This window comes from Acetobacter malorum (assembly GCF_002153605.1).
In the GTDB taxonomy this organism is placed as follows: Bacteria; Pseudomonadota; Alphaproteobacteria; order Acetobacterales; family Acetobacteraceae; genus Acetobacter; species Acetobacter malorum_A.
Genome location: NZ_JOPG01000001.1, coordinates 1 through 54,716, shown reverse-complemented (window position 1 = coordinate 54,716; position 54,716 = coordinate 1). Strand labels below are relative to the sequence as shown.

The window sequence follows — 54,716 nt, the reverse complement described above, 5'->3', positions numbered from 1 at the left end:
CCGGCTGCCGCGAGGGTCAGCACCAGAACGCCTCCAGTCTCGCCTTCCAGAGCATTGCCGAGCGGCAACAGGGCATTCCCGTTTGTCCATGCATAGTTGGTCTGGTCATCCTCATGCCAGCCAGCCGGCTTTTGAGCCTGAAGGTGCGCGGTAAGGGTGTGCTGCTGCTTTGCTGATGTGCTGGAAATAGCAGAAACAGCGACACCCAGATAACGACGATCATCCACAAACGGGCCAATCACGTCTGCCGGGCGACTGGCGCGAGAGACAATATGCACGGCCTGTGTGCCCGGGGGCAGCATAAAGCTGTACTGCGGACCATCCTGACGCATGGGGCGGATCACTGCGCCTGATTGTGTGACAAGATGCAGGTCAGGGTCCTGCGTGCGTGTCGTGCTGGGAACTGTAGCAGAGCCATCTTTAAGGCTGGCAGCGCGCATTTTCAGGGTGTCGAACAGCGGTTCAACAAAAGCACGGTCCACTTCAAGCGGGGCGGCGGCATCATCCTGCCAGGTGCGGGCAGCATTCCGCAGGGTTGCAACCTTACCGTCCTGCCGGAAGGAGAGGCGATTGCCCGTATCCAGATAGCTTTCAGTCAGCACACCATCTGCGGTGATGACGGAATGCTCTTCGGTTTCGACGTGGTAGTAATCATAAGACGGAATGGTTTTATCGTAGAAGATAGACACGCCATTCACCAGCATGCGCGCCGGGACAAATTTGCCGTTAAAGAACAGGCAGTGCTCGGCGGTAATCAGCATGTCCTTGTAAGGCACACCATCGGCAAGAGCGTCTTTGAGGATGCGAACAGGCCAGCCGGCTTCATCGTCTGGCAGATTAGCCTGCGCTGTTGCGTGCGCCTTGCCTGCCCAGACAACCCGGCGCGTGACGGGGGTGTTGTGCTTCCAGTCAAACGCAACGAGCTGATCACCAATCTGGATCTTTTCCACAGCGCGGGTGCCATCTGCGGTGCTGATTTCGCTCCCAGACAAAAAGCAGGTCACGAAATGCTTGTTGTTAAAAGCCAGATTGCTTGAGGATGAGTTAGTGGTGTTTGTGATTGTCCAGTGGTTGTTGGAGTTGGAATAAGAATAATTATGGTAAGAAAAATCGCTGATTTTTATATCTGCGTCAGTAAGTAGATAGTATCCACCATGTCCGTCACCCAGAATGATCTGGGTTGATCCGGATTTTCCCCATGTCAGATCGTAAGTATAATTTTTTCCATTGATCGTGAAGCTGCTTTTGGAAAAAGTGACGGAAACGCTATTCTGTATATTGACTGGCGTTGTTGTGCCGCCACTATTGCCGCCACCCAGTGTCGCAAAATTAAGAATATATGTCCCGCTGGTGGGAATCGTGGATGTAGAATCACTTGTGGATGTAGAGCCACTCATTGAATATTAGTCCCGTGAATATTTTGAAGATGAAGGCTTTAGTAAAGCGGGCCGGGTTTAACACTTGGGTCTGGGATCGTCATCTATTTTTTAACGAAAAATACATAAAGTGCCGGCGCTATCATTTTCTCTCATGCGTTCAGAGGGGGCAGGGAAGGGCAGCGTTAAAACGAGTCGCGCAAAGAGCGCAGCAAGAGGCCTGATGACGCCCTCGTATTTTCTTCTGCGTAAAAATTTACAGGGAAACAGCTCCCCGCGGTGCGGAACTGGCTGACAAGTCTCTCCGTATCGCTTAAAGGGAGCAGCATGACCGACACACCCCTTTCGCTCATCCGTAATTTCTCGATTATCGCCCATATTGACCATGGGAAATCGACACTGGCCGACCGCATGATTCAGGCTTGCGGGGCGTTGACCGCCCGCGAGATGACGAATCAGGTGCTCGATAATATGGATCTTGAGCGTGAGCGTGGCATCACCATCAAGGCCCAGACCGTCCGGCTGACCTATCCGGCCAAGGACGGCAAGACGTATGTCCTGAACCTGATGGACACGCCCGGACATGTTGACTTTGCGTATGAAGTCAGCCGCTCTCTGGCCGCGTGTGAAGGCTCGCTGCTGGTGGTGGATGCCTCGCAGGGTGTGGAAGCGCAGACACTGGCCAACGTGTATCAGGCCATTGATGCCAACCATGAAATTGTGCCGGTGCTGAACAAGGTCGATCTGCCCGCAGCCGATGTCGAACGCGTCAAGGCGCAGATTGAAGAAGTCATTGGCATCCCCGCAGATGATGCGGTGGAAATTTCCGCCAAGACCGGCCTGAATATTGAGGGCGTTCTGGAAGCCGTTGTGACCCGCCTGCCGCCGCCGGTGGGGGATGCGGAAAAGCCGCTTCAGGCCATGCTGGTGGATAGCTGGTACGACCCGTATCTGGGCGTGATCGTGCTGGTGCGCGTCAAGGAAGGCCGCCTGCAGCGCGGCATGAAAATGCGCATGATGTCCACGGGTGCCGTGCATCAGATTGATCAGGTCGGTGTATTTGCCCCGCGCATGACGGCGGTGGAAAGCCTTGGTCCGGGTGAGATGGGGTATATCAATGCTGCCATCAAGACCGTGGCCGACTGCAACGTGGGTGACACCATCACCGATGACCGTCGCCCGGCGGACAAGGCTCTGGCAGGGTTCAAACCCTCCATTCCGGTGGTGTGGTGTGGCCTCTTCCCCATTGTGGCGGACGACTTTGAAAAGCTGCGGGACAGCCTCTCCAAACTGCGCCTGAACGATGCCTCGTTCCATTATGAGGCCGAGACGTCCGCAGCGCTGGGCTTTGGTTTCCGTTGCGGCTTCCTTGGCCTGCTGCATCTGGAAATCATTCAGGAACGTCTGTCCCGCGAGTTCGATCTTGATCTGATCGCCACCGCGCCGTCCGTGGTGTACCACATCACGCTGACCAACGGGCAGGAAGAAGAGCTGCACAACCCGGCGGATATGCCGGACCTTTCTCAGATCGAGAAGATTGACGAGCCGTGGATCAAGGCCACCATCATGGTGCCGGATGAATATCTGGGTGCTGTGCTGACCCTGTGCACGGAGCGCCGCGGCGTACAGGTGGATCTGACCTACGTGGGCAACCGCGCTATGGCCGTCTATCGTCTGCCGCTGAACGAGGTGGTGTTTGACTTCTATGACCGCCTGAAGTCCCTCACGCGCGGTTACGCCAGCTTTGACTATCAGATGGACGGGTATGAGGAGAGTGACCTCGTGCGCATTTCCATTCTGGTCAATCAGGAGCCGGTGGATGCGCTGTCCTTCATTGCGCATCGCTCTGCGGCGGAAACCCGTGGCCGCGCCATTTGCGCCCGGCTGAAGGACCTTATTCCCCGCCAGCTGTTCAAAATCGCCATTCAGGCAGCCATTGGCAGCAAGGTGATTGCGCGTGAGACCATCGGCGCACTTTCCAAGGATGTGACGGCCAAATGTTATGGCGGTGACATCTCCCGTAAGCGCAAACTGCTGGAAAAGCAGAAAGAGGGTAAAAAGCGTATGCGGCAGTTCGGGAAAGTGGAAATTCCGCAGAGCGCCTTCCTCGCTGCTCTGAAAATGGATGGCTAACCCCGGCATGGCAGGCCTGCGGCAGCGTTAAGGCGGACTTGATCCGTCCTGTTTTCGCTCCTATGTCGGAGGTCTTCCAGCCGGAGTTGGTATCACCTTCATGAACAGCACAGCGCCTCTTGATGTCGGCGACCATCAGCACGCCACGTTCCCCGATGGGCTGGATCTGGAATGCGGTGTGCATCTGCCGTCCCTTGATGTGGCCTATCGCACCTACGGCCAGCTCTCCCCCAAGCGGGACAACGCCATTGTCATCTGCCACGCCTTTACGGGGGATCAGTACGTGGCGGAAACGCATCCGCAAACCGGCAAGCCCGGATGGTGGGCGCGCATGGTGGGGCCAGGGCGGCCCATTGATACGGACCGTTTTTTCATTATCTGCATGAACGTGCTGGGCGGCTGCATGGGCAGCACTGGCCCGCGTTCCCTTAAACCGGCCTGCGCCGAAGGCAAGGTGGAGCGCTGGGGCACGGATTTCCCGCCTATTACCATCCGTGACATGGTGCGTGCCCAGTATAAGCTGGTGCGCTCTTTAGGGATTGAGCGGCTGTTTGCGGTCGTTGGCGGTTCCATGGGCGGTATGCAGGTGCTGGAATGGGCCGTGACGTATCCGCACATGATGCTGGCCGCCATGCCGATTGCGACGGCCCCGTTCCACTCCGCTCAGAATATCGCGTTCAACGAGGTCGGGCGTCAGGCGATTTTTGCTGACCCGGACTGGTATAGCGGTCGTTACTGGGAACATAATGTGGTCCCGGCGCGTGGGCTGGCCGTGGCGCGTATGATGGCGCACATCACCTACCTTTCAGAAGAAGCGCTGACGCGCAAATTCGGCCGCCGTGTGCGGCAGGAACCTAAGGACGCGCAGGCTCCCGAGGCTTCTCTGGCCATGTTTGGCGATGTGTTCGAGGTGGAATCCTATCTGCGCTATCAGGGCTCGGCCTTTGTGCGGCGGTTTGACGCCAATTCCTATCTGACCATTACCCGCGCCATGGACTGGTTTGACCTTGCTGCTGAGCATGATGGTGAACTCCCTGCGGCCTTTGCCGGCACGCCGGTGCGGTTTTGCGTGGTGTCATTCTCGTCCGACTGGCTGTTCCCCACATCCAGCTCCCGCTATCTGGTGCGTGCGCTTAATCAGGCCGCAGCGAACGTCTCCTTTGTGGAGATTGAAACGGACAAGGGGCATGACGCCTTTTTGCTGGATGAACCGGATTTTGACAGAACCGTACGGGGCTTCCTGTGCGGTGTGGCAGATCATGCAGGGCTCGCCTGATGCGCCTTGATCAACGCCTGATTGCAGAGATGATCGAACCCGGCACACGGGTTCTGGACGTTGGCAGCGGTGATGGCGCGCTGATTGACCATCTGTTCCGCCTGCGCGGCTGTGATGCCCGTGGCATTGAAATCGATATGCGGGAAGTTACCCGCTCCGTCGCCCACGGCCTGCCCGTTGTGCATGGGGATGCGGACCACGATCTGGCGCATTACCCTGATGATGCGTTTGATTATGTGGTCTTGCAGCGCACGCTTCAGGCAGTGGAGCGCCCGCGGGAAGTGCTGCGGCAGATGCTGCGTATCGGGCGGCATGCCATTGTGTCTTTCCCCAATTTTGGCCACTGGCAGCTCCGGCTGAAACTACTGCTGAGCGGACGGATGCCCATGACGGCTGTGTGGCACACCCCGTGGTATGAGACGCCCAATATTCACCCGTGCACCATTCGGGACTTCATCGCGCTGTGCGCGGAAGAGGGCTATTGTGTGCAGCAATGGATGGCGGTGGATGAAGACGGGGAACGCGCCCCCTGGCGGCGCTCCATCCGGATGGCCAATTTGTTTGGTGAGCAGGCTTTGTTCCTGCTGCGGCGGGAAGGCGAGTGCCCGCCTGTATCTGAGAAACACTGATCTCAAAAGAAGAAGCTGAGAGACATGGATGTTCTGAAAGCCGTCGCCACGCGGCGGGCTGTGAAGCAGTATGACCCGGATTTTCAGATCCCCGAAGCCGACCTTGCGCAGATCCTGGATGCCGCCCGCATGGGACCAACGGCCTTCAACCTGCAAAACTGGCGCTTTGTGGTGGTAACGGATCCGGCGCTGCGTCAACAGATCCGCGCGGCGGCGTGGGATCAGGCTCAGGTGACAGACGCCTCTGTTCTGATTGTGGTCTGTGCCGACCTTGCTGCGTGGAAGAAGAGCCCGGCCCGTTACTGGCAGGATGCCCCGCAGGACGTGCAAACGCTGATGGCCGGGATGATTGACCAGTATTATCGCGGGCGGGAACAGGTGCAGCGGGATGAAGCCATGCGCTCCTGCGGGCTGGCAGCGCAGACGCTGATGCTGACGGCGGTGTCTCTGGGCTATCAGACCTGCCCGATGGACGGCTTTGATTTTGATGCCGTGGGCAAGCTGATCAACCTGCCGGAAGACCATGTGATTGGCCTGTTTGTGGCCATCGGCAAAGGCACTGCGCCGCCTCAGCCACGCGGCGGCAGCCTGCCCCGGCAGGAGGTTATTCTGGCTGATCGATTTGCAGACTGATTATTTCTTCTAAAACTTTTGTTAGGCAAGCAGATGTGAAGAGGTCTCGTTCATAGAATGAGGCATCTTTACCCTTTTTTAAAACTTCCTTTAAAATTGAGCATCCATGGCTTTTGTTTCATTGCTTTGGCCGGTTGTGGTCGGAGCCGTGAACAGAGTGTGACGATTATATGGCGGCTTTCTTTTCGGACCAATATGGTACGGAAGGCTTGCGGGGTATGAGAACTCCACTTATATACCGATTCAAGGCAGGGTTTTCAGACTGACTTTTCTGAAAAGACGTGACGCTGCCAGCATTGTTAAAAAATGTTCATGAATGCGGGTGAGGGGTCGTGCACAGAGTGCGCCGTTTTCACTCCGTCCTGACACGATATGGTGCGTAACTGAAAAAGGGTGTTCTCGTCTCGCTTTTCAGGCTGCACGAAAAGGTTTGCCCTGATGACTACGTTTTCTGAACTGAATCTTGCCCCCCCTCTGTTAAAGGCTCTGGCTGAGCAGGGGTATGAAACCCCGACCCCCATTCAGGCTCAGTCCATCCCGTATCTGCTGCAAGGCCGTGATCTGCTGGGTCTGGCCCAGACAGGCACCGGTAAAACCGCAGCATTTGCCCTGCCTATCCTCAACCATCTGCATGCTCATCCCAAGGTTGCCGGCCCCAAAAAGCCGCGCGTTCTGGTGCTTGCTCCCACGCGTGAGCTGGTTTCCCAGATCAGCGACAGCTTCAAGGCCTACGCCCGCCATATGAAATTCACGCAGGCCGTTGTGTTCGGCGGCGTGGGGCAGGGGCGTCAGGTTGAAGCCATGCGTCGGGGTGTGGATGTGCTTGTTGCAGCCCCCGGCCGCCTGCTGGACCTGATTGGTCAGGGCTTTATTGACCTCTCCGGCCTTGAAGTGCTGGTGCTGGATGAAGCTGACCGCATGCTGGACATGGGGTTTGTGCGCGATATCCGCCGCATCATGACCTTCCTGCCGCCCAAACGGCAGACGCTGCTGTTCTCCGCTACCATGCCGCGCAGCATTGCAGATCTGGCTAACTCTCTGCTGCATGATCCGGCTAAGGTGGAAGTCACTCCGCCGTCCAGCACGGTGGACCGTATCCAGCAGGCTGTGATGTTTGTGGATGGCACGGACAAGCGCGATGCCCTGCTGACCCTGGTGGAATCCCCCAAGGTGGCCCGCGCCGTGGTGTTCACCCTCATGAAGCACGAGGCCAACAAAGTTGCGGAATTCCTGAACAAGAACAACGTGGTGGCGGAAGCTATTCACGGTAACAAGTCTCAGGGTGCGCGTGAGCGGGCCATGAGCGGCTTCCGCACCGGGAGCGTTAAAGTTCTGGTGGCAACCGATATTGCGGCCCGTGGCATCGACGTGGACGATGTGAGCCACGTCTTCAACTACGATCTGCCGAACGTGCCGGAAAGCTACGTCCACCGTATTGGCCGGACGGCGCGTGCCGGGCGTGATGGCTGGGCCGTGTCCTTCTGTGACCCGGAACAGCGCGCCTGGCTGCGTGATATTGAAAAGACCATTGGTAAGCCCATTCCGGTGGTGCGTGACCATCCCTGGCACTCCGAAAGTGCTGAGGCCTCCACCATGCGTCCGCCCGTGCTGGGTGGCGGTGGCCGTGGTCGCGGTGGTCCGCCGCGTGGCGGGAATGGCGGCGGCGGTGGTCGTGGCCGTGGTGGCCCGCCGCGTGGTGGGAATGGTGGCGGCGGTCGTCCGGGTGGCGGTGGTCGCTCCGGTGGCGGAGCCTCTGCTGGCCGTGGCCGCGCCTTCTAAGACGTGCCCTCACCCTTACGGGTTTGTGGTAAATGCAAAAAGCCGCTGTGGAGCCATCCGCAGCGGTTTTTTTATGGCTGAGTGCCGGGCTGGAACGCTGTTGTCGCAGAGGATGCAGAAGGCGCCAATGCTTTTGGGGTGAGCTGCACAGAGACCGCGCAATGGTCAGAGAGGGTGACAGGCTGACTTTCTTGCCGGTAAGTCATCACGCGCAGAGAATGCGGTTGCAGCCAGTTTTGAGCCGCACCGCCCAGCAGAATATGGTCAATAAAATAGGAGCCATTTTCGCAGGGGCTGGCCCATCCCGCAGTTGTCAGACTTAGTGGGGCAGCTTGTCTGAGAATGAGGAAAAACGGGTCATAAACCGTCATGCGCCGGTTGAAGTCGCCCATGATCACAAAGGCTTCATGCGCAGCCGCCCGCGCGCTGATCCAGTTTTGCAGCACGCCAAACTGCTGCAACAGGGTGGGGCAGTTATGGTGTTTTTCTGAAACAGGATTGTCCCAGCAGCCGGTTTTGAGATGTAGCACCAGAATGCGCAGCGGGATTGTATCGGTCTCGACCGTTACATCCAGCCCGCGCCGGAGTTGATGCGTGGCCGTGGTGGGCGCAACGTCAAGCTCCACCAGATCCGGGTTGCGGTGGGCGGGAAGCGGTTTGCGTACCGCCAGCGCCGGATGCTGGAGGAGGGCGTCATTCGTCATAAAGATCTGATAGGTGCGGGCTGGAAAAAGCCGCTCTGCCGTGGCGGTGGTGTCCGCTTCCTGTAACCCGACGATGTCAGCGTCCAGATGCCGTGCGTACGCCGCCAGTTTTTCAAAATCGGCAGCGGTCCGATGGGGGCGGTCAGGCGGGGCATTGGCTGCCAGCGGCCCATCCTCCGCCATCAGCCATTCCATATTCCACGTTGCCAGCTTGAGGGAGTGGGCTGGAGCCGGAGCGGCTGCCGGTGAAGGCGAAGCTTCCTGCTGTGTTGTGGGACTGAGGAACTCGTGTTCACCAGTGGGAACTGCAAGGGCAGGCTGTATCGGCATGCCGACCAAGGCTGCGCCCAGCAGGAAAAATGCGCCGGGGAGCGTTAGGGAGTTGGTAAAACGGGTCATGCAAAGAAAAACCGGCGAAGCCTGTGCTCCGCCGGTCCGTGTCTTATTTGAAAGCAAACCTTCCTGCCTTTAGGCAGGCTGGGCTTCCAGATGTGAAATGGCTTCCGCAATGGTGGTGGTTTTACGGGTCTGTTCATCAAGAATGGTGATTTCACCCGTCCCGATGTCATAGAACCAGCCCTGCAGGAACAGCGTGCCGCGTGCCATGCCAGCCACCACAGCCGGGTGGGTTTTGAGGTGAGAGAGTTGCAGCAGCACATTCTGCTCAGACAGGCTGCGGACATTGGCCGGGCCAGCGTCTTCTGCCTTCAGGTCTCCCAGTGCTGCGCGGGCAGCCTCTGCATTGCGCAGCCATTTACGGACGGTCGGCATTTTGTCCAGACCGCTTTTTTCCGGAGCCAGCAGGGCTTTCATCGCGCCGCAATCGGAATGGCCGCAGACGATAATGGCGGACACGCCAAGGCCGGCGACGGCATATTCCACAGCGGAAGACACACCGCCCAGCATTTCGCCATAGGCCGGAACAATGTTGCCAATGTTGCGCAGAATGAACAGGTCGCCCGGTTCCGTCTGGGTGATCAGGCTGGGGTTAATACGGCTGTCTGCGCAGGCAATAAACAGAGCGTTGGGAGACTGGCCATCTGCCAGAGACGCAAAAAGGTTCTGCTTGGCCGGGAAAACCTCAGTGTTGAAGTGTTCAACGCCACGCAGCAGCGAAAGGAGGCCGGCTCGGGCTTCAGAACAAGTAGGCATAGGCTTCTCCAAAAAATACTCAGAAGGGTGCAGGATTCGGTCCTGGCCAAAGACCTCTCTTCTGCATGATAGAGTTGAATGAAACGCATGACACCGGCTTTTTTTCCGCCAGTCTGAAATTTTTTTTATAGGAAATCAGTCTGGTGGCACAGTCCAGCTAAAAAAATACCCCTGCCAGCGTGGGCCCGAAAGAGGTTGGGCGGCTGGAGAGGGGTATTTTCTTAAAACACGTCAGACGTGTTGATCAGAGGATATCGGTCTCGTCGTCATCCAGATCCGGCTCGCTCATCTGGTCGGCCGGATGGCGGATGGGGGCAGGGTTCCCAACGCGCGGGCGCTGAGTTTCTGCCTGCTGGCGACGGGTGAAGTTGTTGGCAATGGTTGCCAGCTCCATGAAGTTATCGGCCTGACGACGCAGATCATCGCCAATCAGCGGCGGAGAAGAGCGCATGGAGGACACGACGGACACGCGGGTGCCCTGACGCTGCACGGCTTCCACCACGCGGCGGAAATCTGAGTCACCGGTAAAGAGAATGGCGTGGTCGATATGCGGCGCCATTTCCATCATATCCACAGCAATTTCGATTTCCATATTGCCCTTCACGCGGCGTTTGCCGGTGGAATCGGTAAATTCGCGGGCAGGTTTGGTCACCAGGAAATAGCCGTTATAGGACAGCCAGTCCGTCAGCGGTTTAAGGGGTGAGTAGTCTTCCGTATCCAGAATGGCGGCGTAATAATAAGCGCGTATGATGTGTGTTTTGGATGTGAAGAAATCCAGCAGCTTTTTATAATCGACATCAAAGCCCAGACCACGGGACGTTGAATAAAGGCTGGAGCCATCAATGAAGAGGCATGTCCTCTCTTCTTTTTTGAGATTCATTTGGGTTTTTTCCTCTAAATGACACGATAAGGCATTTTGAATGTAGGTTAAAAATCTATCGCATTCAGGGATTTAAGGGTAAGGTCGGCGGATTATACCCGTGTTCAGAAAAAAAGATACATCAGCCATGGCATTTATATCAGGCCTGACAAAAACCTCTGACAAGGCAGAAACTGTTCTGATCGCGATAGGAGCAAATCTGCCATATGCGGGGCAGGCGGCGCGTGAGACATGCCAGCAGGTTGTCGCCGCGCTGCAAGACGTGCCGGGGTTGCAGATCGAGGCTGTCTCAGTCTGGTATGAAAGTGCTCCTGTCCCACCTTCCGGTCAGCCTCCTTATATCAATGGTATGGTTCGGGGGATCGCCAGGATTGGGCCTGATGCCCTGCTACAAGCGCTTCAGACAATAGAAACGCGCTTTGGGCGCGAGCGTTCCATACCAAACGCAGCCCGCACGCTGGATCTCGACCTTATCACCTATGGCTCTCTTTGTCAGAATGATTCGCATCTTATCCTGCCACATCCCCGTGCGCATGAGCGGGCTTTTGTGCTGCTGCCCCTGCAGGACGTCGCGCCGGAGTGGGTTCACCCTTCCAGCGGGAAAAGGCTGGCGGACCTGCTGCCTGATGTCGCGGATCAGGAAATCCGCCGGATTCAGGAATAAGGACTTCCTAGGGGTGGGGGGATGCGTTACAATGCTCTCTCTGAATTTTTTAGCTGAATTGTCTGGAGGCTCTTCGTAATGGCCCGCGTCACCGTCGAAGACTGCGTTGAGAAAGTCCCGAACCGCTTTGAGCTGGTGCTGTATGCGGCGCAGCGCGCCCGCAATATCTCACGCGGGGAAGAGCTTACCATTGACCGCGATAATGACAAGAATCCGGTTGTCGCCCTGCGCGAAATCGCGGACGAAACGGTCAAGCTGCCTGACCTGCGTAATGATCTGATCCGCTCTCAGGCCCGCGAACCCGAGCCCGAGCCTGTGGATGAAGAAGTGCAGGATCTGGTGCCGACTGAACAGAACATCTTTGGTCTGCAGGAAGTCTCTCCGGAAGAAGAAGCTTCTGATGATGCCGGTGCGATTGAAGCCGCTCTCAGCGGGCGCGCACGGCGGTAAGAGCGTGTGACGCAGGCGGGGGGCGACAACAGGACCGGGACTTTGGTGTCTGAGGCAGACTCCTCAGCCGGTTCTGCGCTTCTGCCTGTTGCAACGGGGGACTCCACCCCCGTTCCGGTTTCTCCTGAGCCTTCCGGGCGTGGAGATATTACCTGTGACCGGCTGATCAATGTTGTGCGCGGATACGCGCCAACTGCTGATCTGGAGAGTATTCGCCGCGCTTTTGCCGTGGCGAAAAAGGCTCATGAGAGCCAGCTTCGTGATAATGGTGACCCGTACATAACGCACCCGCTGGCGGTTGCGATGATTCTGGCTGGTTTCCGGCTGGATGTGCCGTCCATCATCACGGCCCTGCTGCACGACACTATTGAAGATACCGGCATTACGCAGGAAGACCTGCGGGCGCAGTTTGGCCCGACGGTGGCGGATCTGGTGGATGGTGTCACCAAGCTGACCCGGCTGGAGCTCCAGTCTGACCGCACCAAACAAGCCGAAAATTTCCGCAAGCTCGTGCTGGCGATGTCGAAAGACATCCGCGTTCTGCTGGTCAAGCTGGCGGACCGTCTGCACAACATGCGCACACTGCATTTTGTGGAGCGGGTGGACCGTCGCCAGCGCATTGCGCGGGAAACGCTCGATATCTATGCCCCCCTTGCCGAACGTATCGGTATGGATCGGGTCAAGACCGAGCTGCAGAACCTCTCCTTCGCGCAGCTTGAGCCGGAAGCAGATGCCACCATTCGCGCCCGCCTGAATTACCTGCGCGGGCAGGGTGCTGATGTGATTGAAGAGGTGCGGCGGGAACTGCTGCGCCTGTGTGAAGAAGCTGGGCTGAAGAACGTCCACGTCTCAGGCCGGGAAAAATCGCCGTATTCCATCTGGGAGAAGATGCAGCGCCGGAATGTGGCGTTTGAGCAGCTCTCCGACATTATGGCGTTCCGCGTTGTGGTGGATACGCGTGAGGATTGCTACATGGCGCTCGGGGCGGTGCATGCCGCCTATCCGGTTATTGCCGGGCGCTTCAAGGACTATATTTCCACCCCCAAGGCCAACGGATATCAGAGCCTGCATACCGGGGTGACGCTGCGCTCCCCGCGCAACCAGAAGATTGAAGTGCAGATCCGCACCGAGGCCATGCACGACATTGCCGAAAACGGCGTGGCGGCACACTGGGCGTATAAGGAAGGTGATGTTGAGGCCGGTGGCGGGATTGCTGGCTTCCGTCGGCCACGCTGGGTGCAGGATCTGCTGGAAATTCTGGAAGCGTCCTCCGCGCCGGATGAGTTTCTGGAAAACACCAAGCTTGAACTCTATCAGGATCAGGTTTTCTGCTTCTCCCCCAAAGGCCAGCTGATCTCGCTGCCGCGTGGGGCGACCTCGGTTGATTTTGCCTATGCTGTGCATAGCCAGATTGGCGATTCCTGCGTGGGGGCCAAGATCAATGGCCGCCTGATGCCGCTGCGCCATGAGTTGCAGAACGGGGATCAGGTCGAGATCATGACGGCCCGCGGTGGCGCACCGTCCCCCTCGTGGGAGCGGTTTGTGGTTACCGGCAAGGCGCGGGCGCGTATTCGTCGCTATGTAGCTGCACAGCAGCGCCAGACCTATCTGGATAGCGGCCGCGCAGCATTGGCCAAGGCCTTCCGTCAGGAAGGGGTCGATGGCTCCGAAAAGATTATTGAAACCACACTGAAGGCGCTGAAGCAGAATTCGCTTCAGGATCTTTATGTGTCGGTGGGCAATAACAACCTCGGTGCGCGGGATGTTGTGCATGCGGCCTACCCGGAACTGCGTCGCGCGACACGTGCGCCGCGCATGGTTGCGGGGTTGCCGGGTGTTCTGGGTACCGCCGGACCGCGCCCACGCGCCACAAGCGGTGCTGGAAGTGGGCGCTCCGGTGGGGCAATTCCGCTGGTGGGGCTTGGCCCCGGTGTGGCGGTGCATTTTGCCGCCTGCTGCCACGCCCTGCCGGGTGACCGGATTGTCGGGGTGGTCGCGACCGGAAAAGGCGTGACTATTCACACGCGGACCTGCCCGACGCTGGAAAGCTTTGCCGCCACACCGGAGCGTTTTCTGGATGTGGACTGGGATTATGATGCCATGTCTCGCTCTGGCAGCGGAGAGCTGCGGGTGGGGCGCATCACCATTGTGGCCGAGAACGAATCTGCCGTGCTGGCTGCCATTACCAACACCGTATCCAAGGCGGATGCCTCGGTGGTGAACCTGAAGATTGTGCACCGGCAGCTCGACTTCATGGAAATCCTTGTAGACGTTGAAGTGCGGGACCTGCGCCATCTGTCCTCCGTGATTGCCGCGCTGCGGGCCGCGCAGGGTATTTCTCAGGCTGACAGGGCACGGGCGTGAGTGTGATCGCCGCCGGAGTGGATTTGTGCGACATGCGTCGGATTGAACGCGTGATCGAACAGTTTGGTGACCGCTTCCTCAATCGGGTGTTTACCCAAACGGAACGAGCCCGGGCCGACCGCCGGAAGGGTCAGGCCCGGATTGGGGCCTATGCTAAACGCTGGGCCGCCAAAGAGGCCTGCGCCAAGGCGCTGGGCACCGGGTTTGCGCAGGGTGTGGCGCAGAGCCAGATCGGGGTGGATAATCTGCCCTCTGGTCAGCCTACACTGGTGCTGACCGGGGCAGCCTTGCTGCGGTTGCAGCAGATCGTGCCCGCGGGGCAGGTGCCGCATCTGGTGCTGAGCATGACGGACGAGCATCCGTATGCCTTTGCTGAGGTGATTATCTCGGGGCGTCCCGCTTGACATCCCCTGGGGTGCGCGGCTTGATCCCGCCGATTTTTCTTTTCTTTCCTAACGACGCAGACAGGCGGTGCAGGACATGACCAACCCGAACCAGACTCCCACGGCATCAGGCGCAGGGGGGCCGGCAACCATCGGGCAGCTCGTGCTGGACTATGCGAGAACCATCATCGGCGTGGTGCTGGTGGTCACGCTGTTCCGCACTTTCCTGTTTGAAAGCTTCGTGATTCCGTCCGGCTCCATGATTCCGACCCTGCAGGTGGGGGACTACATCATGGTGTCCAAATACAGCTACGGCTATTCGCGCTATTCCTTCCCGTTCTCGCCCAACCTGTTTCAGGGGCGGATCTGGGGAGCGGAACCGCATCGGGGTGATGTGGCTGTATTTCGTTTTACCAAAGATACGTCGGTTGATTACGTCAAACGGATTATCGGCCTGCCGGGTGACCATATCCGCGTGACGGAAGGCCATCTGTATCTGAACGACCAGCAGGTGCCCTGCCTCGCCCCGCATCCCTATACCGCGCTGGATGAATCCCATGTGCCGATGGAAGGCGAGGCTTGTGATGAGCAGTTGCCAGCCAGTGGGGGCAAGGGCGTCGTGGCGCATCAGGTGCTCAAGCTGATGGATGATGGCGCGCAGAACAATACGCCGGATTACGTTGTGCCGCCGGGCTATTTCTTCGCCATGGGCGATAACCGGGATGACAGCGCGGACAGCCGCTTTATGGGCGATGGTCCGAAAGACCTTGGTTTTGTGCCGATGGAAAATCTGGTTGGCCATGCGTCGCGCGTGTTCTTCTCCGTAGAGTCCGCGCACCCGTTCTGGCAGATCTGGTACTGGCCGGCGGAAATTCGCTGGGCCCGTATTTTCCGGAGCATTACATGAAGCGCCCCGCAGTTTTTGCCGGAGAAGCCTCCGCTGTAACCGCCCTGCAGGACCGGCTGGATTATCAGTTCAGTAATCCCGCTCTGCTGCATGAGGCGCTGACGCATCGCTCTGCCGCGCACCAGAACGCAGGCGGGCGGCGTCGGCCGCAGAAGGCGCGGGGCATGGGCTCTAACGAGCGGCTGGAATTTATCGGGGACCGTGTGCTGGGGCTGCTGATGGCGGAATGGCTGCTGGAACGCTACCCGGCAGAGCAGGAAGGAGCACTTGGCTCCCGTCTGGCGCATCTGGTCTCCCGCACGTCGTTGGCTGAAATTGCCGAACGGATTGATCTGCCTGCCAGTCTGGCCGTTGCCACGCATGAGGCCCGCGCCGGGGTGCAAAGCACCGCCAATGTGGTGGCCGATGCGTTGGAAGCCGTGCTGGGTGCAGTCTTTCTGGATGGCGGGCTGGACCCGGCGCGGAACATTGTCCGCACGGTCTGGAAGCCGCTGCTGGATGCGCAGGCCCGCCCGCCCAAGGACCCGAAAACGGCCTTGCAGGAATGGGTTCTGGGCCGCGGGCAGAGCCTGCCGGTTTATAAGACAATCGGGGCCGATGGCCCCTCTCACGCGCCGTTGTTTGTGGTGCAGGTTACCGCTGGTGGCCGGAGTGGAGAAGGGCGGGCCGGAAACAAGCGGGCCGCCGAAAGTGCCGCAGCAGCGGATCTGCTTGAACAACTTGGAGGCCCGCAACATGGGTGAGACGACACGCTGCGGGTTTGCCGCTCTGGTGGGGGCGCCAAACGCCGGTAAATCCACGCTGCTGAACAAGATGGCGGGGGCGAAACTCTCCATTGTCAGCCCTAAGGCGCAGACGACCCGCGCCCGTGTGCTGGGGATTCTGATGCGCGGCACCACGCAGATTCTGCTGGTGGATACGCCCGGAATTTTCCAGCCGCGCCGGATGCTGGACCGGGCGATGGTGGCCGCCGCATGGAGCGGGGCGGAAGATGCGGACATCACGCTCCTGCTGGTGGATGCGCGCTCGGGTCTGACGGATGCGGTTAGCAGCATTATTGAGCGTCTGGCGACCACGGGCCGCAAAGTCTGGCTGGTGCTGAACAAGACCGATCTGGTCTCCCCGGAACGGCTGTTGCCGCTGACGCAGGACATCACCAAAAAGCTGACGGTGGAGCATGTCTTCATGGTCAGCGCCCGCTCCGGCAGCGGGGTGGAAGATCTGCTGGACCGTCTGGCTGCCAGCCTGCCGGAAGGCCCGTATCTCTACCCGGAAGATGATCTGACCGATCTGCCCGACCGGTTGCTGGCCGCTGAACTGGTGCGTGAGCAGATCTTCCTGCAAACGCATGAGGAAGTGCCGTATGGCACGACGGTGGAGACGGAAAGCTATAAGGAACGCCCCGACGGTTCCGTGCGGATTGACGCCACCATTTATGTGGGGCGCACCGGCCACAAGGCGATTCTGATTGGCGAGCGCGGGCAGAAAATCCGCCAGATTGGGGAGCGCGCGCGTAAGCAGCTTTCCGGTCTGCTGGAACGGCCATGCCACCTGTTTCTGAATGTAAAAGAGCGCTCTGGGTGGGATGAAGAGCGCGCCCGCCTGCGCGCCATTGGTCTGGATGATGTGCCCTAAGGCGGGTCTGACCGCTTGTGGCCGCGCGTCATGAAGGATAAGAGAGGGGCGACTTGTCCTGCCCCTGCACGGGGGCAGGGCCTTTTTCAGACGATCTGCGTGATTGAGGGCCAATGACTGCTTCCACTGGCGAGATGCCACCCCGTAAACGCGTATTGCTCAAAGTTTCCGGCGAGGCCCTGATGGGGTCAGGCGCTTATGGCGTCGATCAGCAGACGGTTGAGCGTATTGCCGCTGATGTTGCCGAGGTTGTGCGCAGCGGGTGGGAAGTCTGCCTTGTTGTGGGCGGTGGCAACATCTTCCGTGGTCTGGCCGCGGCGGCCAAAGGCATGGATCGTGCTCAGGGCGACTACGCCGGCATGCTGGCAACCGTGATTAACGCTCTGCTGCTGCAGAACGCGCTGGAAGGCCAGGAACTCCCCACGCGGGTGATGTCCGCTATTGCGATGTCTGCCATTGCCGAGCCCTATATCCGCCGCCGCGCCGTGCGGCATATGGAAAAAGGCCGCGTGGTAATTTTTGCTGCGGGGACCGGCAACCCCTTCTTCACCACCGATACCGCCGCCGCGCTGCGCGCTGCGGAAATGGAATGCGATGTGTTGCTGAAAGGCACGCAGGTGGACGGCGTGTATTCGGCTGACCCCAAGCATGACCCCTCTGCCGTGCGGTATGAGCAGCTGACTTATATGGATGTGCTGTCCAAACAGCTGAACGTGATGGACGCCGCAGCCATCAGTCTGGCGCGTGAAAATCGTCTGCCGATTGTTGTGTTCAACATTGGTGAGCCGGGGTCTTTCCCGCGTGTGATGCGTGAAGAAGGCCCTTACACGCGGATTATCGAAACCGCGTAAAACCAACGGACTATTGTGTTCGCGGTGTGCTGCCGCCGGACCCTGTTGTTGAGAGTGATGAGACGGACCTGTGAAAGGTCCGTCCGGGAAACGGGAGAGAGACCGTGTCTGATCTGAATGCCCTTCTGGAAGACCTGACGCGCCGCATGGATGGCGCTCTGGAAAGCCTGCGTCGTGACTTTGCTGGCCTGCGTTCCGGCCGCGCCAGTCCGGCCCTGCTGGAGCCGGTGCGCGTGGAAGCTTATGGCGGTGAAGTGCCGCTGACGCAGGTTGGCTCCATTGCCGTGCCGGAAGCGCGGATGATTACCGTGCAGGTGTGGGACCGCGTGCTGGTGGGTGCTGTCGAGCGTGCCATCCGTGATTCCGGGCTGGGCCTGAACCCGGCTTCTGACGGCCAGCTGATCCGCGTGCCGATTCCGCAGCTGACGGAAGAACGCCGCCATGAACTGGCCAAGGCTGCGGCCCGCTATGCCGAAGGCGCCAAGATTGCCGCCCGTGGCGTGCGTCGTGATGGCATGGACAAAGCCAAGGCGTTTGAGAAAAAGAGTGAGATCAGTCAGGATGACGTCAAGACGTGGTCTGACGCCATTCAGAAGCTCACGGACCAGTATGTGAAAAAAATTGATGACATGCTGGCTGAAAAAGACCGCGAGATTAAGCAGGTCTGACGCCAGTGGCGTCGGGATTCCTCTCTCTGGCCCGTGGTGGTGAAGCCGTGCCAACAAAATCATCCGGGACTGTAGACAGGAAATCTGTCGTCCCCGCGCATGTTGCCGTCATTATGGATGGCAACGGGCGCTGGGCGCTGGAGAGAGGTCTGCCGCGTCTGGCCGGGCATAAAGCGGGGGCGGAAGCCGTTTCCCGCTGCCTGCGTGCGGCCATGCATCGTGGCGTGAAGTATCTGACACTCTATGCGTTCTCTTCGGAAAACTGGTCCCGCGAACCTGCCGAGGTGGCCGATCTGACCAGCCTGCTGCGGTATTATCTGCGGCATAAGGTGGCGGAACTGCACCGTGAAGGCGTGCGCATTCGCTTTATTGGCGATCTGGCGCGGTTTGATGTCAGCCTGCGGGAAGAGCTGGCACGAGCCGAAGCGCTCACGCGGGACAATGGGCGGCTGACCCTCCTTCTGGCCCTGTCTTACGGCGGGCGCGGCGATATTGTGCAGGCGGCGCGTCGTCTGGCGCAGTCGGTGCAGCAGGGCGACCTGAAGCCTGAAGAGATTAACGAAAGCCTGTTTGCGGACAAGTTGTGGACCGCTGGCGTGCCAGACCCGGATGTGGTGGTGCGGACCAGTGGGGAGTTCCGGCTGTCCAACTTCCTGCTGTGGCAGAGCGCCTACGCGGAACTCGTTTTTCTGGATATTTTCTGGCCCGACTTCAATGAAGGGCATTTTGCGACCGTGCTGGAAGCCTATGCCCGCCGGGAGCGCCGGTTTGGCACAAGGCCTTCTGTATCATGACGCAGCCGGACGCTTCGGCCTGGAGAGATTTGCGGACCCGCCTAATGTCCGCCTGTGTGCTGGTGCTGGTGGCCGGGCTGTGCATCGGTATGGGCGGCCTGCTGTATGATATCCTCATTCTGGGTGTGATGGGCGGCATGGCGGCAGAAGCAGCCATCCTGTTTGGCCTGTCTCCCAAATCATGGCGCGGCAGTGTTTACGTGCTGTGGGCCATTGGGGCCGGGCTGGCTGCGGTAACGGGCCGGTGGGAAGCCTTCCCGATTTTCTGCCTGAGTTCTTTTGTGTTCGGTGCGCAGTTATGTGCCGTCATGTGCGTGATTGTGCTGGCAGGCACGGCCCTTGTCTGGCTGCGGCTGGAGAGCGTGTGGCCGGTGCTGTTTGTGGTCGCGGTTGTGGTGGCGAGTGACAGCACCGCTTATCTGACGGGCCGGCTGTTTGGTGGCCCCAAGCTGGCCCCGCGTATTTCTCCCGGTAAAACATGGTCCGGTTCTCTTGGTGGGCTTGTGGGCGCTGTGCTGTGCGGCTGCCTGATTGCGGGCCTATCCGGGCAGGGCGGGGTGGCGACGGCAGCGTTCTGGGGCGCTGTTCTCGGTGTTGTGGCGCAGGCGGGCGATCTGGCGGAAAGCGCCATGAAGCGCGCGCTGGGCGTGAAGGATTCTGGCACCCTGCTGCCGGGGCATGGTGGCCTGCTGGACCGGTTTGATGGTCTGGTGGTCGCAGCCCCTGCGGCGGCTCTGGTGTCTTTGTGTGTGGCGGCTCCGGCACCGTTCTGGACGGCAGGCGCGCACGCTGTTTTCGCGTTTCTGGCAGGAAAACTGCCGGGGTGAGTCTCAACAGGCGGCACGGCCCTGTGGGGGCAGACCGCCTTCGTCTGGTTTGAAAGAAAGCGCAATGAGAACCGTTACCGTTCTGGGAAGCACAGGCAGCATTGGCTGTTCAACCGTGGATCTGCTGGAGCAGGCGCGTGACCAGTTCCGGGTGCGGGCGCTGGTAGGCGGATGCAATGCGGCAAAGCTGGCGGAGCAGGCCAAAAGCCTGAAAGCCGAGCTGGCTGTTGTGGCGGACGAAAAAGCATTTGATGAGCTGCGTACCCTGCTGGCCGGAAGTGGCACTGAGGTCGCCTGTGGGCGCGAGGCTGTGATTGCAGCGGCTGGCCTCCCGGCGGACTGGACCATGGCGGCCATTACCGGCGCTGCCGGGCTGGAGCCGACGTTGGCAGCCGTCAAGAACGGTAAATCCATCGCGCTGGCGAACAAGGAAGCGCTGGTGTGTGCGGGTGATGTCATGCTGCGCGCTGTGGCAGACGCGGGAGCCACGCTGCTGCCGGTGGATTCCGAACATAATGCCGTGGCGCAGGCTATGGCGGACAAGCAGGCCGATCAGGTTGCCAAAATCATTCTGACAGCTTCTGGCGGCCCGTTCCGTAAATCCAGCATGGAAGAGATGGAAGCCGCCACGCCCGCACAGGCGTTGAAGCACCCGACATGGAGCATGGGTGCGAAAATCAGCATCGATTCCGCGACCATGTTCAATAAAGGGCTGGAAGTGATTGAGGCGGCCCGAATTTTTGGCCTGACCGAAGACCGTATTGATGTGCTGGTGCACCCGCAGTCCGTAGTGCATGGGCTGGTGCAGTATACGGATGGCAGCCTGATTGCGCAGATGGGCTCCGCTGACATGCGCATCCCCATTGCGCACACGCTGGCCTGGCCGAAGCGCATGAGCACGACCTCCAGCCATCTGGATCTTGCTGCATTTGCTACGCTGGAATTCAGTGCGCCAGATATGGTGCGGTTCCCGGCGCTGCGTCTGGCGCGCGAGGCTCTGCGGAGCGGGGGCGCTGCTCCGGCCATTCTTTCCGCGGCTAATGAAATTGCGGTTGAAGCCTTCCTGAAGGAACAGATTGGCTTTCTGGACATTGCCCGCGTGGTCGAGCAGACCATGACGGCTCTGGGCGCCCCCCCGGCAGACACGCTTGAGGCGGTGCTGCACTGGGATGCCGAAGCCCGCAAGGCGGCCCGTAGCCATACTCTTGCCCTGGCCGCTTGAGAAAACAGCTCTCTGAGCCGATATTCGGATTATCATGATACACGAATACCTCCGTACACTCATCTCCTTCGCCTTTGTGCTTGGCGTGCTCGTGAGCATTCACGAGCTGGGGCACTATCTGGCGGCCCGCTGGCGGGGGGTGCATGTGGAAGTGTTCTCTCTGGGCTTTGGTCCGGCCCTGTTCCGCTGGCATGACCGCAGCGGGACGGAATGGCGTATCTGTCCCATTCCGCTGGGCGGCTACGTCCGCCCGCATGGGTTTGAAGACCCGGAAGACGCCACGCCGGAGCAGAAGGCCGCGTGGCTTCCGGGTCGCACCTTTCATGATAAATCCGTCTGGTCCCGGGCGATCGTGATTGTCGCCGGGCCGGTGTTCAACTTCCTTCTGGCTATTCTGCTGTTCACCATCATTTTCGCCTCGGTGGGCCAGCCCATTGTGCGGAACGAGATTGCCGCCGTGCAGCCGGGTGGCGCTGCGGCTGCTGCCGGGGTGCAGGCGGGTGATGTAATCCGCAGAATCGGCACCCATGATGTGACGACTGTGCAGGATGCTCAGGCCACCATTCTGGGTGAGGCAGGGGCAAAAACTACGCTGACCGTCCGGCGCGGCGGGCAGGATGTGGATCTGCCTGTCACCATCGGGACGGCTCCGGAGTCGTCCTCTTCCACGCCGCATGGCCAGCTTGGCGTGATGTTTGCGACGGAAGCAGGCAAGCCGCTCTCCGTGCCCGGCGCTGTTGTGGCGGGGGTGAAGGCCACATGGACAACGTCCGTGCAGACGCTGGATGGTGTGTGGCAAATCCTGACCGGCCGCCATACAGCCAAGGATCTGGGCGGCCCGCTCAAGATTGCGCAGCTCTCCGGACAGGTGGCACAGTATGGTTTTGCCAGCCTGCTTTCGTTCATGGCTTTGCTTTCAGTCAATCTGGGGCTAATAAATTTGTTCCCGGTGCCGCTTCTTGATGGCGGACGCCTCGTTTTTTATGCCATAGAGGCTGTACGGGGCCGTCCGGTTTCAAAGCGGATTCAGGAAATCAGCTTTCAGGCCGGCTTCGCGCTTCTTGCAGGTCTGTTCTTGTTTTCGACATTTAATGACCTGTCTGGTTTCGGACTGTTTAAGTGGATTGCATCGCTCGTAAGCTGAATTACAGCAGGGTTGGAACGGAAGAACTTGCGTGACAAGGGTTATATCGGATACGTCCCCCTGCGGGCGAAAGAACAACAGGGGAAGGTCTCCTGAGATGGGAACGACCCGGATGGAGGATGGCAAATCTTGACGGGTAAGCGTTCAGCCCTCTTTGTTTCTGCTTGTGTGCTGCCTTTCTTCCTTGTGGAAGGGAAGGGCGCGCGCGCTGCAGCTGCGGATCATGGTGCACAGTCACCTGCTTCCGTTTCTCCTGCCCGGCAGGCCAGACTCTCGGCATCCACATCCACTCTGGCCGGGCATTCCGGCGGGGTGATTGAAGATATTACGGTCACGGGGAACACCCGTATCGAGACCAATACCGTGCTGTCCTACATGGTGGTCCGTCCGGGGGATTCCTTCAGTCAGGATGATCTGGACCGCTCTTTGAAGACGCTCTACGCCACAGGGCTGTTCAAGGATGTGACCATGCGGCGCGAGGGGGGTGTCCTCCACGTGCGTCTGGTGGAAAACCCGATCGTCAACCGCATTGTGTTTGAAGGCAATCACGCCGCGAAGGATGAAGACCTGCGGAAGGTCATCGCCCTGCGTCCGCGCGCCGTGTTCTCAGCCGAGACAACAGCGGATGACCGCCAGAAGATTCTGGATGTCTACGCCCAGAAAGCCCGTTACGCTGCCGTTGTGACGCCGCAGATTGTCCGGCTGGCGCATAACCGCGTGGACGTTGTCTTCCAGATCAATGAAGGCCCGCAGACGCTGATCCGCAAGATCAGCTTTGTCGGCAATAAAGCCTATTCCGAAGCGCGTCTGGCTGGCGTGGTCTCCTCCAAGGAAACCGCCTGGTATCGGTTCTTCTCATCCTCTGATGAGTACAACCCCGACCGTCTGAAATATGATGCCGAGTTGCTGCGCCGCTTCTATCTGGCCAACGGCTACGTCGATTTCGAGATCAAGAACGCTACGGGCGAACTCTCTCCGGATCGCAAATCCTTCTACGTGACCTTCACGATGAACGAGGGGATTCGCTACCGTCTGGGTAAGGTGGATATTCGCTCCAGCCTGCGCCACGTCCCTGCGAAGTCCCTGCGTAAGTATGTCGAGCTGTTTGCCCACCAGTGGTACGATGGTAAGGCCGTGCAGGACAACGCAACGGACATGGAGGAAATCCTTCAGGCTCAGGGTCATCCGTTCGCCATGGTGCGTCCGGAAATTGCGCGTAACCCGGAAAAGCACACCGTCAATCTGCTGTTTGATGTGAGCGAAGGCCCGCGCCGGTATATTGAGCGGATTGACGTGAACGGGAACACCGTCACGCAGGATAACGTTATCCGTCGCCAGTTGCCGTTTGCTGAAGGGGATCCGTACACCCCGAGCTACAAGAAATACGCCAAGCAGAGCCTGGAAGACCTCGGGTTCTTCAAAAGCGTTTCTCTGGATGAAAATCAGGGGTCTGCACAGGACCGCACGAACGTCTCCGTCAACGTGACGGAAAAGCCGACGGGTGAATTCTCGCTCGGTGGTGGTTATTCGACCGACGTTGGTGTGCTGGGTAACATTGGCCTCAAACAGCATAACCTGCTGGGCACGGGTATTGACGCCGGTCTCTCTGGCACCATGTCCATGTGGCAGAAACAGGCAGACTTCTCGGTAACCGATCCGGCCTTCCTGAGCCGCAACATGGTGGCCGGGATTGATCTGTACGGGATTGAGAACAAATACCAGACCTATCAGAACTATTCGGAAAGCCGGTATGGCCTGACCCTGCGTATGGGGTATGCCTATAACCGCTATCTGTCTCAGTCCTGGAGCTACACCCTGATGCGTCGTAACGTCGGGAATACGTGGGATGAGTCCTCACTGTACGTTCTCGACAACAAAGGCGCGACGACGCTGTCTCAGCTGAGCACCAATCTGGTTTATGACACGCGTGACAACCACATGGTCCCGCATAGCGGATACATGGTGTCTGTCGGTGGTGACTTTGCCGGTCTGGGCGGGGATACCCGGTATCTGCGTGGTAAGGTGAATGGCGCGTACTATATTCCGCTGGATGACCTGACCAACAGCCATGAGTGGACGGTCGCCCTTCGGGCTGGCATGGGTTACATGACAGACTGGGGTAACGGTAAAAGCAGTATTATTGATAACTTCTATCTGGGCGGTAACAATCTGCGAGGCTTCCTGGACGGTGGTGCCGGGCCGCGTAGTATTGGTTATTATGGCCACGCCTCGGAAGATCTGCTTGGTGGCCGCTTCATGTATACGGCGTCTGCGCAGTTGAACTTCCCGATCCCGTTCCTGTCTGACATGGGTGTGAAAGGACGCGCCTTTGTTGACTCCGGGAGTGTTGCCGGGATGCGCGTGCGACGGAATATTATCAATCCTTATACCAACAAGCCTGATGTAAGCGGTAATACACTCCGGCCGCGTGTGAGTGCGGGTGCGGGCTTCTCCTGGAAGAGCCCGTTTGGCTTGCTGAATATCGATCTGGGTGTGCCTGTCATGCGCAGTCACAATGACCGGACACAGCTCCTTCGCTTTGGCTTCGGCCAGCAATTCTGAGGTAATGATGCCCAAGTTTAACAGAACAGCCGCTCTTTCTGCGGCTCTCCTGTCAATTTCCGTTGCGCTGGCACCGTCCGCCATGGCTCAGAACGCTGGGGGCGGTGGCTGGTTTGTGCCTAAGGCTGCTCAGCAGCCTGCGCCTCCGGCTGCGCATACCCAGCGCCGGGCACCGTCTCCGGTTCCGCTGCCTGCTCCCCCGGCTGACAGCAGCGAAGCAGACCAGCAGCAGACCCCGCCGGTTCTGCCGCTGCCGCCTATTCCGTCCATGCAGGATCTGCCCAAGAGCGTTGCTCCGCCGGCAACTGTTATTGGTGTGATCAGCGTTTCCGGCGTTATGCGTCAGTCCAGTGCGGCCATGCAGGTGGAACGCACGCTGGGTGGCCGTCGTGATGCGCTGGCGCAGGACCTGCAGAAAGAGCAGGCTGGCTGGCGGGATGAGCAGCAGAACCTGCAGGCTCAGGCCAAATCCATGACGTCTGACCAGATTCAGAATCGTGAGCGCAGCCTGCAGAACCGCGTGATGAAGGCACAGCGCGATTTCCGTAATCGCAACCGCATCATTCAGGAAGCCGCTCAGGTTTCTCTGGGGCAGATCGAGCGTGAGCTGGTTCAGGTCATTCAGAAGGTTGCGGCCTCCCACGGTATGAACCTCGTGCTGCATAGCGAGCAGGTTGCTCTGCATGTGGACGGGCAGGACATTACCAACGAAGTGGCCAAGCAGCTGAACGGTGTGCTGCCGTCCGTGTTTATTCCGGATGCCAATGTGGACCCGGAAGTGCTGGCAAAATCCGGCAAGATGCCGACCACGGCAGATGCCGATCAGGAAACGCCTGCAACGGGCCCGGCTCCGGCAGCAACTCCTGCGGCTCCCGCCGCCGCTCCGGCAGCGCATAAGTAAGGATGACCAGTACCAAAGCGTCTTCCGGGCCTGCTGACCCCCGGTTTTTTACGCGGTCTGGTCCGTTTGACGGGCAGGCTCTGGCTGAAGCAGCCGGAGCCACGCTGGTCCCGCCGCGGGAAGGCACTCTTCCCGCTGAAGGTTATGCCGGGATTGCCCCGTTGCAGGTTGCTGGCGCTCAGGATGTCAGCTTTCTGGATAACCGTCGCTATGCCCATCTTCTGGAAGGCACAAAAGCCGGTCTGGTGATTGTGGCTCCGGCTTTTGCGGACAAGGTTCCGGCGCACTCAGCTGCACTGGTTTCTGCTACCCCGTATCTGGCATGGTCCCGGGTTGCGCGGCTGTTCCACCCCAAGGCACCGGCACAGCCGGGTATTCATCCTCTGGCGGTGGTTGATGCCAGCGCGGTGGTGGACCCCTCTGCTGAAATTGGCCCGTTTGTGGTGGTTGGTGCGCGGGCGGAAATTGGTCCGCGCTGCATCATCAATTCTCACGCGGTGGTCGGTGAGGGCGTGGTCCTGGCGGCAGATTGCCGCATTGGCTGCCATGTCACTCTGTCGCACGCTGTGCTGGGTGAACGTGTGATTATTCTGCCGGGTGCGCGTATCGGGCAGGATGGTTTCGGATTTGCCGTGGGGCCAAACGGGTTTGAGACAGTGCCGCAGCTTGGTCAGGTGGTGCTGGAGCACGATGTTGAGATCGGCGCAAACACCACAATTGACCGCGGTTCTGTGAATGATACCGTGATTGGTGCAGGCTCCCGGCTCGACAATCTGGTCCAGATCGGCCACAACGCCCGGCTTGGGCGGTGTTGTATCGTAGTGTCTCAGGCCGGTATTTCCGGCTCCACTGTGCTGGAAGACTATGTGACCATCGCAGCGCAGGCAGGCCTTATTGGGCATATCCGTATTGGGGCCAAGGCGCGTATTGGGGCGCAATGCGGCGTGATGTCTGATGTTGAAGGCGGCGCTGATGTGATTGGCAGTCCAGCCATGCCGTTCCGGGAGTTTTTCCGGAATGTGGCGGTGTTGCGCAAGCTGTCCAAAAAAGCGTCTGGACCGGCAGAAGGCGGTTCGGGCAAGGGTTGAACAGATACCGGGCGCTGTCCGGCTGAAAAAGGTGGTCTAGGGGACGTGGAGACGAAACAAGAATCGCAGCAGGACGTTCAGACAATCGATGCGATTGACGTCACGCGCATTATGCAAGCGATTCCGCACAGATATCCTTTCCTGCTCATCGACCGGATGGTGGATATCAGGCTCGGGGAAGAAGCAACCGGTATCAAGAATGTCTCGGTTAACGAGCCGTTCTTTCCGGGGCACTTCCCTGTGCGGCCTGTCATGCCCGGTGTGCTGATTGTTGAAGCCATGGCGCAGACAGCCGCTACGCTGGTAGTGCTGACGCTGGGTAAGGCTTTTGAGGGCAAGGTTGTCTATTTCATGACAATCGAGAACGCCAAGTTCCGTAAGCCTGTGGAGCCGGGTGACCAGCTGCGTATCCATGTGGTCAAGGAACGCCACCGCGCTAATGTGTGGAAGTTCCGTGGTGTGGCCAAAGTCGATGGTGTTTCCGTGGCGGAAGCAACATTCAGCGCCATGATCATGGGTTGAGCCCCCCATTATTTTTGAGATAATTGTAGCTAATATCCTGACCTGCCCGGAAAACGCCCGTTTTTTGGGGCAGGTGTTTCCGCACAGTGTATGACGACGTACGGGAAGCAGGCAGGTGAAAGAGGAGTGGAACTGGTGCATGCAGTAGGAGAAAACGGGGGGGCGCGTGTTCACCCAACCGCCATTGTTGCACCAGAGGCTCAGCTTGGGCGTGGCGTGGTTATCGGTCCGTGGTGTTCCGTCGGCCCGAATGTGGTGATTGAGGACAACGTGGAGCTGATTTCCCACGTTGTGGTGGATGGTCATACGCGCCTTGGCGCGGGATCCCGCTATTTCCCGTTCAGCACGATCGGCATGGCCCCGCAGGATCTCAAATATAAAGGTGAGCCGACCCGGTGTGAGGTTGGTGCCCGTACGGTGGTGCGTGAGCACGTGACCATTCATCGTGGCACTGCTGTGGGCAGTGGCCTGACGCACATTGGTGATGATGTGCTGATTATGGCCAACGCTCATGTGGCACATGACTGCACGCTGGGTAACCGCGTGATTATCGTCAACAACGTGGTCATGGGTGGCCATGTGACGATTGAGGATGATGCGCGCGTCATGGGCTCCGCCGCCATTCATCAGTTCGTGCGTATTGGCCATGCAGCACTGGTTGGTGGCGTGGCTGGCGTGGAAGCCGATGTGATTCCTTACGGCAGTGTGCTGGGGAACCGTGCGCGGCTTGTGGGCCTGCACTGGATCTGGCTGCGCCGGAATGGTGTGCAGTCGGCAGAAATCCACCGGATGCGTAAGGCGTTCTTCACGCTGTATCCCAAAGGGGCATCTGAGGATGGCCCGTTTGCCGCCCGCCTTGAAGTCATGCGGCGCGAGTTTGGGGATGAACCGCGCGTGCGTGAAATTCTTGAGTTTATTGATGCGCCCAGCCGGCGCGGTCTTGTCCGCGTCGCGCGGGGAGACTTCAGCACGGCGGAAACTGAGGGCGCGTGAGCGCGCAGCCCGGCGCAGTTGGCATTCTGGCCGGGGGCGGTCCGCTTCCGGCACGGGTGGCTGAAGCCGCTGCGGCAGCCGGGCGACCCGTTTTTATTCTTGGATTTGATGGATTTGCTGAGCCAGAGGTGATCAACCCCTGGCCGCATCAGCTTGTACGCCTTGGGGCCGCCGGGCAGATGCTGTCTCTCCTGCGGGCGCATGGCTGCACGGATCTTGTGCTGATTGGCCCTATCCGTCGTCCCTCCCTGCGCAGCCTGTATCCCGATGCGGAAGGTGCGCGCATTCTGGCCCGGCTGGGGCGGGCGTTGTTTGCGGGCGATGACGGGCTTCTGGCTGCTCTGGTCCGCATTCTGGGCGAGGAAGGCTTTTGCGTGCGGGGCGCGCATGAATTTCTGTCCCATGCCGTCGTGCCGCCCGGTGTTCTGGGCACTGTTGCACCGGATGAGCAGGCTATGGCTGACATTCAAAGGGGCATTGAGGTCGTGCATGCGCTGGGCCGGATGGACATCGGGCAAGGCTGCGTGGTGCAGAACGGTCTGGTGCTGGCTGTGGAGGCCATGGAAGGCACGGACCGTATGCTGGCGCGGGCCGGGGAGTGTCGGCAGCCGGGTGAGGGCGGAGTGCTGGTCAAGCTCCTCAAGCCGGGGCAGGACAAGCGGGCGGATATGCCCACCATTGGCCCCGCTACCGTGCGTAATGCGCATCTGGCGGGACTGCGGGGCATTGCGTTTGAGGCCGGACACACCTTGCTGACTGATCGGGATGCCTGCGTGGTGGAGGCTGATCAGGCAGGATTATTCCTGATTGCGGTAACCCCGGAGCCTCTCACGCGCTAAAAACAGAGCGAAACAGAGGAGAGACAACGCGATGGCAAGTTATTTGCACACCATGGTCCGGGTGAAAAATCTGGATGACAGCATCGCTTTTTATAAGCTTCTCGGCATGCATGAATTGCGTCGGCGGGAAGTGCCAGACGGCAAATATACTCTTGTCTTTATTGGCTATGCAGATAATGCCGCCGGACAGGCCGAAATCGAACTGACCTATAACTGGGGTCAGGATGATGGCTATGACGTTGGCACCGGCTTTGGCCATTTTGCCGTTGGCGTGCCCGATGTGGCGGCTGCGGTAGAAAAGGTGCGCGCCGGGGGCGGGAAGGTCACGCGGGAGGCTGGTCCGGTCAAATTCGGCACCTCCATTATCGCGTTTGTCGAAGATCCGGACGGCTACAAGATCGAACTGATCCAGCGCCAGGACTAAGGCCTGTCAGGACTGCGGCTTCTGCTTCAGCCGGAGCAGAGCGCGGTCCAGAGACTCGTCAATAGTTTTGACGGCCTTGAGCACCAGCGGGTCTGTGCTGGTGCCAAGCTGCTCGGCGGCCAGCATCGCCGGTGAGAGAATATTCCGAATATCGTGGCGCAGTTTGGGGTCTGGTGTAGGGAGCGCGGCTTGCGGATGCGCGGGCAGACCCGATGGGGTCAGAGGTGCCGTGACAGGGGTCGACCCTACTTGTGCCTGTGTGCCTGAGTGCGTTTGGGCCGCAGAAGCCGTGTGGGGTGTCAGAGAAGCCCGAGCGGGTGCCGGCTGATCCTTGGCGAGCGATTCTGCGGGTTTTGGGGCTGACGCGAGGCCCGAATGAGCCGAGGTTGGGTGCCGGAAACGGGTGCCCAGCCAGGCGCCGATTGCGGCGGTGAGGGCGACAGGCAGCAGGCCGGCAGGGAAGGACAGGCCCAGCAGGCCAGCCGTTACAGCCCCCAAAAGGGGCAGGCAGAACAGGAGCAGCACGGTGCTGAGGGGGGATTGAGAGGTGCTCATGGAGGACCAGCCCTTCTTTTGTCGGAACAGAGTGTGCCGGGACTCTGCCGATATGATTGACGTTCTCCTTTCTGAACATTATAAGCCGGCCCTTCAAGACAGGTGGCTCTGGGCTGCCTGCATATCTGTATCAATGAAGGGAGTGCTGCAATGAAGCGCACTTATCAACCGTCCCGGCTGGTCCGCAAGCGTCGCCATGGTTTCCGCTCACGTATGGCAACTGTTGGTGGCCGCAAGATCATCGCCAACCGTCGTTCCAAAGGCCGTAAGCGTCTCTCCGCTTAAGCTTTTTATGGCTTACGGGCATCATGCAGCAGCGTGAGCGTCTGGAGGGAGCGGGGGCTGAGCCTGTTCGTTCCCAACGCCTTAAAAAGCGGAAAGAGTTTCTCTTTCTGGCCGCGCGTGGGCGTAAAGCGCCCGTGCGGGGGCTGGTGCTCCAGCTTTTTCAGCGCGCCGACTCCAATGCCCCGCGCATTGGCTTTACCGTGACAAAAAAAGTTGGAAATTCCGTGGTCCGCAACCGCGCCCGCCGCAGGCTGCGCGAGGTTGTCCGCATTGTGGAAACTGAAACACCTCTTAACGGCCTTGATCTGGTTCTGATTGGCCGCGCTGCAACCCTGAACCGCTCTTTTGCGGATCTGGTGGCAGATTTTCGCAAAGCCTTGCAGCAGTGTCTTTCTCAGGCTGACCGGAGCGCAAAGCCCGGCCACAAGTAAGACGTCTGCCTGTCTGACAGGACAGGAAGATGCTTTCCCGGCTTGCATTCCTGCTCATCCTGCGCTGGAAACCAGAGTGCCGTGAAGACTCCGTGTTTCGCGGTTGAATTATCTGTTCCGTTTCGTGCAGGGGGGCCAGCAGGCCAGCAATGGATACAAGACGTCTGATACTGGCAACACTGCTGTCAGCTGCGGTTCTCATCGGGTTTGATTATTTCTTCCCGCAGGCGCCCAAGGCTCCTGTCACGCAGCAGACCACGCAAAGTGTTTCTGCGCCGCCGTCTGGTGCTGCGCAGCCTTCTTCCACACCATCCGTACAATCCGCAGGTGATGCAGCGAGCGAGCCCAGCGGGCCGGACGCGCATCTGGTGATTGATGCGCCTGCTGTGCAGGGCTCCATCAATCTGCGCGGTGCGCGACTGGATGATCTGGTCCTCAAAAAATACCGGGAAACCGTCAAGCCGGACAGCCCGGACGTACGCGTTCTGGCAGATGGCACGGGCTCTAAGCCGGACTTTATTGATTTCGGCTGGCGTGCGCCGTCCGATGTCTCGGTGCGTCTGCCCGATTCCCGCACGGTGTGGAAAGCGGACAACAGCAAGCTGGATTCGACCCACCCCGTTACCCTTTCATGGGATAACGGGCAGGGCCTGACGTTTGAAATCGCTCTGGCGGTGGATCAGGACTTCATGTTCACCGTCACCCAGCGCGTGCACAACGCCACGGGGCAGGCGGTTGCACTGTATCCGTATTATCGCGTCAATCGTGGCTACACGCCGGAAACAACCGGCGGCATGCTGGTGCATGAAGGGCCGATTTCCGTCATTGATGGGCGCCTGAACGAAGGCTCCTACAAGGCGCTGCGCAACGATGGCGTGCCGCCGGACAATGTGTCCTGGAGCCATCAGGGCACAGGCGGCTGGGCTGGTATTACCGACAAATACTGGCTGATGGCTGTTCTGCCGGACCAGAACACACAGGTTGTTGGCGCTTATACCTATCTGCCCGCACAGCACACCTATCAGGTCGGCTTTACCTCTACCGCTCCGGTGCAGGTGGCAGCAGGCCAGACGGCTTCTTCCGAAGCACATGTGTTTGCTGGCGCGAAGGAAGTGCGTCTGCTGGACCGGTATGAGCACGATCTGCATGTACCCATGTTCTGGAAAGCAGTGGACTTCGGGTGGCTGGCGTTCCTGACGCGTCCGGTGTTCTTCGTGCTGGACTGGCTCTACACCATGATCGGCAATTTCGGTCTGGCCCTGCTGACCTTTACCGTGATTGTGAAGCTGCTCTTCCTGCCGCTGACCATCAAACAGATGCGTATGACGTGGAAGACGGCGCGCCTGAAGCCGAAGGTGGACCAGATCCGCGCCCGCTACAAAGACGACCCGATGGCCATGCAGCAGCATATCATGGGCCTCTATCGGGAAGAGGGCGTAAACCTGTTCGGTGGTTTCCTGCCGCTGTTTATTCAGGCTCCGGTGTTCTGGTGTCTGTATAAGGATCTCTACGTCACCATTGAAATGCGCCATGCGCCGTTCTTTGGCTGGATCAAGGATCTGTCTGCACCGGACCCGACGAACGTGTTCAACCTGTTCGGGCTGATTCCGTTTGACCCGGCGCAGGTGCTGTCCATCCTCTCTCTGGGCGCATGGCCGATCCTGTATGGGGCCACCATGTTCCTGATGCAGAAGATCAGCTCCAGCTCCACCAACATGGACCCTGCACCGCAGAAGGTGATGGCGTTCATCCCGCTGGTGTTCACCTTCTTCATGGCGCATCAGCCGGTTGGTCTGGTGATCTACTATGCGTGGAGCAACCTTCTGACCGCGTTGCAGCAGTTCATCATCCTCGGGCGCTTCAAGGCGGCTGACAAAAATGCTGATGCCAAGACGACCGTAGTGAGCAAGCGCTGATGCCTGAAGCCGGAACAGACTTTCGTGAACTGACGAATGACGAGCAGATTGCCGCCGCCCTGGAAGAGGGGCGGCGGCTTTTTGCCGGTTCGTGCGACTTTATTTTCGGGGCGCAGAAGCTCGGGCAGTTGCCGCCGCAAACGCTGCCGGAAATTGCGTTCGCCGGTCGCTCCAACGTGGGCAAGTCCACACTGGTCAACGCTCTGACAGGCCGGAAGACGCTGGCCCGTGCGTCCTCCCAGCCGGGACGCACCAAGCAGCTGAACTTTTTTGACCTCGCCAATCGGCTGATGCTGGTGGATATGCCGGGCTACGGGTTTGCCAAGGCGGCGAAGTCGGTCAAGGAAGACTGGCAGGAAATGATGTTTGACTACCTGCGTGGCCGCCCCGGCCTGCGGCGGGTGATGCTGCTGCTGGATGCGCGCATCGAAGTCAAACCGCATGATCTGGAAGTGATGAAGCTGCTGGACCGTGCCGCCGTCAGCTTTCAGGTGGTGCTGACCAAGTGTGACGCCGTCAAACCCACGGCGCTGGCCCGCAAGGAAGAAGAGGTTCTGGCTCTGACCAAACGCCATCCTGCGGCGTGCCCCTTCCTTTCCGTGACCAGTAGTGAGACCGGGCTGGGCATTGAGCAACTGCGCGCAGAACTTGCGGCGTTTGCTCTGCCGCCGCAATAACCCCCCGGCAGGATTATCGAGCAGGATTTGCAGCCCATGACCGACCCTTCTTCCTCATTGCCTGATCTGCACCATGAAGCCGCAGTGCTGGCCAGTGCGCTGCCGTATCTGCGGCGGTATGCGGGTGACACCATTGTGGTCAAATATGGTGGACACGCCATGGGGGACCCGGAGCTGGCCCTGACGTTTGGGCGGGATATTGCCCTGCTCAAGCTGGTTGGCATCAATCCGGTTGTGGTGCATGGCGGTGGCCCGCAGATCAACCAGATGCTGAAGCGGCTGGATATAAGCTCCACCTTCGTGGATGGCCTGCGCGTTACTGACGCCAACATGGTCGATGTGATCGAAATGGTGCTGGCAGGCTCCGTGAATAAGGAAGTCGCGGAACTCATCAGTCAGGCCGGTGCGCTGGCCGTGGGCATTTCTGGCAAGGACGGTAAGCTGATTACCGCCCGCAAGCTGGCTCGCACCGTGCGTGACCCGGACAGCCAGATTGAGCGCGTGCTGGATCTGGGGTTTGTGGGCGAGCCGGTGAAGGTGGACCCGCGCGTGATTTATGCCCTGTCCGGCTCCGGCCTGATCCCGGTAATTGCACCGGTGGGTCTGGGTGAAGACGGTGCGACCTATAACATCAATGCCGACACCGCTGCCGGTGCTGTCGCCGGGGCCGTGCATGCCACGCGCCTGCTGATGCTGACGGACGTGCCGGGCGTGCTGGATAAAGACGGCAACCTGATCCCCGAACTGACGGCGGAACAGGCGCGTCAGGCCATTGCGGATGGCGTGATTACCGGCGGCATGATCCCCAAAGTTGAAACCTGTATTCAGGCTGTGCAGGCGGGGGCCCGCGCTGCTGTGATCATCAATGGCCGCACACCACATGCCTGCCTGCTGGAACTGTTTACGGCTTCTGGCTCCGGCACGCTGATCCGCGCAGACTAATCCTGCCGTTTTGAAGCCTGCTGTCGGCACGGTGCCTCAGAGTCCGACTTTGAGCCGTGTTGATGGCAGGTGTCCGGCATCGGCGCGTTGACAGGAGCGTGCCCTGTCCGCATGGTTCCTTCCTCTTTTTGCCGGTCGGTGGCTCTGCCCTGACCCTCTGTTCATCCTGTCTGACGGTGTCTCATGACTGAAGAAACTCTCCGCGCTCAAATCGAAACTCTGTGGGAAGCTCGTGACCGGATTTCCTCCGCCACGACGGGTGACGATCGCAAGGCGATTGAAACCGCTCTCGAGGCGCTGGATTCCGGGCGTCTGCGCGTAGCTGCCCCCAGCGAAAATGGCTGGGTGGTGCATGAATGGCTGAAAAAGGCTGTTCTGCTTTCTTTCCGTCTGAATGACAGCGTTGTCATGCCGGGTGCTGCTGCTGGCGGGCCAGCGTTTGACAAGGTGCCCGTCAAATTTCAGGGCTGGGATCAGGCCCGTTTTGAAAAAGCCGGTTTTCGCGTGGTGCCGGGTGCCATGGTGCGGTACTCCGCCTACATCGCCCCGGGTGCTGTGCTGATGCCCAGCTTTGTAAACGTGGGCGCTCATGTGGGCAGCGGCACCATGGTGGATACCTGGGCGACCGTTGGCAGCTGTGCGCAGATTGGCAGCAACTGCCACATCAGCGGTGGCGCTGGCATTGGTGGCGTTCTGGAACCGTTGCAGGCGGCTCCGGTCATTATTGAAGATAACTGCTTTATTGGTGCGCGGTCCGAAGTGGCGGAAGGCGTGATTGTGGAACGCGGTTCCGTGCTGTCCATGGGCGTGTTCCTCGGCGCGTCCACCAAGATTGTGGACCGTGCAACGGGTGAAATCTTCATGGGTCGCGTTCCGGCCTATTCCGTTGTGGTGCCGGGCACGCTGCCGTCCTCCAAGCCGGTTGGCCCCGATGGTCGCCCGAACCCCAATCTGGCCTGCGCCGTGATTGTGAAGCGGGTGGACGAGCGCACACGCTCCAAGACTTCCATTAACGACCTGCTGCGCGACTAAGCAGAGGGAACCTCGGGCAGACACGCAATGACATATTCAGCGCCGGACCAGACCACCCTAACCGGACCCCAGACCGGGCATTTGCCTGTTCTGACAGACCCGGTGGCGGTGACGCAGGCGCTGATCCGTCATGCCTCTGTCTCGCCCGATCCCGGTCCGGCCCAGCACACTCTGGCGGCCATGCTGGAAGCGCTGGGCTTTACCGTGGTGTCTCTTCCGTTTGGGGAAGGGGCAGAACGCACGCCCAACCTGTTTGCGCGGCTGGGCACAGCCGGGCCGCACATCTGTTTTGCGGGCCATACCGATGTGGTGCCGCCGGGGGCGGAAAGTGCGTGGACGCATCCGCCTTATGCTGCGGAAGTTTCTGATGGCATTCTGTTCGGGCGTGGCGCGTGTGACATGAAGGGCGGCATTGCCGCGTTTGTGTCTGCCGTGGCGCGGTGCGTAGAGCAGGGCGGCGTGCCCGGTTCCATCAGCCTGCTGATTACTGGCGATGAAGAAGGTCCCGCCACCTATGGCACTTGTAAGGTGCTGGAATGGATGGCGGAAAAAGACCAGATTCCGGATTACTGCGTGGTGGGTGAGCCGACCAACCCCGCCGCTATGGGCGATATGATCAAGATCGGTCGCCGCGGCAGTCTGAACGCGCATATTGTGGTGGAGGGCGTGCAGGGTCACGTGGCCTATCCGCATCGCGCTGATAACCCGGTGCATAAGCTGCTGAGCGTGCTCACCGCCCTGCGAGAGACGCCGCTGGATAACGGCTCCGAATGGTTTGAGCCGTCCAGCCTGCAAATTACCAGCATGGATGTGGGCAACACGGCCACCAACCTTATTCCCGCTACGGCGGAAGCCCGGCTGAACATCCGGTTTAATGACCTACATACAGGCGCTGGCCTGAAAGGCTGGCTGGAAACTATCTGCCGCCAGCATGCGCCCACGGCGCGGGTGAATGTGCGGATTAGCGGAGAATCGTTCCTCACTGCACCGGGGCCAGCGACGGACCATCTGGTGCAGGCCGTGCAGACTGTCACGGGCCGGACGCCCAAGCTGGACACCGGGGGCGGCACATCCGACGCCCGCTTTATTGCAAACTACTGTCCGGTGGCCGAATTTGGGCTTGTCGGGGCCAGCATCCATAAGGTGGATGAACACACCACACTGGCCGATCTGGAAACATTGACGGTGATTTACAAGACCTTTCTGGAAGGGGTCATGGCGTGATTTCAAGTTCGGGTTCAGGCAAGCAGGGTAACAACGGCCGCAGAATTTTGCAGGGGATGCTGCTGCTGGCCAGCGGGCGTCGTGAAGGCATTGGGTGCTTTCAGGGCACGCCGGATTCCTTTGGTGCGGCACTGGCTCCGCAACTGGCGTTGTTGCTGGTAGGCCTTTTTCAGGCTGCCATGCAGCCGGATAAGGCGCTGGGCTTTACCAAGCTTTTGCTGTCTCTGTGTGTTGTCTTGCTGCCAGCGGTTGTCTCCCACTTTTACGCCCACAAATGGGGGCGGGATGCGCTCTGGCTGCGCTACATCACGGCGGCCACATGGTGCGGCTGGGTGGTGGTCCTCATCTCTCTGGTGGCCACGGTTCTGGCGGGCGTGCTGTTCCCGCCGCTGCTGCACCAGCCGGGGTTTATGGCCTCACTGATGGTCACGGTTTCTGTCTATGAGATGTGGCTGCAATGGTATGTGGCGCGCGTCGGGCTCGGCCTGACCCGCAGCCGTGCGCTGCTGCTGTATGTCTCCGTGCTGGCTGTGACACTGGTTCTCTACGGTCTCGCCGCACTTCTGCCGCCGCATTACATCGTGATGCAGGATCTGCTCCAGCCGATGATTGCGGTTAAACCGTCCCACTAAACAGAACGGTTTGTGCAGCAGGGTAGTGACGCTCTGTGTTGAAAAAGCCTGTGCTGGTTTGAGATCGTTTCTCTCAAGCTGCACAGGCTTTTTTATTGTGCCGGGTTACAGGAGGCGTCTCTGTCGCCCGGTCGTTCAGGACGAAGGGCGAATTTCTCCCCGGTCTTACCGCAGATGCACCACATCCAGCAGTAGCAGAGTGAGCACGCCTAGTCCGGCAAGGGACAGGATAACGGCCGTCGTCACGCGGCCCCCGGCTTTGGTGACTGTCCGTGCATCCACGCCAAGCCCGAGGGCTGCCATGGAGATGACGGTCAGCACCGTGGCGACCTGATTGAGTGGGGCAATCCACTGCACAGGCACAAGCCCGAAGGTGCGGCAGAGCATGAGGGCCAGAAAGCCCAGAATGAACCAGGGCACGAACTGCGCAAAGCTGGCCCGTTTGGTCGGGGCAGGACCGGCGGTGACATTACTGCCATCAGGCTTTTCCGGGGCCAGTCTGGGGGCGAGCAGGGAGAGGACAAAACAGACCGGCCCCAGCATGAGCACCCGCACCAGCTTGACCACGGTGCCCATCTGCACCGCCAGCGTGCCCAGCGGGGAGGTCGCGGCCAGAACCTGCGGCACGGCATAGACCGTCATCCCGGCAAAAATGCCGAAGGACAACCCCGTCATCCCCGCAGCAAGACCCAGCACCGGCAGGCCAAGCACCACCACCACGCCCAGCACAGCCGTAAAGGCGATGGAAGCGGCCACGTCCTTTGCATCTGCCCGGATAACGGGGGCGACGGCGGCAATGGCAGAGTTGCCGCAAATGGCGTTTCCACAGGCGACCAGCAGCGCCATGCGGGGCGGCAGGCCCAGCAGCGTGCCTATACCAAAGCTGACCACAATGGCGGCGGCGACGACGGCAGCAATGCCCACCAGCAGGACTGGCCCGAGGGAGACAACACTGGCCGCACTGATGGATACGCCCAGCAGCACCACAGAAAATTCAAGCAGGGTCCGTGCACTAAAGCAGATGCCCGCATGCCAGTTCTCCCCCGGAGACCACAGGCTGCGTACGCAGGTGCCCAGCAGAATGGCCAGCACCAGTGCTTCCAGCCAGGCCTTGCCAAACACCAGCACCTCGAGTGATTGAAGCGCATACGCCGCAGCGGTAACGGCCACACATAAACCAAGGCCCGGCAGCAGGGTGCGGGTGGTGTGCATCAGGGAAGATTTGGCAGATTTCGTCATTTCGATTTCCTTCTGCCGTTTGATCTAGGCGCAGAAGATCAATCAATCCAACGCATTGTTTTTCTCATTCCAATCAGTAAAAATGATGAATGAGGGGGCGGATTGGTATGACACTGGAGCAGCTTCGTATTTTTTTATGTGTGGCCGAGCGTGAACACATGACGGAGGCCGCCCGCGCCCTGCATGTCACACAGTCTGCGGTCTCGGCCGCGATTGCCGCTTTGGAAGCCCGGCATGGGGTCCGCCTGTTTCATCGTGTCGGGCGGGGTATTGTGCTGACGGAAGCCGGAACGCTGTTTCTGGCCGAAGCCCGCATCATTCTGGACCGTGTGACTGCGGCGGAAACCATGCTGGATGATCTGAGCGGCTTAAAGCGCGGCACCTTACGCGTGGTGGCCAGCCAGACCATTGCGGCTTACTGGTTGCCGTCACTGCTGGCGGCCTTCCGTGAGCGGTTCCCGCATATCGAAATCGTGCTGGAAATTGGCAATACCACGCAGGTGGCAGCGCATGTGCAGGCTGGTCGTTCTGATCTGGGGATTGTGGAAGGCAAGGTGGACAATCCCGTTCTGGCGCAGTGGCCTATTGCGCAGGATCAGCTGGTGCTGGTGCAGTCCACGCCGTTTGAGGCACACAGCTGCACGCCAGAGGCTTTGCAAAAAGCTCGCTGGATTATGCGGGAGCAGGGATCCGGCACCCGGTCTACTCTGGATGACTGCCTGCGGCAGATTGGCGTGGAACCGGAAACCCTGCATGAGGCGCTGGTTCTGCCCTCTAACGAGAGTGTGCGCACGGCAGTGGAGGCCGGGGCGGGGATTGCGGGTTTGTCCTCACTCGTGGTGGCCCCCGCGCTGGCGGCAGGCACGTTGCACGCAGCGCCTGTGTCCTTTGGGCCGCGGGTGTTCTTCGGCCTGCGACACAAGGAACGGTACCGCAGTCAGGCCGTTGAGGCTCTGACGGATTTTATTGCCCAACGTTCTGCGGACTGAAGAACTTATGCCCCTTCTTGAACAACTCGGCCTGAGAGTTCCGGTCTTTCAGGCTCCGATGGCTGGTGTGTCCACGCCACAGCTTGCAGCGGAAGTGTCTAATGCGGGTGGGTTGGGCGCGTTGGGGCTTGGCGCGACAAAGCCTGAGCAGGCACGGGCCCTGATTGCGGAGGTGCGCGCCAGAACGGACCGGCCCTTTAACGTCAATCTGTTCGTGCATCCTACGCCCAGAGCAGATGCAGAGCGTGAGGCACGCTGGCTGCACTGGCTGACGCCTGTTTTTGTAGAGTACGACGAGACACCGCCAGAAAAACTGTCTTCACCCTACACAAGTTTTCTGGATGACCCGGAGATGCTGGCGCTTCTTCTGGAAGTCAAACCGCCTGTCATCAGCTTCCATTTCGGACTGCCCCCAGATGCCTCTGTCATGGCCCTCAAACAAACGGGGGCTTTCCTTCTGGCGACTGTCACCAGCCCTGCCGAGGCACTGGCGGCGGAAGCTGCCGGAATGGATGCGGTCATTGCACAGGGCGTTGAGGCCGGAGGGCATCGGGGCATGTTTGACCCGCATGCCCCGGACGATGCACTGGGCACTTTGCCGCTGGTCCGTCTGCTCAGCCGCCAGTGTCATGGGCCGGTGATTGCCGCTGGCGGAATTATGGATGGGGCCGGGCTGGCGGCAGTGCTTGATCTGGGCGCGGTTGCGGCGCAGATGGGCACGGCGTTTCTGCTCTGCCCGGAAACGGGTTTGGATGAGGGATATAGAAAAGCCCTGATGGGGCCGTCGGCTTTTCACACTCGTATGGTCAGCCTGATTTCCGGTCGGCCAGCGCGGGGGCTGTCCAACCGCTTTACGGAACTTGCTGAGCGGCCCGACGTGCCACCGTGCCCGGATTATCCCATTGCGTATGATGCCGGGAAGGCGCTGGCCAGAGCAGCCCGAACCCACGGCGAGGCAGGTTTTGGCGCATACTGGGCCGGGCAGGGCGCACCGCTGGCCCGTGCTCTGCCAGCGGCCCGGTTGGTCCGGGAAATTCAGGCGGAATACACGGAAATTCTGAAGCGGCGAGCGCGCCAGATGGAGCGGAAAAGTTTGGTGTGATGACGTGGCGGGCTGCGTGTTTCCGCACAGGGCTAGTATGAGGTTGGCGGGTCCGCAAACGGGTCAGGGTTATAGCCTACGCCGGTCAGATACAGGCCTTCCGCCGGGGCTGTTGGGCCGCCAGCTGTGCGGGAGCGGGCTTCCAGCGCTGCGGTAATGCGTTCCGGGTCCCAGCGTTCTCTGCCCACAAGGACCAGCGTGCCTACCATGTTCCGCACCTGATGGTGCAGGAAGGACCGCGCGCGGGTGCGGATGTGCACTTCCTCTCCCACACGTTCCACTGTCAGGCTGTCCAGCGTGCGGACCGGGTTTCTGGCCTGACAGGCCGCGGCCCGGAAGGACGTAAAATCATGCGTGCCCACCAGCCTGTCCGCACCCTGCCGCATCCGGTCCAGATTCAGGCGGGCGCGCACATGCCACATATGGGTGGCCCCAAGAGCAGGCGGTGAGGGCCGGTTGATAATGCGGTAGAGGTAGGAGCGCCATGTAGCGGAAAACCGTGCGCTCCATTTTTCCGTGACAAGCGCGGCCTGAAGCACGGCCACGGGGTGGGGCTTCAGATGGTAGCTCAGTCCGTCACGGACGATATGGGGGGCGAGGTTCATATCTGCGGGGAAGTCCAGATGCGCGACCTGCCCTGTGGCATGCACGCCGGCATCTGTCCGCCCGGCCGTAATGCTGGAAACGCGCCGTCCATTAGCCATCCGGGTGGCCGCAGCTTCCAGCAGGCCCTGCACGGAGGTGCCCACACTCTGCTTCTGCCAGCCGACGAGACCCGTGCCGTCATATTCGATTTTAACGGCCCAGCGCTGGAACGCCTGATCAGTCTGGGCATCCTTGTGGGGATCAGACGGAAAAACGGGCGAGGGTTCGGAGAGAAACGACGGCAGCTCTGTCATTCGGAGGCGGGAGCGGCTGGCGGCGTGTGATACAGGCGCGTGCCTGCGGGCATAGGCTGGCCGCGCAGGAAAGCATCAGCATCCATCATGCCGCGACCGGGCTTTTGCAGGCGGGTCAGGCGGAGCGCGCCGTCCCCACAGGCAATGGTCAGGGCGTCATCCAGCGCAATGCCAGGGGTGGCGGTGTGCTTGCGGTCGGGCAACGGGGTAGCCGCGCCAATTTTCAGCACGGTGCCGTCAGCCTGCACGGTAAAGGTGCCGGGCCAGGGCGTGAGGGCACGAATACGCAGGTCCAGCGCTGCGGCAGACTGGGACCAGTCCAGACGGCCATCTTCCCGCGTCAGCATAGGGGCGTATGTCACGCCCTCTTCCGGTTGAGGCGTGGGGGTAGGGCGTTCGGCCAGCACGCGCACGGCCAGTTGCCCGCCGATGGCGCTGAGCGCGTCATGCAGACTGGTGGCGGTGGTCTCGGGCGTAATGGGCACGGCCTCACGCAGCAGCATGGGGCCGGTATCAAGGCCCGCTTCCATCTGCATGATGGTCACGCCGCTTTCTTTATCGCCCGCCAGAATAGAACTCTGAATGGGTGAGGCTCCACGCCAGCGCGGCAACAGGCTGGCATGGATATTCAGGCAGCCAAGGCGCGGCGCGTCCAGCATGACCTGCGGCAGAATGAGGCCATAAGCAGCTACCACGGCAGCATCGGCCTCAAGGGCAGCAAAAGCGGCCCATTCTTCCTCATTTTTGCGCAGTTTTTCAGGGTGGCGCACCAGCAGGCCGAGGGCTTCCGCCGCCTGCTGCACAGGCGAGGCCCGCAGCGCCTTGCCCCGGCCAGCGGGGCGCGGGGGCTGGGAATACACAGCGACAATCTCGTGCCCTGCGGCATGGAGGGCGTGCAGGGCAGGGACCGCAAAATCCGGTGTGCCCATGAAGATAAGACGCATGTGCCAGCCCTCCGGCTTATTTCCGCTTCTGTTCCTTGGCCAGTCGCCGCAGGATCATGTTGCGGCGCAGCACGGAGAGGTGATCCACAAACAGGATGCCTTCCAGATGGTCAATTTCATGCTGCATGCAGGTGGCCAGCAGGCCGTCCACTTCACGCTCCATCACATCGCCACCCACAGTGCGCCACTGCACGCGCACCTTTTCCGGGCGTGTCACTTCCGCATACTGGTTGGGCAGGGAAAGGCAGCCTTCCTCCCGCGCGGCCAGTGTTTCCGTCTCGGCAATTACTTCCGGGTTGATCATCACGATCGGCTCGCGCGCATCTTCCTCGCCCAGATCAACCAGCGCAAAACGCAGGCCGAGGCCCACCTGCGGGGCGGCCAGCCCGATGCCGGGGGCGGCATACATGGCGGAAAACATGCTGGGCAGAACCCGGCGGATGTCCGCCATATCTTCCGGTTTTACCTCACGCGTCTTGCGCCGCAGCACGGCATGCGGGGCAATGAGAATGGGCATAGGAGCGGCATCTGCCGCCGCAGCGGAAAAAGCTGCATCTGTCATGGCTGCGTCTGTCATACGCCCGATTTAACCTCCCGCGCCCGCCTGCGCCAGAGGGAGATGGCGCTGACGACACAAAAAGCGTGGGAAATATGCCGCACTCTGCTCCTGTATGGTGTGCAAAGCCGCCTGAGGGGCCTTTTCAGGCATGCGTGAGCTTCCGTGCAGTCTTGCGTTTGGCCGCGTGTGTCCCATATCGTGAGGAAAGCCGGATGCCATGAAGGGTCCGGTTTCTGTCTCGCTCAGAAAGGGGAGGCTTTATGTCTGGCAGAGTATTTGGCTCACCCATGTTCCTTGGTTTTGACCACCTCGAGCAGATGCTCGAACGGGCCAGCAAGGGCAACGGTGATGGGTATCCACCCTATAATATTGAACAGATTGCCCCCAACGGGCTGCGGATTACGCTGGCCGTTGCGGGCTTCCGGATGGATGACCTCCAGATAACGCAGGAAGACAACCAGCTGGTGATCCGTGGCCGGCAGGTGGAAGATGGTGAAGAGCATGTCTATCTGCACCGCGGCATTGCCTCCCGCCAGTTCCAGAAGGCGTTTGTGCTGGCCGAGGGTATAGAAATTGGCGGGGCCTGGCTGGATAACGGCCTGCTGCATATTGATCTGTTCCGCCCGCAGCCGGAAGTGCGCGTCAAGCGGATTGAGATCATGCAGCCCGGCACCCCAAAAAGTGCAGCGGCCTCGGCCAGCGGGCTGAAGCCGCGCACCTCCCGTATGTTGCATACGGTGGTGGAGGACTGAAAAGCCCGGCGCAGGACGGGCGGGGATCTTTTTCCGCCAGCCTGCGTTGGCTTTCTAGATACGGAAAGGAGACACCATGAGAGTCACGACCCGCAACGGACGTGTTGTTCTTATGCCCGATGAGTCGGATAAACCGTTGGATGTCCATCAGCTTTCCGAAAATCAGTTTCGGTCTCTGGGGGTTGCCAATGTCGCCTATGTGCGCCCGGCTCTGACAGAAGATGGCGAGGAAGGCTGCGCCATCCATGCAGCCGATGGCTCACCGCTGGCGGTGGTGGATGATCTGGAAACCGCGTGGGGGGTTATTCTCCAGCACGATATGGTGCCAGCCAGCCTCCAGTAAGCCTTCGGGCAAGACCAGCTTATGAAAAACCCTGCCACATCCGGAAGAAAATTCCGTCATGTGGCAGGGTATTTTTGTGGAAAAAAGGGTGAGGACGTCCTTCAGGACGGCCCCGTATCCACCCAGCCGATATTCCCGTCATCCCGCCGGTAAACCAGATTGATCTGCTGATTTTTGCGGTTACGGAACAGCAGAATGCTGCATGCGGCGAGATCCAGCCGCATGACGGCCTCACTCACGCTCAGGGTGGGGATATCCGTGGTGTGTTCCGCAATAATGGCGGCGTAGGTTTCGGCTTCTGCCGTGGCTTCATGGTCGACGCCATTGTCCTGCTGGGCTTTGGTGTCCGCAGCGGATGGGGTGGATTTCAGCACATAGGACCGCCCGGTTTCAGGCGGAGCCTCCGCTGTCTTGGTGGCGCGGGCGTGGGAGGTGACGCGGCGATGGTAGCGGCGCAGGCGTTTGGCGATATGCTCGGCGGCATCATCAAACGCGGCGTTCGCGTCTGCGGCCTCGCCTTCTCCGCGCAGGGTCAGGCCGCGGCCTGCATGCACGTTGATATCGCAGGTGAAGAAGGAACGGGCTTTACTGAAAGTCACATTGGCTTCCAGCGCCTTGTCAAAATATCGTTCTGCAAGGCCGCCCAGGTGAGCATTGACCCGATGTTTGAGCGCATCGGACAGAGCAATCTGTTTACCGGAAACATGAATATGCATCGGATGTCGTTCCTCGCTGGTTAAGAGCAGGACCGTCTTTGCCTGAGCGCGGAGCCGTAACAGATGCAGCCCTCTCTCAGGCGGAGGCGGCTTAACTCGTCAGGACACGGGGATGACTCCCTCATGCCTGCCAGTATTTGGGCATGGTTGGCGGGGGTCTGTCTATGGGTTTGTGACAGTTTTAATATAGGAACCAGCGGGGGTATTCTGGCGTTATAGCGGCCGCGTTAAGGGCAGACTCTGAAAAAAACCACCTCTTTCGGGGTTGCTGTGCCGGAAAGCTGGCGCATACAACACAAGACAGAGTTGCAAGCCAGACAGGATGCCATGCTTTTAAGATCCAGCCCGCCCGTCAACATGCCCAAAATGCGCCACAAGTGGCGGGCCAAAGTCGCGATCCTGCTGGTGCTGCTGGCCGCTTACGGCAGCATCATGTGGTACATGACGCACTATAAGCCGCCGATGGAAAAGGTGGTTATTCCGGTAGAGGTGGTCAAGCAGAAGCCGAAGGCTGATGCCGCCCGCCTGCCAGTGCCGCCCATCACGCTGGAACCTGCACCGGTCGTGCCGGAGATGGCCCCGCCACAGCTGGTGACCAAAGGGAGGCGTTAGAGCGAGAAGCTCTCGCCCAGATACACACGGCGCACGTCCTCATGCGCCACAATCTCTTCCGGCACGCCCTGCATCAGCACCTGCCCGCTGTGCATGATGTAGGCGCGGTCGATCACTTCCAGTGTCTCACGCACGTTATGGTCGGTAATCAGCACGCCAATGCCGCGGTCTTTCAGGTGCGAGACGAGGTCTCGGATTTCGCCCACCGCAATGGGGTCAATCCCCGCCAGCGGCTCATCCAGCAGGATGTAATGCGGCTGGCTGGCCAGTGCGCGGGCAATTTCCAGACGCCGCCGTTCACCGCCTGAAAGGGCGAGGGAGGGGGAGCGACGCAGGTGGGAAATGCCGAATTCACTCAGCAGGCCATCCAGCATCACTTCCCGTTGGTCCGGGTCACGCTCCACGACTTCCAGTGCGGCCATGATGTTCTGTTCAACATTCAGGCCACGGAAAATGCTGGCTTCCTGCGGCAGGTAGCCAATGCCCAGCCGCGCGCGCCGATACATGGGCAGCTGCGTAATATCCGCCCCATCCAGCGTGATGGAGCCGGTATCAGGCTGTACAAGACCCACAATCATATAAAAGCTGGTGGTTTTGCCGGCGCCGTTCGGCCCGAGCAGACCAACGGCCTCGCCACGATGCACCTCGATGGAGACGTTCTTCACCACCTCGCGCTTTTTGTAGGATTTGCCAATACCGTTGGCAAACAGGCCATGGCCGGGCGCGTGCGGGGCGTTCAGGGTCGTCGGTTCAGGACCCGGTCCGATGACCTGATCTTCCACCGTTTCTTCCGAGGTCCAGCTGATCTCCTGCGTCATCCGTTATTTCCTGTCCGATGAGTCGCCGCTGTTGGGTACAACCAGACCGCTCACGCGGCTGCCGGGGCGCTCTGTCATGGTCGCCAGACCTGTATGCATGTTGATGATGGCCGCTGCGCCCTGAATCTGGTTAGGCCCGCGGGTGATGTGCACATTACCCACAATGCGCGCAATGCCGGTGTCTGGCACATACACACCCCGGTCCCCGGTGACGGTTTCCGTCTGGGTGCGGACCCACACATGGCCAAACGCGTTGACCTTTTCCAGCTTGCCGGAGCCATTGGCCAGCGGGTCAGACGAGGTCTGGTTTGCGTCTTTCTTCTGGTCTGCCGGCTGCGCGGACTGGTCCGGCGGGGCGCTGTAGCCCACCAGCACATCCGCACGGATCTGCCGGTTGTCATTGGTGGTTACGGTCGCATTGCCACGCCCGATGGAAATGCGCTGCTGCGAGTAATATTCCATGGAATCCCGCGCCGTCAGAATATCCTGCGGGGTGGTCAGCTTCAGCGCCTTGCCGGTCATCACCAGCACGGCCTGATCCATGTCATAAACGGCCTTATCACCCCAGCCCTGATCAGTCTGGGTGTAGATATGCACGTGGCCGACCGCTTCCAGTCGATAAATTTCATTAGCACCGGAGGAATCCGGGTCACCGCCCTCGGCTTTACCGTCCGCGGGCTTGGCATCTGCCGGGGCAGGCGTGCTGGCAGGGGCGGGAGGCTGGCCGGTTGGAGCGGCGGGAGCATCAGACCCCGGTTTGGCACTGGCCGTTGTGCCGGTAACGGCCCCAGCCGGAGCCTCACCCTGCGCTGGCGCCGGTGCGCCGTCAGGTGCGGCCTTCTTGCGGTAATAGGCAATCAGCTTGTCGGCTGTTACCGTCACGTCCCCACGGACGGCTTTGGCCTGATCATACGCCGTGACTTTTTTCTGGTTCTGGTCCCAGTCAAACCCACCGGCTGCCGTGACGGTAATCTGCCCGCCATGCGAGAGGTCGATGGACTGCGCGTGGGCCGTGCCACAGAACAGGGCAGCCAGCAGTGGCAGGGCCGCAAGCCCGAAGGCGGGAGCCAGCACCGGGCGGCGCAGGCCGCGCAGGCGGGAGGAGGAGGTCAGGAGCATATCAGGAGGCCTTCCCATCAGCCGGATGGCTGCCGCGGTCGTCGTTCAGAATCAGTCGGCCCGGCCCGCGAAACTGGGCAATGCCTTCATGCTGGGACACCAGATATCCTTTTGCATCAAGCACGCCAAACGGCCCTTCTGCCCGCACCCAGCTATTGGACGCAATAATGCCCGTACGGATATCCACATCCGCCACAGGGCTGCGCATCATAAGGCCATCATCACGATACAGGGTGACTTCTCCTGTCAGGTCAAGAATCTGTGCATGCTGCATGTAGACCCCTTTTTCCGATCGGACCAGAAGCCAGCTCCCTCCCTGACTGAGGATATCAGCCACGGGGTTGTCCAGATCCATCCGTTCCGGGTTGGCCTGATGCGCACTGTCCGCTGTGATCATGAAGGGGCGGTTATGCTCATCCACGCCCCGATAGGTCGCGCCAATCAGATTGCCGCTTTCCACCTTGACCTTGGAGATTTCCTTGAGCGCCGCCTTGTTGGCGTTAATCAGCCGGTCCACTTCCGGCCAGACGGCAATGGAGCTGAGCAGCAGCAGAGCCGTGGCGGGCAGAACCCATTTGGCCCAGCGCAGCAGCATCCGCCGGCGGGCCAGTTCCCCCGCATCTGGCGGCAGGCGGCGCGCGACGGAAGGAGCCATGCGCTCACGCTGCTGGCGGACGGTTTCTTCCGAGCGGGCAAAGTCATCGCGTTGGGGCGGGCGGCCGGAAGGTTCCGTCATCCCACACCTGCCCGCAGCAGATCATGCACATGCACCACGCCCATCGGGCGGCGGTCTGCATCCAGAATGAACAGGGAGGTAATGGGGCGGTCGCGTTCGTTCATCATGCGCAGCGCATCAGCAGCAAAAATGTCAGGCCCTATGGTGAGAGGGTGACGGTTCATGACATCCTTTGCCAGCGTGGTTGTCAGATCATGGTCCAGCGCGCGGCGCAGGTCACCATCTGTGATCAGCCCCGCCAGACAGCCATTATGGTCCAGAATGCCAATGCAGCCTAGAGCCTGCCGCGTCATTTCCATAATGACATCCCGCATCGGGGTGTCTTCCCGCCCCAGAGGAAGGTCTGCGCCAGTACGCATCAGCTCTTTTACAGTGCGCAGGCGGCTGCCCAGACGGCCACCGGGGTGGTAGTTGCCAAAGTCACTGGCCGTAAAGCCGCGCTGGCGCAGCAGGACCACGGCCAGCGCATCCCCAAACGCAAGTTGCATCAGGGTGCTGGTGGTGGGGGCCAGCCCCATTGGGCAGGCTTCCGGCATGGCGGGCAGGGTGAGCGCCACATCCGCCGCAGAGGCCAGAGTGGAATTTGCCCGGCTGGTGACGGCCAGAAGAGGCAGGCCCGTTTTGCGAGTGTGGGCGGCAATATCGCCCAGTTCCGTCGTCTCACCGGAATTGGAGAAAGCCAGCACCGCATCCCCCGGCTGCACCATGCCCAGATCCCCATGAGAGGCCTCGGCAGGGTGGACAAACAGGGCCGGGGTGCCGGTGGAGCACAGGGTAGCCTGAATTTTCCGGGCCACATGGCCGGATTTGCCAATGCCGGTCACCACCACGCGGCCCGACACATGGAGCAGAATGTCCACGGCCCGTGCAAACGCGCCGCCCAGTCCCGCTGGGTCCTGCAACGCGCGGTCCAGCGCATCCAGTCCGGCGCGTTCGGTCTGGATGACGGCTGCGGCCTCGGTCGCGAGGCGGTCGGGCAGGTCTAAGGTGGCGTGTTCTGTCATGCAGGGCGGGCTCCGGTCCGGCTGGATCAGGCGCGGTGAGAAAAGATATCCGGGTCTTCATAACCCAGAAGGTCAAGCCGGGCACGGGCGGGCAGGAAGTCATAGCAGGCCTGAGCCAGCTCACGACGGCCTTCCCGGTGCAGCAGCGCATCCATCTTCTGCCACAGCGCATGCAGATACAGCACGTCAGACGCAGCATAAGCCAGTTGTTCGGGCTTGAGGTCGGCAGCCCCCCAGTCAGACGTCTGCTGCTGCTTGCTCAACTCAACGCCCAGCATGTCCCGGCACAGAGCGGCCAGACCGTGGCGGTCCGTAAAGGTGCGCACCAGACGGGCAGCAATTTTGGTGCAGACCACAGGGCTGACGGTAATGCCCAGCGCGTGCTGGAGGATAGCGACATCAAACCGTGCGAAATGCATGATTTTGGTCACGGCGGGATCAGCCATCAGGCGCTTGAGGTTCGGGCAGTCATAGCCCTTGCCGCCAAGGGATTCCGGGATGATCTGCACCAGATGCGCGGTGCCATCCCCTGCGGAAAGCTGCACAAGGCACAGCCGGTCCCGATGGGGGTTGAGGCCCATGGTTTCCGTATCCACGGCAACGGACCCGGTAAAGGTCAGCCCGTCGGGCAGGTCGTTGCGATGTAGAGTGATGCTGCCCTCGGAAGAGCTCCGGGATGCGTTCATGACCCGCTCCATGCCTTGTTGTTGATCAGGCTCAGACGGATACAGCCGGGATGGCGGAATGTCCATTGCGGACACCCTGCCGAGGCTTTCAGGCGATTTGATGGTAACGGTGCGGCGCTCAGGATGCTGAGAGTGTGCCGTTTCGGGATTCCTGCAAGGCAAGCTGCGTCAGCCGCGCCTCATTTTTCTTCAGGAAACGCCCCATGGCGATCATGCCGCCAAGGGCTGCAAGACCGATAACAAGACCAACCGGGCCAGAGACTTCTGAAATTTTGCGCCCCAGTGCGTAGGTGCCCAGCGCATAACCACCTGCCCAGCAGGTGCCCCCCAGTGCGTTAAACAGCATGAAGCGCGGCCAGTGCATGCGGCACGCCCCGGCCAGCACGGCCACAAACACGCGCACCACGGAAATAAACCGGCCACAGAACACAATGGCGCTGCCGTGATGGTGGAACAGATATTGCCCCAAGATCAGCCGCTCAGAGGTCAGACCGAAACGGGGGCCGTATTTTTCCAGCAGCGGCAGTCCGACCTTGCGACCAATAATGTAGCCAATATTATCGCCAATAATTGCGCCCGCCACGGCGGCAACGGCCACCCAGCCAATGGCAAGATGATGGGTTTTCAGACAATACAGCGAGGCCGTGATGATGCAGGCCTCGGCCGGCACAGGCACACCCATGCTCTCCATCATGACAATCAGGGTAACAATGCCATAGCCGTAATGCTGAAGCAGCGTGTCCAGATGGTGCAGCAGGGGTCAGGTGTCCTTGTGCAGGAGAGTGCGACAGAACCGCACGGGGTGATGCGGACCATGCCGCAAACCTTTTACTGGGAGAAGGCAGGTTGCGGCATGGCAGTTCTTCGGTCGTCTCGCAGAAGGGTTTAGAAGTCCTGATCGTCCTCGGGGAACTCATCATCCTGATTATCGCCAAGATAATGGTCGGCGTAGTCTGTCATTTCTTCAAGAATGTCTTCGTTTTCTTCCGCACGCTGGCGTTGTTCTTCATCCTCTTCGTCCTGAAGCAGGGAGAACGCATAGGCTTCGTTTTCAGGCGTCTCGTCAGAGAAGTCGTCATTATCAGAGCGGGTAGGGCGGCGCGCTGGCATGTTTAAAAACTCCCTTGCGAATCATCTGGCCTTTAGCAGTCTTACCAGCAGGATCTTCCGGTCGCACCTTCAATTTTACAATCTGAGACTGTCTGAATTTTCAGACACTCCGCCCACCCGGCGGGGCGGCCAGACGGGCCGCCAGAACGCTGCCTGCGGCCTGTTTTTTGCCGCGCACCACCGCTGTATCCAGTGCAGAGAGAAATGTTGAGCGGTCTTTTTTGGTAAAGCTTTTCCCGCCGCCCAGCATGGTTCCGGTGGAGCGGAGGTCTTCCATCAGGTTGCGCATGGCCAGCGCCATGCCGATGGCGTTTTCATCCAGAATGCGGCCATTGGGGTTCAGCACACACGCCCCTTTTGCCACGCAACGGGCGGCCAGCGGAATGTCTGAGGAAATGACGATGTCATGCGCTTTGACGTGCTCGGCAATCCAGTCATCCGCCACGTCCATGCCGTCCGTCACGACAATGCGCTCAATCTGCGGGGAGGCGGGGGCGGCCAGCAGGCGGTTGGAGACCACATAGGTTTTCAACCCGTGGCGACTGGCCACCTGATAGGTTTCATCCCGCACCGGGCAGGCATCGGCGTCTATAAAAATACGTATCATGGTCTGAATCCTATGCCCTGCCGCAACATGGTGGCAAGGGAGACGCGGCAAAGGGGGATAGCCCGCCGGTGGGAGTTTGCGGTAGGGAAGAGGCTGAACACGACAGCTCAAGGTTTTTCATGCGTCCTCCCCGTTCTGGCCGTCCGTCCCGCCGCTCACGCAATTCTTCTCCCGCAGGGCGCGAGGGGGCCGCACCCGCTGGCGCCTGCTGGCTGTTTGGCACCCACGCCGTGGCAGCGGCTCTGGCTAACCCGAACCGCGTGTTTCAGCGCCTGCTGGTGACGGAGCCCGAGCATCCGGCGCTGCTGGCGGCAAAAGAGGCCGGGGCCGTCATTCGCATTGAGCCGGAAATTGTGCAGCGCGCCCGTCTGGATGACATGCTGGGTGAGGACGCCGTGCATCAGGGCGTGGCCGTTCTGGTCAAGGCGCTGCCTAACCTGACGCTGGAAGAAGCACTGGAACGCCCCGGCCCGGTGCTGGTGCTGGATCAGGTGACGGACCCGCGCAATGTGGGCGCAATCCTGCGGTCTGCCGCGGCCTTTGGGGCCGCCTGCCTTGTGGTGCAGGACCGCAACGCGCCAGAAGAAACCGCCGTGCTGGCTAAAGCGGCCTCTGGCGCGCTGGAAACGGTGCCGATGGTGCGGGAAGTCAATCTGTCCCGTGCGATTGAAGCTTTGCAGAAGGGTGGCTGCTGGACGGTCGGGCTGGATGCTGGCGGTGGCCTGCTGGATGGTCCGTCTTTCAAGGGTCGCCGTGTGGCCCTCGTGCTGGGCGCGGAAGGCAAGGGCCTGCGCCGCCTGACGCGGGAAAGCTGTGATGAAATTGCCGGGCTATACATGCCGGGTGAGATGGAAAGCCTGAACGTGTCTGTGGCCGCAGCCGTTGGGCTTTATGAACTGGCGCGGGAACGCATGCCCAGCACATACCAGCCCCCGGCCACAAAGAAGCCCACGTAAGACCCGATATCGGCTCCGTCCAGCCAGCGGGCGACGGGGCCGGTGTAAAGCTGACTGTCCGAAAACAGCAGGATGGTCAGTACGGAGGTCACAGCAAAAATCGTGGCTCCATACGTCCAGCCCGGAGGCACTGGGCGCGACTGGCGGGTGCCGCAATACCAGTCAGCCAGCACAATGCCGATCCACGGCGCAATCCAGTACATCGTGACCAGCAGATAATCCGTATAGAGCGCGGTGTAACGCCCGGCTCCGGCCACAGCCAGCCCATAGCCTAACAGGGCGGTGAGGATAGCGGCGGTCACGCGTGGCACATGCAGGCCAGCGGAGATCAGGCTGTAGCTGGCCGTGTTATCGTTAAACGAATTGCCGGTGATGGAAGAGAGCGCGATAGCCGCCAGCGCCACAGCCCCCAGCGGCCCCATGGCCTGCTGGAGTGAGGCAATGACAGCCGTGGGAGACGGATTAGCCACACTCCCCGCGCTGATCAGCCCAAGAATCTGGAACGGAATGGCGGAACTCAGCAATCCGGCCAGCGCCAGCCAGACCACTTTTTTCGGGTTGGTATCGGCAGGCAGATAGCGCGTGTAGTCTGAGGAATAGGACGCCCATGAGAGGTTGAAGCTGACCAGAATCCCCGTTGCCAGCAGGAAGGTGGAGAGGCTGACAGGGTGATGTGCTGCAATGGGGGCAGAGCCACGCACAGCAAACACCACGCCCATCAGAATGAACGTGACCAGCAGCAGGCCGCCCAGATATTTCTGCACGGCCTGCACCACATGGTGCCCGTAAATGGAGGCCACCATCTGCACGGAGGCCAGAACAGCCAGCGCGAACCAGAAGGGCAGCGCCACGCCTGCCAGCATGAGCAACGCCATCAGGGCCGTGGCGGCGGGCACGTTGTTCACCGCGTCCCACCCCACGCAGTAAATCCAGTTGAGGAAGGCCGGAGGGCGCACACCCAGTCGCCCCAGTGCGCGGCGGGAGGCTTCCATCTGCGTCAGGCCAGTGGCAGGGCCGATGGAGGCTGCAAGGGCGACCGGCAGCGCGCCAATCAGGTTGCCAAGCAGAACCGCCAGCACCCCGGTTTTGAAATCCAGCCCCAGACTGATCAGGAGCGCCCCCGTCACCCAGCCGCCCGGCCCCAGATTGGGGGAGAAATGGCTCCAGAACACCTTGTCCAGCGCCATGGTTTTCTGGTCCGCAGGCACGGGCTCCCGCACGGAGGCTTCGGAAAGATCCTCCATCAGGTGGTGCTGGGTGGAGGCAGGGCCGGAAGAGGCGGGAGGCTTTGTCATGCCGGGTCAGGTCCTGAAAAGGCGGGGCAGAAGAAGCGCGTTAAGACAGATCCGGTTCCGGCATGCTGCCAGCAGCGCCGGTGGGCTGATGATTATAATAGGCTTCGGCCAGACGGATAGGCAGCAGGTCCATAAAACGGGAGCCAGCCACCAGCCAGCGCGGAAAGACAATGCGCCGTTCATTCCGCCGCAGTCCACGCAGAATACGGCGGCTGGCGTTATCCACGTCCGTCAGCCCCGGCATGGGGAAGTGGTTGCGGGCCACCATGGGGGTGTTGAGAAAGCCGCAGACAACGGAGGTCATCAAAATCCCCGCCTGCTTCATGTTGCCGCCGGTGGCGACCATAAACCGGTCCACCGCCGCTTTGGAGGCGCTGTAGGACGGGGTGCCGGGATAGGAGACAATGCCTGCAACGGAGGAAATAGCGCAGATGCGCCCCCGCATGCCATCATCTGCACGCGGCTGGCGGCGCATGATTTGCAGGGCGGGTAGCACGGTGTTCAGTACGCCCTGCACATTGGTGTCAAACATCCGGCGGATCTGCGCGTCCGGCTCATACGGTGCATCGTCCGGTGCCGGTGCCCTACGGGTGCCCCCGGTAATGCCCGCGCAGGCCAGAACCATGTCCAGATGGCCGGTATTATGCACCCATTCTTCCATGCCGAGGCGGTCTGTGACGTCACACAGGCGGATCTCTGCCGCCGCCCCGCGGGAGATGCACTGGCGGGGCGCGTC

59 protein-coding genes (1 of these 59 running past the window's edge) are annotated in these 54,716 nt (G+C 60.3%); 39 read left to right on the top strand and 20 right to left on the bottom strand.

The window, feature by feature from the left end:
- Nucleotides 1-1,397, bottom strand: the 5' portion of a protein-coding gene (locus HK23_RS00295; RefSeq protein ID WP_086652432.1) for a Hint domain-containing protein. The gene continues 55 nt to the left of window position 1, outside the view; 1,397 of the gene's 1,452 nt are visible here — the first part of the coding sequence; its start codon is at nt 1,395-1,397; its stop codon lies beyond the left edge, outside the window.
- 306 nt (nt 1,398-1,703) lie between these two features.
- On the opposite strand from HK23_RS00295, the gene lepA reads away from it, so the two are divergent.
- The 5 genes from lepA (at nt 1,704) to HK23_RS00270 (ending at nt 7,826) form a co-directional block, all read left to right on the top strand.
- Complete coding sequence (gene lepA, locus HK23_RS00290) at nt 1,704-3,509, top strand: translation elongation factor 4 (RefSeq protein WP_063907905.1); 1,806 nt, start codon at nt 1,704-1,706, stop codon at nt 3,507-3,509.
- A gap of 100 nt (nt 3,510-3,609) precedes the next feature.
- Nucleotides 3,610-4,785 (top strand): homoserine O-acetyltransferase MetX, encoded by a 1,176-nt coding sequence (gene metX, locus HK23_RS00285; RefSeq protein WP_063907906.1) that lies wholly within the window; start codon nt 3,610-3,612, stop codon nt 4,783-4,785.
- Nucleotides 4,785-5,414 carry a methionine biosynthesis protein MetW gene (gene metW / locus HK23_RS00280; RefSeq protein ID WP_086652431.1) on the top strand — a complete coding sequence of 210 codons (630 nt, stop codon included), beginning with the start codon at nt 4,785-4,787 and terminating at the stop codon, nt 5,412-5,414. The genes metX and metW overlap by 1 nt, the downstream gene beginning before the upstream one ends.
- Nucleotides 5,415-5,438: 24 nt before the next feature.
- Nucleotides 5,439-6,047 (top strand): nitroreductase family protein, encoded by a 609-nt coding sequence (locus tag HK23_RS00275; RefSeq protein ID WP_086652430.1) that lies wholly within the window; start codon nt 5,439-5,441, stop codon nt 6,045-6,047.
- 438 nt (nt 6,048-6,485) lie between these two features.
- Complete coding sequence (locus HK23_RS00270; protein WP_086652429.1) at nt 6,486-7,826, top strand: DEAD/DEAH box helicase; 1,341 nt, start codon at nt 6,486-6,488, stop codon at nt 7,824-7,826.
- Between the two features lie 71 nt (nt 7,827-7,897).
- Here HK23_RS00270 and HK23_RS00265 read toward each other — a convergent pair whose 3' ends face one another.
- The 3 genes from HK23_RS00265 to HK23_RS00255 form a co-directional block, all read right to left on the bottom strand.
- Nucleotides 7,898-8,929, bottom strand: coding sequence for an endonuclease/exonuclease/phosphatase family protein (locus HK23_RS00265; protein ID WP_256939990.1), 1,032 nt, complete (start codon nt 8,927-8,929; stop codon nt 7,898-7,900).
- A gap of 69 nt (nt 8,930-8,998) precedes the next feature.
- Nucleotides 8,999-9,682: a carbonic anhydrase gene (locus HK23_RS00260; protein ID WP_063907909.1), complete on the bottom strand. Its 684-nt coding sequence runs from the start codon at nt 9,680-9,682 to the stop codon at nt 8,999-9,001.
- Between the two features lie 244 nt (nt 9,683-9,926).
- A complete protein-coding gene (locus tag HK23_RS00255; protein ID WP_086652428.1) occupies nt 9,927-10,562 on the bottom strand; it encodes a LabA-like NYN domain-containing protein in 636 nt (211 codons plus the stop codon).
- A gap of 127 nt (nt 10,563-10,689) precedes the next feature.
- Between HK23_RS00255 and folK the strand changes: the two genes are divergently transcribed.
- The 20 genes from folK (at nt 10,690) to gloA (ending at nt 29,800) form a co-directional block, all read left to right on the top strand.
- A complete protein-coding gene (gene folK, locus HK23_RS00250) occupies nt 10,690-11,226 on the top strand; it encodes a 2-amino-4-hydroxy-6-hydroxymethyldihydropteridine diphosphokinase (protein ID WP_086652427.1) in 537 nt (178 codons plus the stop codon).
- A gap of 78 nt (nt 11,227-11,304) precedes the next feature.
- On the top strand, nt 11,305-11,676 hold the full coding sequence (gene rpoZ, locus HK23_RS00245; protein ID WP_025829482.1) for a DNA-directed RNA polymerase subunit omega: 372 nt from the start codon (nt 11,305-11,307) through the stop codon (nt 11,674-11,676).
- Between the two features lie 147 nt (nt 11,677-11,823).
- Nucleotides 11,824-14,040 (top strand): RelA/SpoT family protein, encoded by a 2,217-nt coding sequence (locus HK23_RS00240; RefSeq protein ID WP_373270298.1) that lies wholly within the window; start codon nt 11,824-11,826, stop codon nt 14,038-14,040.
- The gene (gene acpS, locus HK23_RS00235; protein WP_086652426.1) at nt 14,037-14,444 is read left to right on the top strand and encodes a holo-ACP synthase; all 408 of its coding nucleotides are present in this window, start codon (nt 14,037-14,039) and stop codon (nt 14,442-14,444) included. The genes HK23_RS00240 and acpS overlap by 4 nt, the downstream gene beginning before the upstream one ends.
- 76 nt (nt 14,445-14,520) lie before the next feature.
- Nucleotides 14,521-15,330 (top strand): signal peptidase I, encoded by an 810-nt coding sequence (lepB, locus tag HK23_RS00230; RefSeq protein ID WP_063907912.1) that lies wholly within the window; start codon nt 14,521-14,523, stop codon nt 15,328-15,330.
- On the top strand, nt 15,327-16,073 hold the full coding sequence (rnc, locus tag HK23_RS00225) for a ribonuclease III (protein ID WP_086652425.1): 747 nt from the start codon (nt 15,327-15,329) through the stop codon (nt 16,071-16,073). The genes lepB and rnc overlap by 4 nt, the downstream gene beginning before the upstream one ends.
- On the top strand, nt 16,066-16,965 hold the full coding sequence (gene era / locus HK23_RS00220) for a GTPase Era (RefSeq protein WP_061492264.1): 900 nt from the start codon (nt 16,066-16,068) through the stop codon (nt 16,963-16,965). The genes rnc and era overlap by 8 nt, the downstream gene beginning before the upstream one ends.
- A 113-nt stretch (nt 16,966-17,078) precedes the next feature.
- The gene (gene pyrH, locus HK23_RS00215) at nt 17,079-17,816 is read left to right on the top strand and encodes a UMP kinase (RefSeq protein WP_063907914.1); all 738 of its coding nucleotides are present in this window, start codon (nt 17,079-17,081) and stop codon (nt 17,814-17,816) included.
- Between the two features lie 146 nt (nt 17,817-17,962).
- Nucleotides 17,963-18,484 (top strand): ribosome recycling factor, encoded by a 522-nt coding sequence (gene frr / locus HK23_RS00210; RefSeq protein ID WP_063908344.1) that lies wholly within the window; start codon nt 17,963-17,965, stop codon nt 18,482-18,484.
- Nucleotides 18,485-18,597: 113 nt separating this feature from the next.
- Nucleotides 18,598-19,278: a polyprenyl diphosphate synthase gene (uppS, locus tag HK23_RS00205; protein WP_218777684.1), complete on the top strand. Its 681-nt coding sequence runs from the start codon at nt 18,598-18,600 to the stop codon at nt 19,276-19,278.
- On the top strand, nt 19,275-20,105 hold the full coding sequence (locus HK23_RS00200) for a phosphatidate cytidylyltransferase (protein WP_086652423.1): 831 nt from the start codon (nt 19,275-19,277) through the stop codon (nt 20,103-20,105). The genes uppS and HK23_RS00200 overlap by 4 nt, the downstream gene beginning before the upstream one ends.
- Before the next feature lie 64 nt (nt 20,106-20,169).
- A complete protein-coding gene (gene dxr, locus HK23_RS00195) occupies nt 20,170-21,327 on the top strand; it encodes a 1-deoxy-D-xylulose-5-phosphate reductoisomerase (protein ID WP_086652422.1) in 1,158 nt (385 codons plus the stop codon).
- Nucleotides 21,328-21,358: 31 nt separating this feature from the next.
- A complete protein-coding gene (rseP, locus tag HK23_RS00190) occupies nt 21,359-22,471 on the top strand; it encodes an RIP metalloprotease RseP (RefSeq protein WP_179193754.1) in 1,113 nt (370 codons plus the stop codon).
- Nucleotides 22,472-22,600: 129 nt separating this feature from the next.
- Entirely contained in the window at nt 22,601-25,033 is a 2,433-nt protein-coding gene (gene bamA, locus HK23_RS00185; protein WP_086652421.1) for an outer membrane protein assembly factor BamA, read from the top strand.
- Nucleotides 25,034-25,037: 4 nt separating this feature from the next.
- Nucleotides 25,038-25,934: an OmpH/Skp family outer membrane protein gene (locus HK23_RS00180; protein ID WP_082881718.1), complete on the top strand. Its 897-nt coding sequence runs from the start codon at nt 25,038-25,040 to the stop codon at nt 25,932-25,934.
- A 2-nt stretch (nt 25,935-25,936) separates the two neighbouring features.
- The gene (gene lpxD, locus HK23_RS00175; protein WP_086652420.1) at nt 25,937-27,022 is read left to right on the top strand and encodes a UDP-3-O-(3-hydroxymyristoyl)glucosamine N-acyltransferase; all 1,086 of its coding nucleotides are present in this window, start codon (nt 25,937-25,939) and stop codon (nt 27,020-27,022) included.
- Nucleotides 27,023-27,067: 45 nt separating this feature from the next.
- The gene (gene fabZ, locus HK23_RS00170) at nt 27,068-27,544 is read left to right on the top strand and encodes a 3-hydroxyacyl-ACP dehydratase FabZ (protein WP_082779567.1); all 477 of its coding nucleotides are present in this window, start codon (nt 27,068-27,070) and stop codon (nt 27,542-27,544) included.
- Nucleotides 27,545-27,634: 90 nt separating this feature from the next.
- Nucleotides 27,635-28,537: an acyl-ACP--UDP-N-acetylglucosamine O-acyltransferase gene (gene lpxA / locus HK23_RS00165; RefSeq protein WP_086652419.1), complete on the top strand. Its 903-nt coding sequence runs from the start codon at nt 27,635-27,637 to the stop codon at nt 28,535-28,537.
- Entirely contained in the window at nt 28,534-29,376 is an 843-nt protein-coding gene (locus HK23_RS00160) for an LpxI family protein (RefSeq protein WP_086652418.1), read from the top strand. Before lpxA ends, HK23_RS00160 begins: the two co-directional genes overlap by 4 nt.
- 31 nt (nt 29,377-29,407) lie before the next feature.
- Nucleotides 29,408-29,800 (top strand): lactoylglutathione lyase, encoded by a 393-nt coding sequence (gene gloA / locus HK23_RS00155; RefSeq protein ID WP_086652417.1) that lies wholly within the window; start codon nt 29,408-29,410, stop codon nt 29,798-29,800.
- 6 nt (nt 29,801-29,806) lie between these two features.
- Here the strand turns inward: gloA and HK23_RS00150 are convergent, their stop codons facing one another.
- A complete protein-coding gene (locus tag HK23_RS00150) occupies nt 29,807-30,355 on the bottom strand; it encodes a hypothetical protein (protein WP_086652416.1) in 549 nt (182 codons plus the stop codon).
- A 150-nt stretch (nt 30,356-30,505) separates the two neighbouring features.
- Between HK23_RS00150 and rpmH the strand changes: the two genes are divergently transcribed.
- From rpmH to HK23_RS00110, 8 genes are all read left to right on the top strand, one after another.
- A complete protein-coding gene (gene rpmH / locus HK23_RS00145; protein WP_043553126.1) occupies nt 30,506-30,640 on the top strand; it encodes a 50S ribosomal protein L34 in 135 nt (44 codons plus the stop codon).
- A 23-nt stretch (nt 30,641-30,663) separates the two neighbouring features.
- Complete coding sequence (gene rnpA / locus HK23_RS00140; RefSeq protein ID WP_052403947.1) at nt 30,664-31,071, top strand: ribonuclease P protein component; 408 nt, start codon at nt 30,664-30,666, stop codon at nt 31,069-31,071.
- A gap of 149 nt (nt 31,072-31,220) precedes the next feature.
- Nucleotides 31,221-32,987, top strand: a complete 1,767-nt coding sequence (gene yidC / locus HK23_RS00135; RefSeq protein ID WP_086652415.1) for a membrane protein insertase YidC — start codon at nt 31,221-31,223, stop codon at nt 32,985-32,987.
- The gene (gene yihA / locus HK23_RS00130) at nt 32,987-33,664 is read left to right on the top strand and encodes a ribosome biogenesis GTP-binding protein YihA/YsxC (protein WP_086652414.1); all 678 of its coding nucleotides are present in this window, start codon (nt 32,987-32,989) and stop codon (nt 33,662-33,664) included. Before yidC ends, yihA begins: the two co-directional genes overlap by 1 nt.
- A gap of 36 nt (nt 33,665-33,700) precedes the next feature.
- The gene (gene argB, locus HK23_RS00125) at nt 33,701-34,606 is read left to right on the top strand and encodes an acetylglutamate kinase (protein ID WP_043551936.1); all 906 of its coding nucleotides are present in this window, start codon (nt 33,701-33,703) and stop codon (nt 34,604-34,606) included.
- Nucleotides 34,607-34,789: 183 nt separating this feature from the next.
- Entirely contained in the window at nt 34,790-35,638 is an 849-nt protein-coding gene (gene dapD / locus HK23_RS00120) for a 2,3,4,5-tetrahydropyridine-2,6-dicarboxylate N-succinyltransferase (protein WP_043551938.1), read from the top strand.
- 27 nt (nt 35,639-35,665) lie between these two features.
- Nucleotides 35,666-36,862, top strand: a complete 1,197-nt coding sequence (gene dapE, locus HK23_RS00115) for a succinyl-diaminopimelate desuccinylase (RefSeq protein WP_086652413.1) — start codon at nt 35,666-35,668, stop codon at nt 36,860-36,862.
- A complete protein-coding gene (locus HK23_RS00110; RefSeq protein ID WP_231888430.1) occupies nt 36,859-37,494 on the top strand; it encodes a hypothetical protein in 636 nt (211 codons plus the stop codon). Before dapE ends, HK23_RS00110 begins: the two co-directional genes overlap by 4 nt.
- Before the next feature lie 165 nt (nt 37,495-37,659).
- Here HK23_RS00110 and HK23_RS00105 read toward each other — a convergent pair whose 3' ends face one another.
- Entirely contained in the window at nt 37,660-38,733 is a 1,074-nt protein-coding gene (locus HK23_RS00105; RefSeq protein ID WP_218777680.1) for a YeiH family protein, read from the bottom strand.
- Between the two features lie 89 nt (nt 38,734-38,822).
- On the opposite strand from HK23_RS00105, the gene HK23_RS00100 reads away from it, so the two are divergent.
- Nucleotides 38,823-39,722, top strand: a complete 900-nt coding sequence (locus tag HK23_RS00100) for a LysR family transcriptional regulator (protein WP_256939989.1) — start codon at nt 38,823-38,825, stop codon at nt 39,720-39,722.
- Nucleotides 39,723-39,729: 7 nt separating this feature from the next.
- Entirely contained in the window at nt 39,730-40,824 is a 1,095-nt protein-coding gene (locus HK23_RS00095) for an NAD(P)H-dependent flavin oxidoreductase (protein ID WP_086652411.1), read from the top strand.
- A 32-nt stretch (nt 40,825-40,856) separates the two neighbouring features.
- Here the strand turns inward: HK23_RS00095 and truA are convergent, their stop codons facing one another.
- From truA to def, 3 genes are read right to left on the bottom strand one after another with little or no spacing between them, the layout of a single operon-like run.
- Complete coding sequence (gene truA, locus HK23_RS00090) at nt 40,857-41,723, bottom strand: tRNA pseudouridine(38-40) synthase TruA (RefSeq protein ID WP_086652410.1); 867 nt, start codon at nt 41,721-41,723, stop codon at nt 40,857-40,859.
- A complete protein-coding gene (fmt, locus tag HK23_RS00085) occupies nt 41,720-42,667 on the bottom strand; it encodes a methionyl-tRNA formyltransferase (protein WP_086652409.1) in 948 nt (315 codons plus the stop codon). The genes truA and fmt overlap by 4 nt, the downstream gene beginning before the upstream one ends.
- A 16-nt stretch (nt 42,668-42,683) precedes the next feature.
- Nucleotides 42,684-43,244, bottom strand: a complete 561-nt coding sequence (gene def, locus HK23_RS00080) for a peptide deformylase (RefSeq protein WP_179193742.1) — start codon at nt 43,242-43,244, stop codon at nt 42,684-42,686.
- Nucleotides 43,245-43,486: 242 nt separating this feature from the next.
- Between def and HK23_RS00075 the strand changes: the two genes are divergently transcribed.
- Both HK23_RS00075 and HK23_RS00070 read left to right on the top strand, forming a co-directional pair.
- Nucleotides 43,487-43,978 (top strand): Hsp20 family protein, encoded by a 492-nt coding sequence (locus HK23_RS00075; protein WP_062140536.1) that lies wholly within the window; start codon nt 43,487-43,489, stop codon nt 43,976-43,978.
- Nucleotides 43,979-44,090: 112 nt separating this feature from the next.
- Complete coding sequence (locus HK23_RS00070) at nt 44,091-44,321, top strand: DUF1150 family protein (protein ID WP_373270297.1); 231 nt, start codon at nt 44,091-44,093, stop codon at nt 44,319-44,321.
- 101 nt (nt 44,322-44,422) lie between these two features.
- Here HK23_RS00070 and hpf read toward each other — a convergent pair whose 3' ends face one another.
- The gene (gene hpf, locus HK23_RS00065) at nt 44,423-45,037 is read right to left on the bottom strand and encodes a ribosome hibernation-promoting factor, HPF/YfiA family (protein ID WP_062250277.1); all 615 of its coding nucleotides are present in this window, start codon (nt 45,035-45,037) and stop codon (nt 44,423-44,425) included.
- A gap of 327 nt (nt 45,038-45,364) precedes the next feature.
- On the opposite strand from hpf, the gene HK23_RS00060 reads away from it, so the two are divergent.
- Nucleotides 45,365-45,649, top strand: coding sequence for a hypothetical protein (locus HK23_RS00060; protein WP_143217449.1), 285 nt, complete (start codon nt 45,365-45,367; stop codon nt 45,647-45,649).
- On the opposite strand, the gene lptB is transcribed toward HK23_RS00060, so the two are convergent.
- From lptB to HK23_RS00020, 8 genes are all read right to left on the bottom strand, one after another.
- Nucleotides 45,646-46,467 (bottom strand): LPS export ABC transporter ATP-binding protein, encoded by an 822-nt coding sequence (lptB, locus tag HK23_RS00055; RefSeq protein ID WP_143217448.1) that lies wholly within the window; start codon nt 46,465-46,467, stop codon nt 45,646-45,648. The genes HK23_RS00060 and lptB overlap by 4 nt on opposite strands.
- A 3-nt stretch (nt 46,468-46,470) precedes the next feature.
- Nucleotides 46,471-47,586, bottom strand: coding sequence for an LptA/OstA family protein (locus HK23_RS00050; protein WP_086652407.1), 1,116 nt, complete (start codon nt 47,584-47,586; stop codon nt 46,471-46,473).
- Nucleotide 47,587: 1 nt separating this feature from the next.
- Nucleotides 47,588-48,322: an LPS export ABC transporter periplasmic protein LptC gene (lptC, locus tag HK23_RS00045; RefSeq protein ID WP_063907929.1), complete on the bottom strand. Its 735-nt coding sequence runs from the start codon at nt 48,320-48,322 to the stop codon at nt 47,588-47,590.
- Nucleotides 48,319-49,326 (bottom strand): KpsF/GutQ family sugar-phosphate isomerase, encoded by a 1,008-nt coding sequence (locus HK23_RS00040; RefSeq protein ID WP_086652406.1) that lies wholly within the window; start codon nt 49,324-49,326, stop codon nt 48,319-48,321. The genes lptC and HK23_RS00040 overlap by 4 nt, the downstream gene beginning before the upstream one ends.
- Nucleotides 49,327-49,352: 26 nt before the next feature.
- The gene (locus tag HK23_RS00035) at nt 49,353-50,012 is read right to left on the bottom strand and encodes a ribonuclease D (RefSeq protein ID WP_063908351.1); all 660 of its coding nucleotides are present in this window, start codon (nt 50,010-50,012) and stop codon (nt 49,353-49,355) included.
- Between the two features lie 118 nt (nt 50,013-50,130).
- The gene (locus tag HK23_RS00030) at nt 50,131-50,694 is read right to left on the bottom strand and encodes a DedA family protein (RefSeq protein WP_231888431.1); all 564 of its coding nucleotides are present in this window, start codon (nt 50,692-50,694) and stop codon (nt 50,131-50,133) included.
- 203 nt (nt 50,695-50,897) lie between these two features.
- Entirely contained in the window at nt 50,898-51,122 is a 225-nt protein-coding gene (locus HK23_RS00025) for a hypothetical protein (protein WP_086652405.1), read from the bottom strand.
- A 100-nt stretch (nt 51,123-51,222) separates the two neighbouring features.
- Nucleotides 51,223-51,729 (bottom strand): YaiI/YqxD family protein, encoded by a 507-nt coding sequence (locus HK23_RS00020; RefSeq protein ID WP_063907933.1) that lies wholly within the window; start codon nt 51,727-51,729, stop codon nt 51,223-51,225.
- A 119-nt stretch (nt 51,730-51,848) separates the two neighbouring features.
- On the opposite strand from HK23_RS00020, the gene rlmB reads away from it, so the two are divergent.
- Nucleotides 51,849-52,685: a 23S rRNA (guanosine(2251)-2'-O)-methyltransferase RlmB gene (gene rlmB / locus HK23_RS00015; protein ID WP_086652404.1), complete on the top strand. Its 837-nt coding sequence runs from the start codon at nt 51,849-51,851 to the stop codon at nt 52,683-52,685.
- Here rlmB and HK23_RS00010 read toward each other — a convergent pair.
- Both HK23_RS00010 and HK23_RS00005 read right to left on the bottom strand, forming a co-directional pair.
- A complete protein-coding gene (locus HK23_RS00010; RefSeq protein ID WP_256939987.1) occupies nt 52,619-53,980 on the bottom strand; it encodes a purine-cytosine permease family protein in 1,362 nt (453 codons plus the stop codon). The two genes, rlmB and HK23_RS00010, sit on opposite strands and share 67 nt — an antisense overlap.
- A gap of 40 nt (nt 53,981-54,020) precedes the next feature.
- A partial coding sequence (locus HK23_RS00005) for an SDR family NAD(P)-dependent oxidoreductase (RefSeq protein WP_143217447.1) occupies nt 54,021-54,716 on the bottom strand: 696 nt, incomplete at its 5' end.

What these genes read in the sequence shown, in the direction of transcription:
- lepA (WP_063907905.1), top strand. Translation starts at nt 1,704, where the DNA reads ATGACCGACACACCCCTTTCGCTCATCCGTAATTTCTCGATTATCGCC.
- metX (WP_063907906.1), top strand. Translation starts at nt 3,610, where the DNA reads ATGAACAGCACAGCGCCTCTTGATGTCGGCGACCATCAGCACGCCACG.
- metW (WP_086652431.1), top strand. Translation starts at nt 4,785, where the DNA reads ATGCGCCTTGATCAACGCCTGATTGCAGAGATGATCGAACCCGGCACA.
- HK23_RS00275 (WP_086652430.1), top strand. Translation starts at nt 5,439, where the DNA reads ATGGATGTTCTGAAAGCCGTCGCCACGCGGCGGGCTGTGAAGCAGTAT.
- HK23_RS00270 (WP_086652429.1), top strand. Translation starts at nt 6,486, where the DNA reads ATGACTACGTTTTCTGAACTGAATCTTGCCCCCCCTCTGTTAAAGGCT.
- HK23_RS00265 (WP_256939990.1), bottom strand. Translation starts at nt 8,929, where the DNA reads ATGACCCGTTTTACCAACTCCCTAACGCTCCCCGGCGCATTTTTCCTG.
- HK23_RS00260 (WP_063907909.1), bottom strand. Translation starts at nt 9,682, where the DNA reads ATGCCTACTTGTTCTGAAGCCCGAGCCGGCCTCCTTTCGCTGCTGCGT.
- HK23_RS00255 (WP_086652428.1), bottom strand. Translation starts at nt 10,562, where the DNA reads ATGAATCTCAAAAAAGAAGAGAGGACATGCCTCTTCATTGATGGCTCC.
- folK (WP_086652427.1), top strand. Translation starts at nt 10,690, where the DNA reads ATGGCATTTATATCAGGCCTGACAAAAACCTCTGACAAGGCAGAAACT.
- rpoZ (WP_025829482.1), top strand. Translation starts at nt 11,305, where the DNA reads ATGGCCCGCGTCACCGTCGAAGACTGCGTTGAGAAAGTCCCGAACCGC.
- lepB (WP_063907912.1), top strand. Translation starts at nt 14,521, where the DNA reads ATGACCAACCCGAACCAGACTCCCACGGCATCAGGCGCAGGGGGGCCG.
- rnc (WP_086652425.1), top strand. Translation starts at nt 15,327, where the DNA reads ATGAAGCGCCCCGCAGTTTTTGCCGGAGAAGCCTCCGCTGTAACCGCC.
- era (WP_061492264.1), top strand. Translation starts at nt 16,066, where the DNA reads ATGGGTGAGACGACACGCTGCGGGTTTGCCGCTCTGGTGGGGGCGCCA.
- pyrH (WP_063907914.1), top strand. Translation starts at nt 17,079, where the DNA reads ATGACTGCTTCCACTGGCGAGATGCCACCCCGTAAACGCGTATTGCTC.
- frr (WP_063908344.1), top strand. Translation starts at nt 17,963, where the DNA reads ATGGATGGCGCTCTGGAAAGCCTGCGTCGTGACTTTGCTGGCCTGCGT.
- uppS (WP_218777684.1), top strand. Translation starts at nt 18,598, where the DNA reads ATGGATGGCAACGGGCGCTGGGCGCTGGAGAGAGGTCTGCCGCGTCTG.
- HK23_RS00200 (WP_086652423.1), top strand. Translation starts at nt 19,275, where the DNA reads ATGACGCAGCCGGACGCTTCGGCCTGGAGAGATTTGCGGACCCGCCTA.
- dxr (WP_086652422.1), top strand. Translation starts at nt 20,170, where the DNA reads ATGAGAACCGTTACCGTTCTGGGAAGCACAGGCAGCATTGGCTGTTCA.
- HK23_RS00180 (WP_082881718.1), top strand. Translation starts at nt 25,038, where the DNA reads ATGATGCCCAAGTTTAACAGAACAGCCGCTCTTTCTGCGGCTCTCCTG.
- lpxD (WP_086652420.1), top strand. Translation starts at nt 25,937, where the DNA reads ATGACCAGTACCAAAGCGTCTTCCGGGCCTGCTGACCCCCGGTTTTTT.
- lpxA (WP_086652419.1), top strand. Translation starts at nt 27,635, where the DNA reads ATGACGACGTACGGGAAGCAGGCAGGTGAAAGAGGAGTGGAACTGGTG.
- gloA (WP_086652417.1), top strand. Translation starts at nt 29,408, where the DNA reads ATGGCAAGTTATTTGCACACCATGGTCCGGGTGAAAAATCTGGATGAC.
- HK23_RS00150 (WP_086652416.1), bottom strand. Translation starts at nt 30,355, where the DNA reads ATGAGCACCTCTCAATCCCCCCTCAGCACCGTGCTGCTCCTGTTCTGC.
- rpmH (WP_043553126.1), top strand. Translation starts at nt 30,506, where the DNA reads ATGAAGCGCACTTATCAACCGTCCCGGCTGGTCCGCAAGCGTCGCCAT.
- rnpA (WP_052403947.1), top strand. Translation starts at nt 30,664, where the DNA reads ATGCAGCAGCGTGAGCGTCTGGAGGGAGCGGGGGCTGAGCCTGTTCGT.
- yidC (WP_086652415.1), top strand. Translation starts at nt 31,221, where the DNA reads ATGGATACAAGACGTCTGATACTGGCAACACTGCTGTCAGCTGCGGTT.
- yihA (WP_086652414.1), top strand. Translation starts at nt 32,987, where the DNA reads ATGCCTGAAGCCGGAACAGACTTTCGTGAACTGACGAATGACGAGCAG.
- argB (WP_043551936.1), top strand. Translation starts at nt 33,701, where the DNA reads ATGACCGACCCTTCTTCCTCATTGCCTGATCTGCACCATGAAGCCGCA.
- dapD (WP_043551938.1), top strand. Translation starts at nt 34,790, where the DNA reads ATGACTGAAGAAACTCTCCGCGCTCAAATCGAAACTCTGTGGGAAGCT.
- dapE (WP_086652413.1), top strand. Translation starts at nt 35,666, where the DNA reads ATGACATATTCAGCGCCGGACCAGACCACCCTAACCGGACCCCAGACC.
- HK23_RS00105 (WP_218777680.1), bottom strand. Translation starts at nt 38,733, where the DNA reads ATGACGAAATCTGCCAAATCTTCCCTGATGCACACCACCCGCACCCTG.
- HK23_RS00100 (WP_256939989.1), top strand. Translation starts at nt 38,823, where the DNA reads ATGAGGGGGCGGATTGGTATGACACTGGAGCAGCTTCGTATTTTTTTA.
- HK23_RS00095 (WP_086652411.1), top strand. Translation starts at nt 39,730, where the DNA reads ATGCCCCTTCTTGAACAACTCGGCCTGAGAGTTCCGGTCTTTCAGGCT.
- truA (WP_086652410.1), bottom strand. Translation starts at nt 41,723, where the DNA reads ATGACAGAGCTGCCGTCGTTTCTCTCCGAACCCTCGCCCGTTTTTCCG.
- fmt (WP_086652409.1), bottom strand. Translation starts at nt 42,667, where the DNA reads ATGCGTCTTATCTTCATGGGCACACCGGATTTTGCGGTCCCTGCCCTG.
- def (WP_179193742.1), bottom strand. Translation starts at nt 43,244, where the DNA reads ATGACAGACGCAGCCATGACAGATGCAGCTTTTTCCGCTGCGGCGGCA.
- HK23_RS00075 (WP_062140536.1), top strand. Translation starts at nt 43,487, where the DNA reads ATGTCTGGCAGAGTATTTGGCTCACCCATGTTCCTTGGTTTTGACCAC.
- HK23_RS00070 (WP_373270297.1), top strand. Translation starts at nt 44,091, where the DNA reads ATGCCCGATGAGTCGGATAAACCGTTGGATGTCCATCAGCTTTCCGAA.
- hpf (WP_062250277.1), bottom strand. Translation starts at nt 45,037, where the DNA reads ATGCATATTCATGTTTCCGGTAAACAGATTGCTCTGTCCGATGCGCTC.
- HK23_RS00060 (WP_143217449.1), top strand. Translation starts at nt 45,365, where the DNA reads ATGCTTTTAAGATCCAGCCCGCCCGTCAACATGCCCAAAATGCGCCAC.
- lptB (WP_143217448.1), bottom strand. Translation starts at nt 46,467, where the DNA reads ATGACGCAGGAGATCAGCTGGACCTCGGAAGAAACGGTGGAAGATCAG.
- HK23_RS00050 (WP_086652407.1), bottom strand. Translation starts at nt 47,586, where the DNA reads ATGCTCCTGACCTCCTCCTCCCGCCTGCGCGGCCTGCGCCGCCCGGTG.
- lptC (WP_063907929.1), bottom strand. Translation starts at nt 48,322, where the DNA reads ATGACGGAACCTTCCGGCCGCCCGCCCCAACGCGATGACTTTGCCCGC.
- HK23_RS00040 (WP_086652406.1), bottom strand. Translation starts at nt 49,326, where the DNA reads ATGACAGAACACGCCACCTTAGACCTGCCCGACCGCCTCGCGACCGAG.
- HK23_RS00035 (WP_063908351.1), bottom strand. Translation starts at nt 50,012, where the DNA reads ATGAACGCATCCCGGAGCTCTTCCGAGGGCAGCATCACTCTACATCGC.
- HK23_RS00030 (WP_231888431.1), bottom strand. Translation starts at nt 50,694, where the DNA reads ATGGGTGTGCCTGTGCCGGCCGAGGCCTGCATCATCACGGCCTCGCTG.
- HK23_RS00025 (WP_086652405.1), bottom strand. Translation starts at nt 51,122, where the DNA reads ATGCCAGCGCGCCGCCCTACCCGCTCTGATAATGACGACTTCTCTGAC.
- HK23_RS00020 (WP_063907933.1), bottom strand. Translation starts at nt 51,729, where the DNA reads ATGATACGTATTTTTATAGACGCCGATGCCTGCCCGGTGCGGGATGAA.
- rlmB (WP_086652404.1), top strand. Translation starts at nt 51,849, where the DNA reads ATGCGTCCTCCCCGTTCTGGCCGTCCGTCCCGCCGCTCACGCAATTCT.
- HK23_RS00010 (WP_256939987.1), bottom strand. Translation starts at nt 53,980, where the DNA reads ATGACAAAGCCTCCCGCCTCTTCCGGCCCTGCCTCCACCCAGCACCAC.